Annotated in this window: 48 protein-coding genes, 1 tRNA gene and 1 riboswitch (2 of these 50 running past the window's edge); of the genes, 19 read left to right on the top strand and 30 right to left on the bottom strand. The window is 72.8% G+C overall.

Annotated elements, in window-relative coordinates; genetic code table 11:
- Positions 1–408: the final stretch of an RNA polymerase sigma factor SigF gene (locus ACWGH0_RS05940; RefSeq protein WP_453402912.1), read on the top strand. 549 nt of this gene lie to the left of the window's left edge; the window shows 408 of its 957 coding nt (coding positions 550–957); its start codon lies off the left edge, out of view; it ends in the stop codon at positions 406–408.
- Positions 409–492: 84 nt separating this feature from the next.
- Here ACWGH0_RS05940 and hutI read toward each other — a convergent pair whose 3' ends face one another.
- The 4 genes from hutI to hutU form a co-directional block, all read right to left on the bottom strand.
- The gene (gene hutI / locus ACWGH0_RS05945; protein ID WP_453402913.1) at positions 493–1,689 is read right to left on the bottom strand and encodes an imidazolonepropionase; all 1,197 of its coding nucleotides are present in this window, start codon (positions 1,687–1,689) and stop codon (positions 493–495) included.
- Positions 1,690–1,826: 137 nt separating this feature from the next.
- Positions 1,827–3,161: a formimidoylglutamate deiminase gene (locus tag ACWGH0_RS05950; RefSeq protein WP_453402914.1), complete on the bottom strand. Its 1,335-nt coding sequence runs from the start codon at positions 3,159–3,161 to the stop codon at positions 1,827–1,829.
- Positions 3,152–4,408: an allantoate amidohydrolase gene (locus tag ACWGH0_RS05955; protein ID WP_453402915.1), complete on the bottom strand. Its 1,257-nt coding sequence runs from the start codon at positions 4,406–4,408 to the stop codon at positions 3,152–3,154. The genes ACWGH0_RS05950 and ACWGH0_RS05955 overlap by 10 nt, the downstream gene beginning before the upstream one ends.
- Positions 4,405–6,063 carry a urocanate hydratase gene (gene hutU, locus ACWGH0_RS05960; protein WP_453402916.1) on the bottom strand — a complete coding sequence of 553 codons (1,659 nt, stop codon included), beginning with the start codon at positions 6,061–6,063 and terminating at the stop codon, positions 4,405–4,407. The genes ACWGH0_RS05955 and hutU overlap by 4 nt, the downstream gene beginning before the upstream one ends.
- A gap of 119 nt (positions 6,064–6,182) precedes the next feature.
- Between hutU and ACWGH0_RS05965 the strand changes: the two genes are divergently transcribed.
- From ACWGH0_RS05965 to ACWGH0_RS05990, 6 genes are all read left to right on the top strand, one after another.
- Positions 6,183–7,541 (top strand): diaminopimelate decarboxylase, encoded by a 1,359-nt coding sequence (locus ACWGH0_RS05965; protein WP_453402917.1) that lies wholly within the window; start codon positions 6,183–6,185, stop codon positions 7,539–7,541.
- A gap of 61 nt (positions 7,542–7,602) precedes the next feature.
- A complete protein-coding gene (locus tag ACWGH0_RS05970; RefSeq protein WP_453402918.1) occupies positions 7,603–8,076 on the top strand; it encodes an SRPBCC family protein in 474 nt (157 codons plus the stop codon).
- Positions 8,077–8,314: 238 nt separating this feature from the next.
- Positions 8,315–8,689 (top strand): hypothetical protein, encoded by a 375-nt coding sequence (locus tag ACWGH0_RS05975; protein ID WP_453402919.1) that lies wholly within the window; start codon positions 8,315–8,317, stop codon positions 8,687–8,689.
- Positions 8,686–9,447, top strand: a complete 762-nt coding sequence (locus tag ACWGH0_RS05980) for a transcriptional regulator (protein ID WP_453402920.1) — start codon at positions 8,686–8,688, stop codon at positions 9,445–9,447. The genes ACWGH0_RS05975 and ACWGH0_RS05980 overlap by 4 nt, the downstream gene beginning before the upstream one ends.
- 37 nt (positions 9,448–9,484) lie before the next feature.
- Positions 9,485–9,910 carry a roadblock/LC7 domain-containing protein gene (locus ACWGH0_RS05985; protein WP_453402921.1) on the top strand — a complete coding sequence of 142 codons (426 nt, stop codon included), beginning with the start codon at positions 9,485–9,487 and terminating at the stop codon, positions 9,908–9,910.
- 62 nt (positions 9,911–9,972) lie between these two features.
- Positions 9,973–10,347, top strand: coding sequence for a hypothetical protein (locus ACWGH0_RS05990; RefSeq protein ID WP_453402922.1), 375 nt, complete (start codon positions 9,973–9,975; stop codon positions 10,345–10,347).
- Here the strand turns inward: ACWGH0_RS05990 and ACWGH0_RS05995 are convergent.
- Entirely contained in the window at positions 10,316–10,930 is a 615-nt protein-coding gene (locus ACWGH0_RS05995) for a hypothetical protein (RefSeq protein ID WP_453402923.1), read from the bottom strand. The genes ACWGH0_RS05990 and ACWGH0_RS05995 overlap by 32 nt on opposite strands.
- A gap of 114 nt (positions 10,931–11,044) precedes the next feature.
- Positions 11,045–11,881: a MurR/RpiR family transcriptional regulator gene (locus ACWGH0_RS06000; RefSeq protein ID WP_453403007.1), complete on the bottom strand. Its 837-nt coding sequence runs from the start codon at positions 11,879–11,881 to the stop codon at positions 11,045–11,047.
- Positions 11,882–12,131: 250 nt separating this feature from the next.
- Between ACWGH0_RS06000 and ACWGH0_RS06005 the strand changes: the two genes are divergently transcribed.
- Positions 12,132–12,542 carry a hypothetical protein gene (locus ACWGH0_RS06005; RefSeq protein ID WP_453402924.1) on the top strand — a complete coding sequence of 137 codons (411 nt, stop codon included), beginning with the start codon at positions 12,132–12,134 and terminating at the stop codon, positions 12,540–12,542.
- Positions 12,543–12,819: 277 nt separating this feature from the next.
- Here the strand turns inward: ACWGH0_RS06005 and ACWGH0_RS06010 are convergent, their stop codons facing one another.
- On the bottom strand, positions 12,820–14,214 hold the full coding sequence (locus ACWGH0_RS06010) for a cystathionine beta-synthase (RefSeq protein WP_453402925.1): 1,395 nt from the start codon (positions 14,212–14,214) through the stop codon (positions 12,820–12,822).
- A 166-nt stretch (positions 14,215–14,380) separates the two neighbouring features.
- Between ACWGH0_RS06010 and ACWGH0_RS06015 the strand changes: the two genes are divergently transcribed.
- The 3 genes from ACWGH0_RS06015 (at position 14,381) to ACWGH0_RS06025 (ending at position 17,881) form a co-directional block, all read left to right on the top strand.
- Entirely contained in the window at positions 14,381–15,382 is a 1,002-nt protein-coding gene (locus tag ACWGH0_RS06015; RefSeq protein ID WP_453403008.1) for an SGNH/GDSL hydrolase family protein, read from the top strand.
- Positions 15,383–15,564: 182 nt separating this feature from the next.
- A complete protein-coding gene (locus tag ACWGH0_RS06020; protein WP_453402926.1) occupies positions 15,565–16,785 on the top strand; it encodes an acetyl-CoA C-acetyltransferase in 1,221 nt (406 codons plus the stop codon).
- Positions 16,786–17,017: 232 nt separating this feature from the next.
- Positions 17,018–17,881 (top strand): hypothetical protein, encoded by an 864-nt coding sequence (locus ACWGH0_RS06025; protein WP_453403009.1) that lies wholly within the window; start codon positions 17,018–17,020, stop codon positions 17,879–17,881.
- 31 nt (positions 17,882–17,912) lie between these two features.
- Here the strand turns inward: ACWGH0_RS06025 and ACWGH0_RS06030 are convergent, their stop codons facing one another.
- Entirely contained in the window at positions 17,913–18,260 is a 348-nt protein-coding gene (locus ACWGH0_RS06030; protein ID WP_453402927.1) for a hypothetical protein, read from the bottom strand.
- A 100-nt stretch (positions 18,261–18,360) separates the two neighbouring features.
- Here ACWGH0_RS06030 and ACWGH0_RS06035 point away from each other — a divergent pair, with 100 nt between their 5' ends.
- A complete protein-coding gene (locus ACWGH0_RS06035) occupies positions 18,361–18,591 on the top strand; it encodes a DUF4287 domain-containing protein (RefSeq protein WP_138899329.1) in 231 nt (76 codons plus the stop codon).
- Between the two features lie 88 nt (positions 18,592–18,679).
- Here ACWGH0_RS06035 and ACWGH0_RS06040 read toward each other — a convergent pair whose 3' ends face one another.
- Positions 18,680–19,552 (bottom strand): Bax inhibitor-1/YccA family protein, encoded by an 873-nt coding sequence (locus tag ACWGH0_RS06040; protein ID WP_453402928.1) that lies wholly within the window; start codon positions 19,550–19,552, stop codon positions 18,680–18,682.
- Between the two features lie 284 nt (positions 19,553–19,836).
- A tRNA-Leu gene (locus ACWGH0_RS06045) sits at positions 19,837–19,918 on the bottom strand.
- Positions 19,919–20,307: 389 nt separating this feature from the next.
- Here ACWGH0_RS06045 and ACWGH0_RS06050 point away from each other — a divergent pair.
- Positions 20,308–21,084: an ABC transporter ATP-binding protein gene (locus ACWGH0_RS06050; protein ID WP_453402929.1), complete on the top strand. Its 777-nt coding sequence runs from the start codon at positions 20,308–20,310 to the stop codon at positions 21,082–21,084.
- A 50-nt stretch (positions 21,085–21,134) separates the two neighbouring features.
- A complete protein-coding gene (locus tag ACWGH0_RS06055) occupies positions 21,135–23,657 on the top strand; it encodes an ABC transporter permease (protein WP_453402930.1) in 2,523 nt (840 codons plus the stop codon).
- Positions 23,658–23,725: 68 nt separating this feature from the next.
- Here the strand turns inward: ACWGH0_RS06055 and ACWGH0_RS06060 are convergent, their stop codons facing one another.
- The 13 genes from ACWGH0_RS06060 to ACWGH0_RS06120 form a co-directional block, all read right to left on the bottom strand.
- Positions 23,726–25,036 (bottom strand): class I SAM-dependent methyltransferase, encoded by a 1,311-nt coding sequence (locus tag ACWGH0_RS06060; protein ID WP_453402931.1) that lies wholly within the window; start codon positions 25,034–25,036, stop codon positions 23,726–23,728.
- Between the two features lie 235 nt (positions 25,037–25,271).
- Entirely contained in the window at positions 25,272–26,666 is a 1,395-nt protein-coding gene (locus ACWGH0_RS06065) for an NAD(P)/FAD-dependent oxidoreductase (protein WP_453402932.1), read from the bottom strand.
- Between the two features lie 347 nt (positions 26,667–27,013).
- A complete protein-coding gene (locus ACWGH0_RS06070) occupies positions 27,014–27,961 on the bottom strand; it encodes a Ppx/GppA phosphatase family protein (RefSeq protein WP_453402933.1) in 948 nt (315 codons plus the stop codon).
- Complete coding sequence (locus ACWGH0_RS06075; protein ID WP_453402934.1) at positions 27,958–28,503, bottom strand: DUF501 domain-containing protein; 546 nt, start codon at positions 28,501–28,503, stop codon at positions 27,958–27,960. Before ACWGH0_RS06075 ends, ACWGH0_RS06070 begins: the two co-directional genes overlap by 4 nt.
- 39 nt (positions 28,504–28,542) lie before the next feature.
- Complete coding sequence (locus ACWGH0_RS06080) at positions 28,543–29,022, bottom strand: FtsB family cell division protein (protein ID WP_453402935.1); 480 nt, start codon at positions 29,020–29,022, stop codon at positions 28,543–28,545.
- Positions 29,023–29,154: 132 nt separating this feature from the next.
- Entirely contained in the window at positions 29,155–30,441 is a 1,287-nt protein-coding gene (gene eno / locus ACWGH0_RS06085; protein WP_453402936.1) for a phosphopyruvate hydratase, read from the bottom strand.
- Between the two features lie 276 nt (positions 30,442–30,717).
- A complete protein-coding gene (locus ACWGH0_RS06090) occupies positions 30,718–31,413 on the bottom strand; it encodes a transglycosylase family protein (protein ID WP_453402937.1) in 696 nt (231 codons plus the stop codon).
- Positions 31,414–31,416: 3 nt separating this feature from the next.
- Positions 31,417–31,587, bottom strand: a riboswitch (cyclic di-AMP (ydaO/yuaA leader).
- A 268-nt stretch (positions 31,588–31,855) separates the two neighbouring features.
- Positions 31,856–32,815 carry a transglycosylase family protein gene (locus ACWGH0_RS06095; RefSeq protein WP_453402938.1) on the bottom strand — a complete coding sequence of 320 codons (960 nt, stop codon included), beginning with the start codon at positions 32,813–32,815 and terminating at the stop codon, positions 31,856–31,858.
- A 112-nt stretch (positions 32,816–32,927) separates the two neighbouring features.
- Complete coding sequence (locus tag ACWGH0_RS06100) at positions 32,928–34,181, bottom strand: cytochrome P450 family protein (protein ID WP_453402939.1); 1,254 nt, start codon at positions 34,179–34,181, stop codon at positions 32,928–32,930.
- Between the two features lie 54 nt (positions 34,182–34,235).
- The gene (locus tag ACWGH0_RS06105; RefSeq protein ID WP_453402940.1) at positions 34,236–35,255 is read right to left on the bottom strand and encodes a nucleoside triphosphate pyrophosphohydrolase; all 1,020 of its coding nucleotides are present in this window, start codon (positions 35,253–35,255) and stop codon (positions 34,236–34,238) included.
- Between the two features lie 78 nt (positions 35,256–35,333).
- Positions 35,334–35,993 carry a SurA N-terminal domain-containing protein gene (locus ACWGH0_RS06110; protein WP_453402941.1) on the bottom strand — a complete coding sequence of 220 codons (660 nt, stop codon included), beginning with the start codon at positions 35,991–35,993 and terminating at the stop codon, positions 35,334–35,336.
- 71 nt (positions 35,994–36,064) lie between these two features.
- Positions 36,065–36,511: a GtrA family protein gene (locus ACWGH0_RS06115; RefSeq protein ID WP_453403010.1), complete on the bottom strand. Its 447-nt coding sequence runs from the start codon at positions 36,509–36,511 to the stop codon at positions 36,065–36,067.
- Positions 36,511–37,485: a glycosyltransferase family 2 protein gene (locus tag ACWGH0_RS06120; protein ID WP_453402942.1), complete on the bottom strand. Its 975-nt coding sequence runs from the start codon at positions 37,483–37,485 to the stop codon at positions 36,511–36,513. Before ACWGH0_RS06120 ends, ACWGH0_RS06115 begins: the two co-directional genes overlap by 1 nt.
- 201 nt (positions 37,486–37,686) lie before the next feature.
- Between ACWGH0_RS06120 and ACWGH0_RS06125 the strand changes: the two genes are divergently transcribed.
- Both ACWGH0_RS06125 and ACWGH0_RS06130 read left to right on the top strand, forming a co-directional pair.
- A complete protein-coding gene (locus ACWGH0_RS06125; RefSeq protein WP_453402943.1) occupies positions 37,687–40,428 on the top strand; it encodes a YfhO family protein in 2,742 nt (913 codons plus the stop codon).
- 65 nt (positions 40,429–40,493) lie between these two features.
- Positions 40,494–41,411: a class I SAM-dependent methyltransferase gene (locus ACWGH0_RS06130; protein WP_453402944.1), complete on the top strand. Its 918-nt coding sequence runs from the start codon at positions 40,494–40,496 to the stop codon at positions 41,409–41,411.
- 30 nt (positions 41,412–41,441) lie between these two features.
- Here the strand turns inward: ACWGH0_RS06130 and ACWGH0_RS06135 are convergent, their stop codons facing one another.
- The 3 genes from ACWGH0_RS06135 to ACWGH0_RS06145 form a co-directional block, all read right to left on the bottom strand.
- Entirely contained in the window at positions 41,442–42,974 is a 1,533-nt protein-coding gene (locus tag ACWGH0_RS06135; RefSeq protein ID WP_453402945.1) for a protein kinase domain-containing protein, read from the bottom strand.
- Positions 42,971–43,630 (bottom strand): hypothetical protein, encoded by a 660-nt coding sequence (locus ACWGH0_RS06140; RefSeq protein WP_453402946.1) that lies wholly within the window; start codon positions 43,628–43,630, stop codon positions 42,971–42,973. The genes ACWGH0_RS06135 and ACWGH0_RS06140 overlap by 4 nt, the downstream gene beginning before the upstream one ends.
- 134 nt (positions 43,631–43,764) lie before the next feature.
- Positions 43,765–45,894, bottom strand: a complete 2,130-nt coding sequence (locus ACWGH0_RS06145; protein ID WP_453402947.1) for an N-6 DNA methylase — start codon at positions 45,892–45,894, stop codon at positions 43,765–43,767.
- Between the two features lie 199 nt (positions 45,895–46,093).
- Between ACWGH0_RS06145 and ACWGH0_RS06150 the strand changes: the two genes are divergently transcribed.
- Positions 46,094–46,933 (top strand): DUF4190 domain-containing protein, encoded by an 840-nt coding sequence (locus tag ACWGH0_RS06150; protein WP_453402948.1) that lies wholly within the window; start codon positions 46,094–46,096, stop codon positions 46,931–46,933.
- A gap of 113 nt (positions 46,934–47,046) precedes the next feature.
- Here the strand turns inward: ACWGH0_RS06150 and ACWGH0_RS06155 are convergent, their stop codons facing one another.
- Positions 47,047–47,823 carry an HNH endonuclease family protein gene (locus tag ACWGH0_RS06155; protein ID WP_453402949.1) on the bottom strand — a complete coding sequence of 259 codons (777 nt, stop codon included), beginning with the start codon at positions 47,821–47,823 and terminating at the stop codon, positions 47,047–47,049.
- 25 nt (positions 47,824–47,848) lie between these two features.
- Entirely contained in the window at positions 47,849–48,724 is an 876-nt protein-coding gene (locus tag ACWGH0_RS06160; RefSeq protein WP_453402950.1) for an SCO6745 family protein, read from the bottom strand.
- 187 nt (positions 48,725–48,911) lie between these two features.
- On the opposite strand from ACWGH0_RS06160, the gene ACWGH0_RS06165 reads away from it, so the two are divergent.
- Both ACWGH0_RS06165 and ACWGH0_RS06170 read left to right on the top strand, forming a co-directional pair.
- Positions 48,912–49,490, top strand: a complete 579-nt coding sequence (locus ACWGH0_RS06165) for a TetR/AcrR family transcriptional regulator (protein WP_453402951.1) — start codon at positions 48,912–48,914, stop codon at positions 49,488–49,490.
- A gap of 80 nt (positions 49,491–49,570) precedes the next feature.
- The gene (locus ACWGH0_RS06170) at positions 49,571–50,851 is read left to right on the top strand and encodes an SGNH/GDSL hydrolase family protein (protein ID WP_453402952.1); all 1,281 of its coding nucleotides are present in this window, start codon (positions 49,571–49,573) and stop codon (positions 50,849–50,851) included.
- Positions 50,852–51,058: 207 nt separating this feature from the next.
- Here the strand turns inward: ACWGH0_RS06170 and mfd are convergent, their stop codons facing one another.
- Together mfd and ACWGH0_RS06180 are read right to left on the bottom strand one after the other, a co-directional pair.
- Positions 51,059–54,589 carry a transcription-repair coupling factor gene (gene mfd, locus ACWGH0_RS06175; RefSeq protein WP_453402953.1) on the bottom strand — a complete coding sequence of 1,177 codons (3,531 nt, stop codon included), beginning with the start codon at positions 54,587–54,589 and terminating at the stop codon, positions 51,059–51,061.
- Positions 54,590–54,790: 201 nt separating this feature from the next.
- A protein-coding gene (locus tag ACWGH0_RS06180; RefSeq protein WP_453402954.1) for an ABC transporter permease crosses the window boundary here: on the bottom strand, positions 54,791–57,350 show its 3' portion. Its footprint extends 26 nt past the window's final position; the window shows 2,560 of its 2,586 coding nt (coding positions 27–2,586); its start codon lies beyond the right edge, outside the window; it ends in the stop codon at positions 54,791–54,793.

Consider the following 57,350-nt stretch of genomic DNA (forward strand, 5'->3'; position numbering starts at 1 on the left):
GCCGGTGACGAGCTCGCCCAGCAGCTCGACCGCGCCCCGACGGTGGGCGAACTCGCCCAGCGCCTCGACCTCACCAACGAGGAGGTCGTCGAGGGCATGGCCGCGAGCAACGCGTACACCGCGAGCTCGCTGGACGCCCAGCCCGAGGACGACGACTCCGAGGGCGCGCTGGCCGACCGGATCGGTTACGAGGACCACGGCCTCGAAGGCATCGAGTACATCGAGTCGCTGAAGCCGCTGATCGCCGAACTCCCCGCGCGGGACCGGCAGATCCTCTCCCTGCGCTTCGTCGCCAACATGACGCAGTCGGAGATCGGCGACGAACTCGGCATCTCGCAGATGCACGTGTCGCGCCTGCTGTCGCGCACGCTGGGCAAGCTGCGCAAGGGCCTGACCGTGGAGGAGTGACATCTCCTCACCGGCGGTGAGAAGTGTGAGCGAGGGTCTGCCCCAGGCGCTATCCGGGGCAGGCCCTCCTCCACGTGGTGTCGCCTACCCGGCGTGCCCCGTCGTACGCACGCCCTGTCGCCAGACCTCGGAGACGAGCGGCACACCCGGGCGGTAGGCCAGGTGGACGTGGGAGGGGGCGTCCAGCAGCACCAGGTCGGCGCGGGCGCCGGGGACCAGACGGCCGATGTCGGTTCGGCGCAGGGCCGCCGCGCCGCCCGCCGTGGCCGACCAGACCGCCTCGTCCGGGGTCATTCCCATGTCGCGTACGGCGAGTGCCACGCAGAACGGCATCGAGCTGGTGAAGGACGAGCCCGGGTTGCAGTCCGTGGACAGCGCCACCGTCGCGCCCGCGTCGATGAGCCTGCGGGCGTCCGGCCACCGGGCGCGGGTCGAGAACTCCGCGCCGGGCAGGAGCGTGGCGACGGTGCGGCTGTTCGCGAGGGCGTCCACGTCGGCGTCGGTGAGGTGCGTGCAGTGGTCGGCGCTGGCCGCGTCGAGTTCGGCGGCGAGCTGCACACCGGGGCCGTGGCCGAGCTGGTTGGCGTGGATGCGGGGGTGCAGGCCCTTCGCCCGGCCCGCCGTGAGGATGGCGCGGGCCTGGTCGCCGTCGAAGGCGCCCTTCTCGCAGAAGACGTCGATCCAGCGGGCGTGCGGCGCGCACGCGTCGAGCATCTCGCCGGTGACGAGGGCGACGTACCCGGCCGGGTCGTCGGCGTAGTCCGGCGACACGATGTGGGCTCCGAGGTAGGTGACCTCCTCGGTGTGGCGCGCGGCGATGCGCAGGGCGCGGGCCTCGTCGTGGGTCGTCAGGCCGTAGCCCGACTTGGTCTCGAACGTCGTCGTGCCCTGGCGCAGGGCCTCGCCCAGGTACCGGGTGAGGTTCGCTTCGAGCGCCTCGTCGGTCGCGGCGCGGGTGGCGGCGACGGTGGTGCGGATGCCGCCGGCGGTGTAGGCGCGGCCCGACATGCGGGCGTTGAACTCCTGGGTGCGGTCGCCGGCGAAGACGAGGTGGGAGTGCGAGTCGACGAAGCCGGGGATCGCCGCCCGGCCCCCCGCGTCGTACGCGGTGTCGGCGGCGGGGGCGTCGGCCGCCCGGCCGGTCCAGGCGACGCGGTCGCCGTCCAGCAGGACGGCCGCGTTCTCGATCAGGCCGAGGGGGCTCGCGCCCGTGTCACCGGCCCGCGCGGGGTCGTTGGTGACGAGGCTGCCGATGTTGGTGACGAGGGTGGTGCTGCTCACTGGGTCCTCTCCCGGTTGCGTACGTTGCGCGGGGTGCGGGGCGGATGGCCGCCGCGCCGGGCCTTCCCCGGCCCGCCCCGGACCGCGGACGCGGGGGCGGGGCGGGAGGGGAGAGGCCCGCCGCGGGTGGTGCTGGGTTACCAGTGGACGGCCGCGATCGCCTCCGCCATGGCCCGGGGCACGTCCGGGACCAGCGTGTGCGTACCGTCGCGGACGATGTGGCGGCCCGCGACGACGGTGTGGCGCACGTCGCACGCGGACGCCGCGAACACCGCCGTCTCCGCGCCCAGCCGCGGCGGCGGCCCCGCCGTCCTGACCGAGTCCAGGGCGATGGTCGTGAAGTCGGCCGGGGCCCCCTCGGCGAGGGTGCCCGCGTCGTGCCAGCCCAGCGCCCGGTGGCCGTCGGCCGACGCGGCGCGCAGCAGGGCCGCGGCCGTCCAGTGGCCGCGCGTGCGGGAGCGCAGGCGCTCGTTCAGTTCCATCGCCCGCGCCTCCTCCAGCAGGTCGATCACCGCGTGGCTGTCGCTGCCCAGCGAGAGCGGGGAGCCGGCCGCCTGGAGGCGGGCGGCCGGGCCGATGCCGTCCGCCAGGTCGCGTTCCGTCGTGGGGCACATGCAGGTGCCGGTCGACGTGCCGCCGAGCAGGGCGATGTCCTCGTCGGTGAGGTGGGTGTTGTGGACGCCCGTGGTGCGGGGCCCGAGGACGCCGTGGTCGGCCAGCAGGCGCGTCGGCGTGCGGCCGTGCGCCGCCAGGCACGCCTCGTTCTCGGCCGGCTGTTCCGACAGGTGCACGTGCAGCGGCGCCGTCCGGGCCTCGGCCCAGGCCGCCACCGTCGCCAGCTGGTCCGCCGGCACGGCCCGTACCGAGTGGACGGCCGCCCCGATGCGGGCGTGCTCGCGGCCCTTGAGCAGCGACGCCCGTTCCGCCCACGCTTCGGCGGTGCCGTCGGAGAACCGCTGCTGGGTGGTGTCGGGCGGCGTGCCGAAGCCCGAGGCGAGGTACGCCGTGTCCAGCAGCGTGATGCGGATCCCGGCCTCGGCGGCGGCCGCGATCAGGGCCTCCCCCATGGCGTTGGGGTCGGCGTAGGGGACGCCGCCGGGGCCGTGGTGGAGGTAGTGGAACTCGCCGACCGCGCTGACCCCGGCCAGCGCCATCTCGGCGTAGACGGCCCTGGCCAGGTCGAAGTACGTGTCGGGCGTCAGGCGGGAGGCCACGCCGTACATGACCTCCCGCCAGGTCCAGAAGGTCCCCGAGCCGACCTGCACCGTGGAGCGCAGCGCCCGGTGGAACGCGTGGGAGTGGGCGTTGGCGAGCCCGGGGAGGGTCAGGCCGCGCAGGACCACGGCCCCGGGCGGCGGCGCCGGGACGTCCTCGCGGACGGCCGTGATCCGGCCGTCCGCGACGTCCAGGGCCACGCCGGGCTCGACGGCGGTGCCGAGCCAGGCGTGCTCCAGCCAGTAGGTCACGTGCACGCGAGCCCCTCCAGTACGTCGGCGAGTGCGACGACCCCCGCGACGCAGTCGTCCTCGGCGGCGTACTCGGCCGGAGAGTGCGAGACACCCGTGGGGTTCCGTACGAACAGCATGGCGGTCGGCACCGAGGCGGACAGGATGCCCGCGTCGTGTCCCGCGCCCGTGCCGAGGACGGGGAGGTCGCCGTGCGTCTCGCGCAGGAGCTTCGCCAGCTCGTCGCGCAGCGCGTGCTCGAACTCGACCACGGGGGTGAACGACTCGCGCGTGACGCGCAGGTCGATGCCGGAACGGGTCGCGCTCTCCTGCGCCGCCTGCTCGATCCCGGCGACGACCCGGTCGAGGGTGTCCTGGTCGGCGGCGCGCGAGTCGAGCCAGCCGCGTACCAGGGAGGGGATCGCGTTCACGCCGTTCGGCTCGACGGCGATCTTCGCGAAGGTGGCGAGGGCCCCGGCGAGCCGTGCCTCCCGGCGGGCCGCGACGACCGTCTCGGCGTACGTCAGCATCGGGTCGCGCCGGTCCTCCAGGCGGGTGGTGCCCGCGTGGTTGGCCTCGCCGTGGAAGTCGAAGCGCCAGCGGCCGTGCGGCCAGATGGCGGAGGCGATGCCGACGGGGTCTCCGGAGACGTCGAGGGCGCGGCCCTGTTCCACGTGCAGTTCGACGAAGGCGCCGATACGGGCGAGGCGTTCGGGGTCGGGGCCGATGGCGGACGGGTCGTACCCCGCCGCCTCCATGGCCTCCAGAAGGCTGACGCCGTCCCCGTCCCGCAGCTCGTGGGCCTTGGCGGCCGTGAGCTGCCCGGCCGCCAGCCGGGAGCCCACGCAGGCCAGGCCGAAGCGCGCGCCCTCCTCGTCACCGAAGTTGGTGACGGCCAGCGGCTTGGCGAACTCCACTCCCCTGCGGCGGAGTTCGTCGAGCGCGGCGAAGGAGGACACGACGCCGAGCGGGCCGTCGAACGCGCCGCCGTCCGGGACGGAGTCGAGGTGCGAGCCGGTGACGACCGCGTCCCCGGCCAGCGGGTCGCCCAGCCAGGCCCACTGGTTGCCGTTGCGGTCCACCTCGTACGTCAGGCCCCGGGACTCGGCCTGCGCCCTGAACCAGGCGCGGCAGTCCCGGTCGGCCTCCGTCCAGGCGTAGCGGCGGTAGCCGCCGGAGCCGGCGTCGCGCCCGATCGGCAGCAGGTCGGCCCACATCTCGTGGAACGACGTGGACGTGTGCGGGGGCCCTGCGGCGGGCGCTGCGGAGGTCATTCGCCCTCCCGCATGGGGACGCGTACGCCCTGCTCGTCCGCGGTCTTCCCGGCGATGTCGTAGCCGGCGTCGACGTGGCGGATGACGCCCATGCCGGGGTCGTTCGTCAGCACGCGGCGGATCTTCTCGCCCGCGAGCTTCGTGCCGTCGGCGACCGAGACCTGGCCGGCGTGGATGGAGCGGCCCATGCCGACGCCTCCGCCGTGGTGGATGGAGACCCAGGACGCGCCCGAGGCGACGTTGACCATGGCGTTGAGCAGCGGCCAGTCGGCGATCGCGTCCGAGCCGTCGAGCATGGCCTCGGTCTCGCGGTACGGCGAGGCGACGGAGCCGCAGTCGAGGTGGTCGCGGCCGATGGCGAGCGGGGCGGCGAGGGTGCCGTCCGCGACCATGTTGTTGAAGAGCTCGCCCGCCTTGTCGCGCTCGCCCTGGCCCAGCCAGCAGATGCGGGCGGGCAGGCCCTGGAAGTGGACGCGCTCGCCGGCCATCTTGATCCAGCGGTGCAGCGACTCGTTCTCCGGGAAGAGCTTCAGCAGTTCGCGGTCCGTCTTGTGGATGTCCGACGCCTCGCCGGACAGCGCCGCCCAGCGGAACGGGCCCTTGCCCTCGCAGAACAGCGGACGGATGTACGCGGGCACGAAGCCGGGGAAGTCGAAGGCGCGCGCGTAGCCGGCCAGCCGGGCCTCGCCGCGGATGGAGTTGCCGTAGTCGAAGACCTCGGCGCCGGCGTCCATGAAGCCGACCATCGCCTCGACGTGCCGGGCCATGGACTCGCGGGCGCGCAGGGTGAAGTCGGCCGGCTTCTCGGCTGCGTAGGAGGCCATGTCGTCGAAGTCGACGCCGACGGGGAGGTACGAGAGCGGGTCGTGGGCGCTGGTCTGGTCGGTGACGATGTCGATGGGCGCGCCTTCGGCGAGCATGCGCGGCAGCAGCTCGGCCGCGTTGCCGAGGAGGCCGATGGACAGCGGCCTGCGGGCGTCGCGGGCCTCGACGGCGAGCTGGAGGGCGTGCTCCACGCTGTTCGCCCTGACGTCGAGGTAGCGGTGCTCGATGCGGCGCTCGATGGCGCGCGGGTCCACGTCGATGCAGATCGCGACGCCGTCGTTCATGGTCACGGCCAGCGGCTGGGCGCCGCCCATGCCGCCGAGGCCGGCGGTGAGGGTGATGGTTCCGGCCAGCGTGCCGTCGAACCTCTTCGCCGCGACGGCGGCGAAGGTCTCGTACGTGCCCTGGAGGATGCCCTGGGTGCCGATGTAGATCCACGACCCGGCGGTCATCTGGCCGTACATGGTCAGGCCCAGTGCCTCCAGGCGGCGGAACTCCTCCCAGTTCGCCCAGTCGCCGACCAGGTTGGAGTTGGCGATGAGCACGCGAGGCGCCCACTCGTGGGTCTGCATGACGCCGACCGGGCGGCCGGACTGGACGAGCATCGTCTCGTCCTGCTTGAGGGTCTTCAGGGTGCGCACCATGGCGTCGAACGAGCGCCAGTCCCGCGCGGCCTTGCCCGTGCCGCCGTAGACGACGAGCTTGTCGGGATGCTCGGCGACCTCCGGGTCGAGGTTGTTCTGGAGCATGCGCAGGGCGGCCTCCTGCTGCCATCCCAGGGCGCTCAGCTCCGTACCGCGCGGTGCCCGTACGGGGCGGGGTCCTGACATGGTGTGCCTCCTCGCGAGTGACTGCATTGTCGTCTATTCACATCCTGACCAGATGAATAGAACTAGTCAATACGTACGCGCGCCTGCGCGGCGCCCGAGGGGGTGGTTGGCTGGAACACATGCCTTCGGACACGAGCCCGGACACGCTCCCCGGCACCAGTGGTCCCGAGCGCCGCGAGCAGGCCGTACGGGCCGCGGTGGAGCAGGGCGTCGTCGGCCCCGGCGTGCCGATCGCCGGCCTCCTGGACACCGCCGGCATCCGCGCCTCGGCCGCCGCCCTGCGCGCCGCGTTCGAGGAGGTCACGCCGCCCGGGACCCCGGTCCTGCACGCGTTCGCCGTCAAGGCGACGCCGCTGGTCCCGGTCCTGCGGCTGCTGCACGAGCACGCGGACATCGGGGCCGAGGTGGCGAGCGGCGGGGAACTTGCACTGGCCCGCGCCGCCGGCGTGCCGCCGTCCCGCACCGTCCTCGACTCCCCGGCGAAGACCGCCGCCGAACTGCGCGAAGCCCTCGCGCTGGGCATCGCGGTCAACGCCGACAACCCGCAGGAACTCGCGCGCCTCGACGCCCTGGTGCGGTCGGCGGCCACCGCCTCCCCCATCGGCCTGCGCGTCAACCCGCAGACCGGCGCCGGCGCCATCGGCGCGCTCTCCACCGCCACCGCCACGTCCAAGTTCGGCGTGGCGCTGCGGGACCCCGGCGCCCGCGCCTGGGTGGTGCGCGCCTACCTGGACCGGCCGTGGCTGACCCGGCTGCACGTCCACTCCGGCTCGCAGGGCCTGCCGCTCGAGCTGATGGCCCGGGGCGTGGCGGCGGCGTACGAGCTGGCCGAGGAGATCAACGCGGCGGCCGGCCGGCGGCAGGTCGACACGGTCGACATCGGCGGCGGTCTGCCGGTCGACTTCTCCTCCGACGCGCCGGCGCCCACGTACGGCGACTACGCCCGCCTCCTCAAGCGGCACGTCCCCGGCCTGCTCGACGGGCGGTACGGCCTGGTCACCGAGTTCGGCCGCTCGCTGCTGGCCAGGCACGGCACGGTGCTGGCCCGCGTCGAGTACGCGAAGACCTCCGGTGACCGGCCGATCGCCGTCACCCACGCGGGCGTCCAGATCGCGACGCGGACGGTGTACGCCCCGGAGTCCTGGCCGCTGCGGATCGCGGCGTACGACGCCGAGGGCCTGCCCAGGACGGGGCCGCCGGTCGCGCAGGACGTGGCGGGCCCGGCGTGCTTCGCGGGCGACCTGCTGGCCGAGAACCGGCTGCTGCCGCTGCTCGGCCAGGGCGACCACGTGGCCGTGCTCGACACGGGCGCGTACTACATGGCCGCGCACTACGCGTACAACAGCCTGGCCAGGGCGGGCATCCACGGCTTCACCACCGGCCCCGGCGGGGTCCGCTTCAGCGTCGTACGGCCACCGCAGACGCTCGCCGAGATCGTCGCCGAGTCGGGCGGCGCGCACGCGGACGCGCTCCTGTAGACGGACGCGCCGCGACGTGTCGGGCGCCGGTTGCCCGGCCCGGGGCTGCTTCCATGGATCCATGGCACTCAGGAGCGTGGTCGTCGAACGGCGGATCGCGGCCGGCCCGGACCGGGTCTGGCTCGCCCTGACCGACCTGGAGCGCATGCCGGAGGTGATCGGCGGGGTGGAGAAGGTGGAGATCCTCCAGCGGTCGCCGTCGGGCGCCTTCGGGGTCGGCACCCGCTGGCGGGAGACCCGCCGGATGATGGGCCGGCAGGCCACCGAGGAGATGCGCGTGACGGTGAGCGAACCTCCGGTGCGGTACGTCGTGGAGGCGGACTCCCGGGGCACGCGTTACGTGTCGGAGTTCGCGTTGCGCGCCGACGGTCCGGACGCGACGACCGTCCGGATGACGTTCTCCGCCGTCCCGCCGCCCGGAGCGGCGGGTCTGGCGGCCAGGGTGCTCGGCGGTCTCGGCGCCCGAGCGGTGGGCAGGGCGATCTCCAAGGACCTCGCCGACGTGGCGGCAGCCGTGGAGGGGGCGCGCGGCTGAGCGCTGCGGCGCATCGGCGGTTCCGTACGCCGACGCCACCCTTTCCGATCGAATTCGATCGCTGGGCGGTCAATAAAGCAACGACAAGGGCACTAAACAGAAGACAGCTGGCATGTGCACGTGGGAAATGCCGGAACCACCTGCCCTCGCTGCTCTCTTTCCGTAGCCTCCTCGTCACTGCCGCGAACGTGAGTCCGGCAGTCCGCATCCATGTGCCACGCCGGGAGGGGGGTTCCGCATGCCCGGAATCGACGAATGTCTGCTCGCGGCGATGGTCCTGCCCGGCGCCCTGGGGGCCTCGCTGGTCGACTGGACGAGCGGGCTCGCGCTGGGCACGGTCGGGGACTCGCCCAACGACGACCACGAGACCACCGCCGCCGAGACCGCGGAGCTGGCCAGGATGGCCGCCGAGCAGCGCGCGTTCTCCCCCGGGGGACTGCCGGTCGAGGACGTCATCATCACCTCGCCGAGCGGCTACCACCTGCTGCGTTTCGTCGAGACCTCGTTCGACAGCAGTGTCTTCCTGCACCTGTGGCTCGACCGCGAGGACGGCAACCTCGCCCTGGCCCGGTTACGTCTGCGCACCCTGGCCGAGGAACTGGTCCTCGGATGAACGCCACCGTGTCCCCGATGCTCGTCCGGCTGGCCGCCGAGCGCGCGACCGGCGCCCTGCTGCGCGACCACGGGACCCTCTACCTCGTCGACGGCCAGGTGGTGCACGCCGAGAGCCCCGCCGCACCGGGCATCGACGTACTGCTGACCTCCACCGGGCGGCTGCCCGCCGAGGAGTGGCAGGAGGCCGTCGACCGCGCGGGCACCCGGGGGCGGGTCGGGCGCTTCCTCGTCGACAGCGGCCGGCTGGCCGACGGCGAGCTGGAACTGTGCCACCTGAGCGCGCTGTTCGACGCCGCCTTCTTCGCGCTCGCCCCGGGCAGCGGCCCGACCCGCTTCCGGTACGGGGCCGCCCACTGGCTGGGCCGCATCCGGCCCGTCTCCGCCGCGGTGGTCGAGCGGGAGTCGCTGCGGCGCAGACGGCTGCTGGACGAGCTCTGGCCGTACCCGGACACCGACACCGCCCCCGTCGTACGCCGCAGTACGCCGGCGGGGCAGCCCGTCACCCGGCGCCAGCGCGCCGTGCTCGACCTGGCGGACGGCGCGCGGACGCCGGGCGACATCGCCCGGGCCCTGGGGCGGCCGGCCTTCCACACACTCATCGACGTACGGCGGCTCGCCGCGGCCGGGACGGTCGCCACGCCCCGTGACGCTCCGGCGCCCCCGCCCCCCGTGCCCGCCTGGGTCGCGGGGGTCGCGGACGACCCGGACACCGCCCTGCTGCGCCGGCTCCGCGACGCCCTGGAGGCAAGCCTGTGAAGTTTCGGACCGTCGGCGCGGCCCTCCCCACCCCCTCATGAGGCGCGCCCTGAGACAACGCGCAGAAAGGAGAAGGCTGATGGCGACAGAACCCGAAGTTCTCGACGAACTGAGGCGGTTGAAGGCCAGGATCCCCCAGTTGTCGGGCGCGCTCGCCGCGAGCGTCGACGGCCTCGTACTGGCCCAGGACACCACGACCGTGGAGCCCGAGGGGATCGCGGCGCTCACCGCCGCGGCGCTCGGCGTCGCCGTTCGGCTGACGGACGCGACCGGCCAGGGCGTCTTCCGCGAACTGCTCGTGCGCGGCGACGACGGTTACGTGGCCACCTACGCGGCGGGCACGTCCGCCGTGCTCACGCTCCTCGCGGAACCGCGCGTCAACGTGGGCCGGCTCCACCTGGAGGCCCGCCGGGCCAGTGTCCGCATCGGCGCCCTGGTCGACCACGCCAGGGAGAACGCGTGACCACAGCCAAACGCACCACAGCAGTCACCTCCACCATCCGACGAAAAGGAAGTGCGATACCCATGTCCAACACCGAAACCGTGCTCAAGGAAGCGATGACCGGCATCGAGGGAACCCTCGGTGTCGCCCTGGTCGACTACACCAGCGGCATGGCCCTCGGCACCCTCGGCGGCGGCAAGGACCTCGACCTGACCGTGGCCGCCGCGGGCAACACCGATGTGGTGCGCGCCAAGGTGCGCACCATGGAGCATCTGGGCCTCAAGGACGAGATCGAGGACATCCTCATCACCCTCGGCGGCCAGTACCACATGATCCGGCTCCTCAAGGGGCGCAGCTCCAACGGCCTGTTCCTCTACCTGGCGCTGGACAAGGCGCGGGCCAACCTCGCGATGGCCCGCCACCAGCTCAGGAAGATCGAGGCCGAACTCGACGTGTGACGGCCGGGACGGCCGCCGGGCGACGCCGCGCGCCGCCCGGCGCGGCGTCGCCCGCCGCGATCCCGGTGGTGCGGTACGCCGTCACCCGCCGCCCCGCGGGCCCGCCGCCGAGCCGGTCCGTGCACACCCACAGCAGGGTTTCGTCCCGGCGCTCGCGGGCGCCGATCCACACCGCCTTCAGCCACAGCCCCGCGCCGGCGCCCGCCAACAGCAGCCCGCCGGCGCCCGGCAGCGCGAAGGCGCTCGCCACGGCGGCGAGGAAGACGGCCGCCAGCCACCAGCGGCGGTCGCGGCGCCGGGCCCGTACCGTCACGGAACGGGCCTGGAGGAAGTCGCGGCGGCCGGCGCGGCTCGCGGACGCGGCGAGCGCGGCGTACCGGCCCCTGCGGGCGAGCGCGGTCGCGGCGGCCGCGACGACGAAGAGCGCGGCTCCGGCCAGCAGGCCGGCCCGGCGCCCGGTGAGGCCGGGTACGAGTGCTCCGATCCCGGCGGCGAGCAGCCCGAGCCACCACAGCGGGGCCGCCCCGGCCCGTACGACCACCGCCACCCGCGCCAATGCCTGCGCCTGTTCTCCGCGCGCCACGACCGCCCCTTCCTGCCGGCTTCGACTGTTTCCAGTCGGGGAGGGTAACGCCGGATTCTGAGCGCCGCGTGAAAAACCGCCGAGAAAGGCCGGGCGCGCCCGGCCCGTCGGCGGCTAGTCCACGAACAGACCCCGCGCCGCCGCCTTCGTGTCGAACTCCTCCAGCCGCGCCTGCGCGTCCGGCAGGCCGTCGCACATCGCCTCCAGCAGCACCCGCCCCAGCAGCATCGGCGCGCACGCCGTGTCGAACGCCAGGCCCGTGCCGACCGCCGCCGGGATGAGCAGGTCGCTGTGCCCGGCCACCGGCGCGAAGGCGGAGTCGGCGACCGTCACCACGGTCAGGCCCTGCTCGCGCGCGTACGCCAGCGCGTCCACGACCTCGCGCGGGTGGCGCGGCAGCGCGAAGCACAGCAGCGCGGTGGCGCCCGCCCGGCGGGCCGCGTCGATGCGGTCGGCGAGCATCGACCCGCTCTCGTCCAGGAGGCGTACGTCGGGGTGCACCTTCGCAGCGAAGTACGCGAACCCCCGGGCCTGCGAGGACGCGGCGCGCAGTCCGAGCACGGGCAGCGGGCTGGAGCGGGCCAGCACCCGGCCGGCCTCCTCGACGGGGCGGGGGTCGGCGAGCAGCTCGGAGAGGTGCCGGAGGTTCTCGATCTCGGCCTGGACGGCCTGCTGGTACTCGTTGTACGCGTCCTCGCCCGGCGAGGGCTCGGTGGGCGCGACCTCCCGCAGGTGCTTGCGCAGGGCCGGGTAGCCGTCGAAGCCGAGGGCCACGGCGAAGCGCGTGACGGAGGGCTGGCTGACGCCGGCCAGCTCGGCCAGTTCGACGCTCGACAGGAACGGCACGTCGGCGGCCTTGCGCACCATGCAGTGGGCGATGCGCCGCTGGGTCGGCGTGAGCCGGTGCCCGTCGAAGAGCTGCTGCAGTCGCGCGGCAGCGCTGTCGCTCATGCCGTCCCCCTCGGAGTTCCGCACATCGTCGGTGCGTCGGTCGTTCATGCGAGTGTTCTACCGCTGAGCACGGGCACTTATTCAGACACCCAGAACTCTGCATGACCATATACAGCCGGGGCAAGGGACGGCCGGTCCTGGCTTCGACCGGCCGGGGCCCTGCGGCGGGAAGAACCGGGGCCCCCGGCGGCGGGAAAAGGGGGGTTAGCCCCACTGTCCGCGGCTCCCGCACTCCGTAACGTCTCGCACCATGGAAGCCCGCGATTTGAAGAAGGACCTCGACGCGACCCTGCACGCGCGCAGGGAGCTGGGGGACGACTACGAGTCCGCGCTCGTCGAGTCGTTCCTGGAGAAGGTCGAGCAGCGTCTGGACGGCACGGTCGACCGCCGCGTCAGGCGTCAGCTCGCCGAGCAGCAGATGTCGGTGGCCAGAGGCGGCGGCAGGCCGGCACGGAGCGAGGGGGGCTTCGGCGAGCGGTTCGGCTTCGCCGCGGTCTCGCTGGTCCTCGCCGTCCCGCTGTCGGCGATCGGCGTGGCCAACGCGGATCTGCCGGGCCTGATCGTGGCCTGGTTCGGCATCGTCGGCGTCAACGCCGTCCATGCCGCGCGCGGCTCCGCCTGGCTGGGCAGAAGGCGCGAGAAGTCCGACTGGACGGAGTGAGCCGGAGGGGAAGTGTCGCGGGGACCGCCGCACCCCCGGTTGCCCGAGGGGCGGGACGACGGCGGTCCCCGCGAGGGGCGCGGGCCGGGATCAGGGCCGGCTTCGCGTCCAGGCGTCCATGGAGGTCCGGGAGCCGCTCCGTAGTCCGTGACGCCGACAACCACCAAGGTGCCCCAGGCGTGTTAAGCCGGTGCTGCGTGAACGTGTCGGCCTCGTACCACTTGCGCGAATCCGCGGCTTCCGGCTCCGGCGCGCCCCGCGCCGGAGCCCGCCCCGGCTAGCTCTGCGGCTTCGCCAGGAACGCCAGCAGGTCCTGCCTGCTCACCACGCCCGTCGGCTTGCCCTCCACCAGGACGATCGCCGCGTCGTGCTGCCCCTTGCCGCCGAGTACGGCCATCAGGTCCTCCACCGGCTCGCCGGAGCCGACCTGCGGCAGCGGCGCGCTCATGTGCTGCTCCAGCCGGTCCCCGAGCTGCGCGCGCTGCGCGAACAGGGCGTTCAGCAGCTCCCGTTCGACGACCGAGCCGATGACCTCGGCGGCCATGACGTCGGGGTGCCCGGCGCCCGGCTTGACGATCGGCATCTGCGAGACGCCGTACTCCCGCAGGACGTCGATGGCCTGACCCACCGTCTCCTCCGGGTGCATGTGCACGAGGCTGGGCATGTCGCCCTCCTTGTACCGCAGGACGTCACCCACGCTGGCGTGCTGGCCGGACTCCTCCAGGAAGCCGTAGTCCGCCATCCACTCGTCGTTGAAGATCTTGCTGAGGTAGCCGCGGCCGCTGTCGGGCAGCAGGACCACCACCACGTCGTCGGGGCCGAGCCGCTCGGCCACGCGCAGCGCGCCGACGACCGCCATGCCGCAGGAGCCGCCGACCAGCAGGCCCTCCTCCTTGGCGAGGCGCCGGGTCATCTGGAACGAGTCCTTGTCCGACACCGCGACGATCTCGTCCGTCACCGTGGCGTCGTACGCCGACGGCCAGAAGTCCTCACCGACGCCCTCGACGAGGTACGGGCGCCCTGATCCGCCCGAGTACACCGAGCCCTCGGGGTCCGCGCCGATGATCTTGACCTTGCCGCCGCTGACCTCCTTCAGGTAGCGGCCGGTGCCGCTGATCGTGCCGCCGGTGCCGACGCCCGCCACGAAGTGCGTGATCTTCCCCTCCGTCTGCGTCCACAGCTCGGGACCCGTCGTCTCGTAGTGCGAGCGCGGGTTGTTGGGGTTGCTGTACTGGTCCGGCTTCCAGGCGCCCGGCGTCTCGCTGACCAGGCGGTCGGAGACGTTGTAGTACGAGTCGGGGTGCTCGGGGTCGACCGCGGTGGGGCAGACGACGACCTCGGCGCCGTACGCGCGCAGCACGTTGATCTTGTCGGTCGACACCTTGTCCGGGCAGACGAAGATGCACTTGTAGCCCTTCTGCTGGGCCACGATCGCGAGGCCGACGCCGGTGTTGCCGGACGTCGGCTCGACGATCGTGCCGCCGGGCTTGAGCGCGCCGCTCTCCTCCGCCGCCTCGATCATCCGCAGGGCGATCCGGTCCTTCACGGATCCGCCGGGGTTGAAGTACTCGACCTTGGCCAGGACGGTCGCCTGGATTCCGGCCGTCACGCTCCCCAGCCTCACGAGCGGGGTGTTGCCGACGAGGGTGATCATCGAGTCGTGGAATTGCACGCTGCGCTCCGGGGTCTCCGTAGTGGTATGCGGCCCAGCGTAAACGGCTGACGACGGCCCGTTCACCTTCGGACGAGATTGAAGAGCGCCCACTACCGGGCAGTAAGCACTTGAGCGGAGGCTTCGAAGCCAGGAGGAGGTGGCTGCGACTGTGTCGAGAGCAAGGGTGGCACGGCGGATCGCCGCCGGCGCGGCGTACGGAGGGGGCGGGATCGGGCTGGTCGGCGCGGCCGCGGTGGGGATCTTCCTCGCCGAGGTGCAGCTCGCCAAGCGGTCGGTCGGCGGCGGACGGGCGCCGGTCCCGCCCCTGGCGGACGGGCTGTACGGCATGCCGCTGGCCGGGTACCCCATGGACGCGCCGCTGCGGCTCGCCATGCTCGGCGACTCCACGGCGGCGGGGCAGGGGGTGCGCCGGGCCGGGCAGACGCCGGGGGCGCTCCTCGCGTCCGGCCTCGCGGCGGTCGCGGAGCGTCCGGTGGCGCTGCGGAACGTCGCGCAGCCCGGGGCGCAGTCGGACGACCTGGAGCGGCAGGTCTCGGTGGTCCTTGCGGACCGGGAGCGGCTGCCGGACGTCTGCGTGATCATGATCGGCGCGAACGACGTGACGCACCGGATGCCGCCCACGCAGTCCGTCCGCCACCTGGCCTCGGCGGTACGGCGGCTGCGCACGGCGGGGGCCGAGGTGGTCGTGGGCACCTGTCCCGACCTGGGCACGATCGAGCCGGTCTACCAGCCGCTGCGCTGGCTGGCCCGGCGCGTGTCCCGGCAGCTCGCGGCGGCGCAGACGATCGGCGCGGTGGAGCAGGGCGGGCGCACGGTGTCGCTCGGCGACCTGCTGGGGCCCGAGTTCCTGGCGAACCCTCGCGAGCTGTTCGGTCCCGACAACTACCACCCCTCGGCGGAGGGCTACGCGACGGCTGCGATGGCCGTGCTGCCGACGCTGTGCGCGGCGCTCGGGCTGTGGCCGGATTCGGACCGGCTGGACGCCTCGCGCGACGAGGACATGCTGCCGGTGGCGAAGGCCGCGGCGGAGGCGGCGTCGGCCGCCGGTACGGAGGTCACGGCCGCCCGGGCGCCGTGGGCCCTGCTCAAGCACCGGCGCCGGCGGCGCCTGCCCGCCTCGACGGAGCCGGCCCGCTCCCCCTCGGAGTCGCGCCGGGCGCTGTGAGGGCGCGCGGGAGCGCGGTGCCACAGTGGGAGGGGGTGGGTGGCCTTCACCCGCCCCCGACTGAGCGGGCGCTTAGAAAAGAGGCCCGCATCACATCGCCCGCACGATGACCCGAGCGGTACGGACGGGTAACTTCCCACTCAGTCGTGCCCAATCGCCCTTCTCGCCCTCATGGAGCCGTCGTGCCCGAAGCAGTGATCGTTTCCACCGCCCGCTCGCCCATCGGACGCGCCTTCAAGGGCTCGCTGAAGGACCTGCGGCCCGACGACCTGACCGCCACCATCATTCAGGCCGCGCTCGCCAAGGTGCCCGAGCTCGACCCCCGCGACATCGACGACCTCATGCTCGGCTGCGGCCTCCCCGGCGGCGAGCAGGGCCACAACCTGGGCCGCATCGTCGCCGTGCAGATGGGCATGGACCACCTCCCGGGCTGCACGGTCACCCGGTACTGCTCCTCCTCGCTCCAGACCTCCCGCATGGCGCTGCACGCCATCAAGGCCGGCGAGGGCGACGTCTTCATCTCCGCCGGTGTCGAGATGGTCTCCCGCTCCGTCAAGGGCAACTCCGACAGCCTGCCGGACACCCACAACCCCCTCTTCGCCGACGCGGAGGCCCGTACCGCCGCCGTCGCGCAGACCGAGGGCGCGGACTGGCACGACCCGCGCGAGGACGGCCTGGTCCCGGACGCGTACATCGCCATGGGCCAGACCGCCGAGAACCTCGCCCGCCTCAAGGGCATCTCCCGCGCCGAGATGGACGAGTTCGGCGTACGGTCGCAGAACCTCGCCGAGCAGGCCATCAAGAACGGCTTCTGGGAGCGCGAGATCACCCCGGTCACGACCCCCGACGGGACGGTCGTCTCGCAGGACGACGGCCCCCGCGCCGGCGTCACCCTTGAGGGCGTCCAGGGCCTCAAGCCCGTCTTCCGCCCCGACGGCCGGGTCACCGCCGCCAACTGCTGCCCGCTGAACGACGGCGCCGCGGCCCTCGTCATCATGAGCGACACCAAGGCGCGGGAGCTGGGCCTGACCCCGCTGGCGCGCATCGTCTCGACCGGCGTCTCCGGGCTCTCGCCCGAGATCATGGGCTACGGCCCGGTCGAGGCCAGCCGCCAGGCGCTCAAGCGCGCCGGGCTGAGCATCGGCGACATCGACCTCGCCGAGATCAACGAGGCGTTCGCCGCCCAGGTGATCCCGTCGTACCAGGACCTGGGCCTCGACCTGGACAAGCTGAACGTCAACGGTGGCGCCATCGCCGTCGGCCACCCCTTCGGCATGACTGGCGCCCGCATCACCGGCACGCTGATCAACAGCCTCCAGTTCCACGACAAGCAGTTCGGCCTGGAGACGATGTGCGTCGGCGGCGGCCAGGGCATGGCCATGGTGATCGAGCGCCTCAGCTGACCCTCTGTGCGGCTCCGGCCGCACCCGGTTCGTGACCCAATCTCCCCCAGGATGTGATGTATCTCCTGGGGGAGAGGCATATCCCCAGGTCACCGGCGGTCGTGGGCGGATCCGACAGGCGAAAGACCTGTCCATTTCGTGACGTAATGCACTGACAGATGGCGCGCACTCACCTCAAGCTGATGTAGGAAGTCGGGGGATCGATGAAACCGGGAGTACGTCAGTGAGCGCCATGCCTCTTGCCCTGTTGCTGACCACAGCCGCCGCCACGGCCGTGGGCGCCGCTGCCCTGCACGCGGTCCACGGACTGCGCAAGCAGGTCGCCGCCCTGCGCACCGAGCTGACGGCCGCCGCCGCGCTCGGCCGTTCCGGGGCCGCCGTCCCCCAGCAGACCCGTGCCGCCGACGCGGACGGGATACGGGCCGCGGTGGCCGAGGCCCTCGCCGAGGAGCGGGAGCGCGAGCTGGCCGAGGCGCGGGCCTTCTGGGCCGCGCAGGAGGCCCGCGACGCCGCCGACGCCCCGTCGCTGCTCGGCGGCCCCACCGGTCTCGGCGACGACACCCCGCCCTTCTTCGTCCCGCGCCAGGCGGACTTCACCGGCCTGGAGTCGGTGGACGCGTACGAGGCGCTCGAAGCCCTCGACTGCGCCGACGCCCTGGAGGGCCTCGACGACCTGGAGCCGGCCGACGCCTTCCCCGAGGACTCCCCGGAGCTCGCGGCGGCCCGCCGCCGCCACCCCTCCAACGCCGCGAACAGGATCGAGCACGGCGTTCCGGGCCAGACGCCGGGCGCCCTGGGCGACCACGAGCGCACCGTGAACCGCCTGGAAGAGCTGGCCGCCGCCCGCACCGCGCTCGCCGACGTCCGCCCCGGCCCCCTCGGCACGCTCGACGTGTACGTCTTCACGGACGGCACGACGCTCTGCATGACCCCCGGCCACCGCGAGACCGCCGAGCGCCTCGCCGAGTCGCTGCGCGGCGGCGAGTCCCCGGTCCTGCTCGGCGGCTCCGGCATCTCCGGTGCGTACGCGCTGACCTTCTCCTGCGGCGAGGAAAGCGTCTACATCCTGGCCGACCGCGTCATCGCGTCGATCTAGCGCCGGGCCGCGGGACGCGCCGCCGGCCGGTTCACAGACCGGCCCGCGCGACCGCCGCCTCCACCAGCCCCACGGCCTCGTCCAGTCCCGCCGCGACGGACGGGGCCGTCCCGCTCTCCGGCGCGCACGCCGCGCTCAGCGCCTGCGCCAAATCGTGCCCCGCCACCGCCAGTTGGTCGGCCACCACGAAGACGCCCGCCTCCGGCATGACGCGCGGCCGGCGCCCCGGCTCCTCCAGGCGCTGCGCCCGTACGGACAATTCCCTGGCCAGGGCCAGCCCTTCGGCGGCGGCCCCGCGCTGGAGCCTGCTCTGCGGGGCGGCACGGAGCCGGTCGGCGAATCGGTCCACGGCGGCCGTCAGGGGCGTTGTATCGAGCACTCCGCGACCCTACGCGCCCGCCCGGCACTGTTGCCAACGGGCGAACACTCAGGCACGGTGACATGAAGGAGCACTCGCGCAATGCGTCCGGAGGCGCCGAATGTCCCAAGTCTTCTCCGAAGAGACCCACCAGAACCTGCTCTCCCGCATCCCCCACTGCACCGGTCGTGAAGTGTCCGACTGGCTCCGCGCCGTGGACGACGGCCCCGCCCTCTTCCGCTTCGAGGAGAAGGTGAGCTGGCTCCGCAGTGAGCACAACCTCGCCTACGGCCACGCCAAGGCGATCATCCACGAGTACGACCTCAGGCGCGCCGCCCGGCGATTGCTCTAGCCCGCCGGCCCCCGCGGGCCGTCGGCACACGCGTAAGGGCCCGCCCGGCGATGCGCCGGACGGGCCCTTACGCGTACAGCAGGAGCGACTAGTCGTCGCCGCTGAGGATGGAGACCAGACGCAGCATCTCCAGGTAGATCCACACCAGGGTCATGGTGAGGCCGAAGGCCGCCATCCAGGACTCCTCGCGCGGAGCGCCGTAGGCCACGCCGTCCTCGACCTGCTTGAAGTCCAGGGCGAGGAAGAACGCACCGAGCAGCACACCGACGACACCGAAGATGATGCCCATGCCACCGCTGCGGAAGCCGAGGCCGTCACCGCCGGCGAACACCATGAACAGCAGGTTCACGGCGGTCAGCACCATGAAGCTGATCGCGGCGATCATCAGGTAGCGCGTGAAGCGCTGGGTCACCCGGATGATCCGGGTCTTGTACAGGAAGAGCATGGTGACGAAGACCGCCATCGTGCCCAGTACCGCCTGCATCGCCGCGCCCTCGGCAACGTACGTGTTCACGTAGTTGCTGATGGCGCCGAGGAACACGCCCTCGAAGGCCGCGTACGCCAGGATCAGCGCCGGCACGGGCTTGCTCTTGAAGGACTGGACGAGCCCGAGCACCATCGCCACGAGAGCGGCGCCGATGGCCAGGCCGAGGCCGACGTTCATCACCCAGGCGACGGTGGCGCCGGCGATCACGAGGCCGAGCGTGATGCCCGTCCGCGCGACGACGTCGTCCATCGTCATGACGTTGCCGCGTACGGGCGCCTGCGGGGCGCCGTACTGCGTGTCCTGCTGGGCGTAAGGGTTGGTCGCGTACGGGTTCGCGGGGGCGCCCTGGGCGTACGGGTTGCCCTGCGCCGTACCGACGGCGGGGCCCCCGGCCTGCGGTGCCGCGTTGAAGCCCGCGGTGCCGTTGTCGCGGCTGAAGCCCCGTCGCGAGAAGACCGGGTTGCTGCTCCTCATCTCACTCCTCCATGGCCACCCTGCGTGGCCTTGAGTCAAGAGTAATGGGAAAGCAAAAGGAACACCCTAGTGCCAGGGGAGGATCTTTCTCCGGCCGTCACGGGCGCGGCGTTCCTCGGGCCCCGCGGGATCCGTGTCCCGCGTGATCCCGTCCGAGGACCGGATCATCCCGCAGGCTCACGTTCCCGCACTCCCCCGCGGTCACACCCGCGACCGCGTGCTCCCCCCGCCGCACGCGGCGCTACGTACGTGCATTGCTTCCGGTCAAGCTGTTGTCCCCGTTGTGCCCGGAGCCGGACTCGAACCGGCACGCCCCGAGGGGCAGCGAGGTTTAAGCTCGCCGTGTCTGCATTCCACCATCCGGGCAAGGTGCGCGGCTCCGCAATTCGCGGGTCAGAGCCTATCCGGACGCCTCCCCCGAACAGCGGAACCCCCGGCCGATGTTGTCTTATTTTATTGACGCCTGAGGGTGTGTCAGCGTGCGTAATGGGCCGTCGGCACATGCCGGGCGCGGTGGGCGGGTACGGACGGCTGCCTGCGGGAAAGGCGGAAACTCGACTGCGCGCGGGCCCGCGGGGCTCCCGCCGGCCCCCGGGGCCGGCTCGGGGACGGCGTCATACCAAAGGAGGACGGGCGTGTCCCGCGATGCGACTCAAGAGGGCCGTACGAACGGGCACGAGGGCTGATCCGCCGGCGCCGGACGGACGGGACGATGAAGGGGTCCCTTCAACCGTCCCCGACAGGAGCGCCCTCTCGTGACCACCACCCCCACCGCCACCGCCCACCGCACCACCGCGGTGGCCGCACGCGCCACGGAGCTTTCCAAGGTCTACGGGCAGGGCGAGACCCAGGTCGTCGCCCTGGACCGGGTCAGCGTGGACTTCCGCCAGGGCGAGTTCACCGCGATCATGGGCCCGTCCGGGTCCGGCAAGTCGACGCTGATGCACTGCGTCGCCGGACTGGACTCCTTCAGCTCCGGGTCCGTACGGATCGGTGAGACCGAGCTCGGCGCGCTCAAGGACAAGCAGCTCACCCAGCTGCGCCGGGACAAGATCGGCTTCATCTTCCAGGCGTTCAACCTGCTGCCGACGCTCACGGCCGCCGAGAACATCACGCTGCCGATGGACATCGCGGGCCGCAAGCCCGACAAGGACTGGCTGAAGACGGTCATCGACATGGTGGGCCTCGCCGACCGGCTCGGCCACCGCCCCTCCCAGCTCTCCGGCGGCCAGCAGCAGCGTGTCGCCGTGGCCCGCGCGCTGGCGAGCAGGCCGGAGATCATGTTCGGTGACGAGCCGACCGGAAACCTGGACTCGCGCTCGGGCGCCGAGGTCCTCGGCTTCCTGCGGAACTCGGTGCGCGAGCTCGGCCAGACGGTCGTCATGGTCACGCACGACCCGTCGGCCGCCTCGTACGCGGACCGGGTGATCTTCCTGGCCGACGGCCGGATCGTCGACGAGATGCTGAGCCCGACCGCGGACGGCGTCCTCGACCGGATGAAGGAGTTCGACTCCAAGGGCCGCACCAGCTGACCCACGAGCCCGCCTCCCCCGGCCGAACCCACCCCAGGACTGACAGAAACATGTTCCGTACCGCCCTGCGCAACGTGCTCGCGCACAAGGCCAGGCTGCTGATGACCGTGCTCGCCGTAATGCTCGGCGTGGCCTTCGTGTCCGGCACCCTGGTGTTCACCGACACCCTCTCCCACGCCTACGGCAAGCAGTCCGCGAAGAGCTACGAGGACGTCGCCGTCGCGGTCACGACGTATCCCGACCCGGAGAAGAAGGAACAGGGCATAGACACCCGGACCCTGGAGAAGATCCGGGGCCTGGACGGCGTCGCCTCCGCCACCGGCCGGGTCTCCGGCTTCGCCGGCGTCGCCGACCCCGGCGGCAAGCTGATCGGCAACGGCTGGTCCAACACCGGCGCGAACTTCGAGCCGGGCGCGAACGGCAAGGACCCCGCGTACGACTTCACCGACGGTTCGGGGCCCGCCGGGGCCCGCGAGATCGCCCTCGACAGGGCCACGGCCGACAAGGGCGAGTACCGCACCGGTGACACCGTGCGGGTCGCGACCAACGGCCCCGTGAAGGAGTACACCCTCTCCGGTGTCTTCACCACCGAGGACGGCGAGGTCAACGCCGGCGGCTCGCTGGTCCTCTTCGACACGCCCGTCGCCCAGAAGCTCTACCTGACGCCCGGCCGCTTCAAGGACGTCACGATCGCCGCCGCCTCCGGCACGTCCGAGCAGAAGCTGCTCGGCGCGGTGAAGCCGCTGCTGCCCAAGGACGCCGAGGCCAAGACCGGCGAGGAGCTCGCCGACGACCAGGCCCGGATGATCGAGGAGAGCCTGAGCGCGCTCAACCAGGTGCTGCTCGCCTTCGCGGCCATCGCCCTCTTCGTCGGCGTCTTCCTGATCTCCAACACCTTCACCATGCTGGTCGCCCAGCGCACCAGGGAACTGGCGCTGATGCGCGCCGTCGGCGCCTCCCGCCGCCAAGTCAAGCGCTCGGTGCTGCTCGAAGCCGTGGTGGTCGGCGCGATCGCCTCCGTGGTCGGCTTCGCCCTCGGGCTGGGGCTGGCGACCGGGCTGCGTTCGGCGATGTCCGTGTTCGGCGCGAAGATGCCGGCCGGTCCGCTGATCGTCTCGCCCACCGCGATCGCCGCCGCCTTCGCGGTCGGCGTGCTGGTCACGATGCTCGCCGCCTGGCTGCCCGCCCGCCGGGCCGCGAAGATCCCGCCGGTGGCGGCGATGAGCAGCGTGCACGCCGTGGCCACCACCAGGTCGCTCGTCGTACGCAACTCCATCGGCGGCTTCGTCACCCTGCTCGGCGCGGCGGGCATCCTCGCCGGCGCGGCGGCCGGCGAGGACGGCCGCATGCTCATCGGGGCCGGCGCCTTCTTCGCACTGATCGGCATCATCGTGCTGATCCCCCTGCTGTCGCGCCCGGTCATCGCGCTCGTACGGCCGCTGATCGCCAGGCTCTTCGGGGTGTCGGGCACGCTGGCCGGCCAGAACGCGGTGCGCAACCCGCGGCGCACCGGAGCCACGGCGTCCGCGCTGGCCATCGGTCTCACCCTGGTCACCGGTCTCTCCGTGCTCGGCGTCACGATGGGCCGGGCCGTGGACAAGATGACCACGGACAACATCAGGGCCGACTACATGCTGACGATGGCCGGCGGCGGTTCGCTGGACAAGTCCGCGCTCACCGCGCTGGAGAAGGTCCCGGGCGTCTCCGCGCTCTCCCCGCAGACGGCCGCCGACTTCGAGCTGAAGGGCGAGTGGGCCGCGGCCTCCGGCGTCACGCCCGGCGACGTCGAGCGGGTCATCAACGTCGAGCCGGTCGCCGGTTCGCTGGACTCGCTCGCCGACGGCGCCGTCGCGGTCGACGACAGGACGGCGAAGAGCCGCGGCTTCGCGGTCGGCGACAGCGTGCCCGTGAAGTGGGCCGACGGTACGAAGGGGAAGCTGAAGGTCGGCGCCACCTACCGGGGCAACGAGTTCCTCTCGCCCGTCCTCGTCGACCAGAAGATCGTCGCCGAGCACCAGGCCAAGCCGTACATCCGCGAGATCTGGGTGAAGACGGACGGCGGCGCGAGCGAGGCGAACGAGAAGGCGCTCGTGGACGCGCTGGGGCAGAACCCGGCGATCAGCGTGATGGACCGGCAGGACATCCGCAACCAGTTCGGCGGCATGATCAACACGATGCTGAACATCATGTACGGGCTCCTGGGCATGGCCCTGCTCATCGCGGTGCTCGGCGTCGTCAACACCCTGGCGATGTCCGTCTTCGAGCGTCAGCAGGAGATCGGCATGCTGCGCGCGATCGGTCTCGACCGCCGCAGGGTCAAGACCATGATCCGGCTGGAGGCCGTGGTCATCTCGCTCTTCGGCGCGGTGATCGGCGTCGGCCTCGGTACGTTCCTGGGCTGGGCCATCGGCCAGACGGTCAGGGACCAGGTGCCGGGTTACGCCCTGGTGCTGCCGTGGGACCGGATCGGCGTCTTCCTGCTGCTGGCGGCGGTCGTCGGCGTACTGGCCGCGATGTGGCCGGCCCGCAGCGCGGCGAGGCTCAACATGCTCGACGCCATCAAGGCCGAGTAGGCGGCGGGGCGCGCGGGTGAAGGGCCGGTCCCCCGGGGGGCCGGCCCTTCGCCGTGCGGGCCGCCGGGTCAGGTGCCCGGCGGGTTCCAGGTACGGGCCCGCAGCGGCATCCCGGACGCCCCGCCGTGACCGGGCCGGACGGCGAGGACCTGGTTGACGCCGATCCTGTTGTGTTCGAAGGAGAGCGCCGAGGCGGCCATGTAGAGCCGCCAGACGCGGGCCCTGCCGAGGGAGGTCGCCCGGACCGCTCCGGGCCAGCCGTCCTCCAGGTTGGCGACCCACCGGCGCAGCGTCAGCGCGTAGTGCTCGCGGATCGACTCGACGTCGCGGACCTCGAAGCCCGCGTTCTCCAGCGTCCCCACGGTGCGGCCGAGCGGCGCGAGCTCGCCGTCCGGGAAGACGTACGCGTCGATGAACTCGTCGATGCGGTACGCCTCTTCGTTCGGCTCGGGCCGCCGCGCGATCTGGTGGTTGAGCAGCCGTCCGCCGGGCTTGAGCAGGGCGAACAGGTCCTCGGCGTACTGCCGGTACTGGACCGAGCCGACGTGCTCGGCCATGCCGACCGAGGAGACGGCGTCGTACGGACCGTCCCCGACGTCCCGGTAGTCCTGCACGCGGATCTCGACGCGGTCGGTCAGCCCCTCCTCGGCGACGCGCTTGCGGGCGTACGCCGCCTGCTCCTTGGACAGGGTGACGCCGGTGACCTGGGCGCCGTACTCGCGGGCCGCGTGCATCGCCATCGAGCCCCAGCCGCACCCCACGTCCAGCAGCCGGGTCCCCTCCCCGAGCGCGAGCTTGCGGCTGATCAGGTCGAGCTTGGCGTACTGGGCCTGTTCGAGGGTCGTGTCCCGGGCGGGATCGCCGAAGTACGCGCACGAGTAGACCATCGACGGGCCGAGCACCAGCCGGTAGAAGTCGTTGCCCACGTCGTAGTGGTGGCTGATCGCCTCCTTGTCGCGCCGCCTGGTGTGCAGCGGCCCGCTGCGGCGTCTGACCTCCTCCGGGGGCGGGGGCGGCGGCGGCCAGGGCCCCGCGACGGCGAGCAGGCCGCGGGCGGCGGCGCGCAGGCGCGGATCGCGCACGGCGTGGACGGCGGACTTCGTCTCCACACCCCGGTCCCAGAGCAGCCCCGCGACGCGGTCGAGGGCGTCGTACAGGTCGCCCTCGATGTCGAGCTCGCCCGCCACCCAGGCGCGGGCCAGGCCGAGCTCCCCGGGCTTCCACAGCAGGCGACGCAGCGCGCGGCGGCTTCGGACGACGAGGACGGGGGCGTCGGGAGGGCCGGCTTCGCTGCCGTCCCAGGCGCGGATGCGGACCGGTAGGGGGGTCCCGAGGAGTTCCTCGGCGAGCGTGGTCAGCCGCAGGGCGGCGTCGGCCATGGTGCACACCTCCGTGACAGTGTTGCCCGGATCACTGAGCGTTCACCCGGGACAACACCGGCGGGCACCCTGTCGCATTCCCCGCGCCGGGTATCGGATCGGCAGAGCGAGTGGCCGCTACACCCACCGCGCGGACGCGCCCGCGCACGCCGAAGGGGCCGCCCGCACCACGGATGGCGGGCGGCCCCTGCGGGCTGCGCGTACTACGTCCTGCTCACCGGTCGGGCGTGCGGCGTCAGGACGCCTTGGCCTTCTCACTGCCGGCGGGCGCGCCGGCGGCGGGGGCCGGAGCCGGGGCCGGCTTGGCGGCCTCGTAGAACTCCTCGCGCGGCGACTCCATGGCGCCGAGCGAGACGACCTCGCGCTTGAGGAACATCGCGAGGGTCCAGTCGGCGACGACGCGGATCTTGCGGTTCCAGGTGGGCACGGCGAGACCGTGGTAGCCACGGTGCATGTACCAGGCGAGACGGCCCTTGAGCTTGATCTTCATCTTGCCCATGACGATCATCGCGACGCCCTTGTGCAGGCCCAGACCGGCGACCGCACCCTTGTTGGCGTGGCTGTAGTCCTTCTGCGGGAAGCCGCGCATCCCGGAGATGACGTTGTCGCCGAGGACCTTCGCCTGACGCAGCGCGTGCTGGGCGTTCGGCGGGCACCAGGCGTTCTCCACACCGGCCTTGCGGGCGGCGACGTCCGGGACCTGGGCGTTGTCGCCCGCGGCCCAGATGTAGTCCGAGCCCTGCACCTGGAGGGTCGTCTGGGTGTCCACGTGGCCGCGGGGGCCGAGCGGCAGGCCGTAGCGGGCCAGCGCCGGGTTCGGCTTCACGCCGGCGGTCCACACGATGGTGTTCGAGTCGACCTCGAGGCCGTTGTTCAGCACCACGTGGCCGTCCACGCAGGAGTCCATGCCGGTCTTGAGGTAGACCTCGATGCCGCGGCCCTCGAGGTGCTCCTTGCCCCACCTGCCGAGCTCGGGACCGACCTCGGGGAGGATCTTGTCGGCCACGTCGACGAGCAGGAAGCGCATGTCCTCGCGCTTGACGCTGGTGTAGTACTTGGCCGCGTCGCGGGCCATGTCCTCCACCTCGCCGATGGTCTCGGCGCCGGCGAAGCCGCCACCCACGAAGACGAAGGTCAGCGCCTTGCGGCGGACGTTCTCGTCGGTCGTGGAGTCGGCCTTGTCCAGCTGCTCCAGGACGTGGTTGCGAAGGCCGATGGCCTCCTCCACGCCCTTCATGCCGATGCCCTGCTCGGCCAGGCCGGGGATCGGGAAGGTGCGGGAAACCGCGCCGAGGGCGACGACCAGGTAGTCGAAGGGCAGCTCGTACGCCTCGCCGACGAGCGGCGCGACGGTGGCGACCTTGCGGTCCTGGTCGATGGTCGTGACCCGACCGGTGAGCACCTCGGCCTTGGGCAGGACGCGTCGCAGGGGTACGACGACGTGCCTCGGCGAGATGCTGCCGGCGGCAGCTTCGGGGAGGAAGGGCTGGTACGTCATGTACGAGCGCGGGTCGACGACCGTGACGGTCGCTTCCGCGTAGCGCATCTTCTTGAGAATGCGCCGTGCTGCGTACAGGCCTACGTACCCACCGCCTACTACGAGGATCCTGGGACGCTCCGTGGTGCTCATGCCATCGAGTATCCACCCCTCGGGAGGGGGTGGCTCGTGAGCCCCTTCACAAGCACTTCGGGCACCTCTGCTACACTCCGCCGCCCACGTGATCCAGGTCATGGACCCGCGGGGGAACCAGGCTGTGGGGCCGGACGTTGAAGACCCCCCGTGAGCTGGACACATGGGCGCCCGGGGCGCCTGTACCACCGGTGGAAACGGGGCCCGTCATCCACCGGCGCGACGCCCCGGAAGCCGTCCGAAATGCGGGCCGACCCCAGGAGTTGAGCCGCCGGAGGGCCTTTGGGCCCAGATTCGCAGGCCCAGAGACCCCAATTCCTTGTGAAGAACTTCACGAAGTTCTTCGCTCAGGCGAGGGACCAACCGATTCCGTCGAGGATGTCGTGCTCGCTGACCACGACTTCCCGGGCTCCGGTCCGCTCCATGATCTCCAGCAGGACCAGGGCTCCGGCCCCGATCACATCGACCCGGCCGGGGTGCATGACGGGGATCGAGGCCCGCTCGTCGTGGGTCGAGGAGAGCAGCTCGGCGGTGATGTCCCGCACCCGCTCGTACGGGATGCGGGCGTGGTGGATGGCCGCCGATTCGTACTCCTCAAGCCCCAGCGCGATCGCGGCCACGGTCGTCACCGAACCCGCGAGCCCGACCAGCGTGTGCGCCTCACGCAGCGGAACGGTCTCCTCGGCGAGGTCGAGCGCGGCCCGGATGTCGGCCCGTACGGCGGAGATCTGCTCGGCGGTCGGCGGGTCGGAGACGACGCCGTCGCGCACCAGGTGGCGTTCGGTCATCCGTACGCAGCCGATGTCGACGGAGCGGGCGGCCCGTACGTGGCCGTCCCCGACGACGAACTCCGTGGAGCCGCCGCCGATGTCCACGACCAGGTAGGGCCCGGTGAGGTCCGTGCGGCCGGCCAGTTCCCTGGTGGCGCCGGTGAAGGAGAACTCGGCCTCCTCGTCGCCGGTGATGACCTCGGGCTCCACGCCCAGGATGTCGAGGACGCCCCGCACGAAGTCGTCGCGGTTCTCGGCGTCGCGGGAGGCGGAGGTGGCGACGAAGCGGGTCCGCCGCGCGCCGTGCTCCGCGATGACCCCGGCGTACTCGCGGCAGGCGGCGAAGGTGCGTTCCAGCGCCTCGGGGGCGAGCCGGCCGGTGCGGTCGACGTCCTGGCCGAGGCGCACGATCCGCATCCGGCGGTCGATCTCGACCAGTTCGCCGGTCTCGGGGTCGGTGTCGGCGACCAGGAGGCGGATGGAGTTGGTGCCGCAGTCGACGGCGGCCACGCGGGTGCTCGTCACTTGCCGTCCTCCTGGAGGTCGTCCCCGCCGCACGGCGTCACGCACGGCCCCTTCGCCCACCACTCGGGCAGCAGGGCGAGCGCCTCGTCCCCGAAGGGGTTGACGCCCGGTCCGGCCGCCAGCGAGTGGCCGACCAGGACGTGCAGGCACTTCACGCGGTCCGGCATGCCGCCCGCGCTGGGGAAGCCCTGGAGCACCTCGATCTCGTCCCGGCGCCGGATGTAGTCCTCGTGGGCGGCGCGGTAGGCGGCGGCCAGTTCGGGATCGTCGGAGAGGCGGTCCTGCATCTCCTTCATCAGGCCGGAGCCCTCAAGGGTGCCGATCGCGCCGGCCGCGCGGGGGCAGGTGAGGTAGTACAGCGTCGGGAACGGCGTGCCGTCCTCCAGGCGCGGGGCCGTCTCGACCACGTCCGGCTGTCCGCACGGGCAGCGGTGCGCGATGGCGCGCAGTCCGCGCGGCGGGCGGCCCAACTGGAGCTTGAACGCCTCGATGTCCGCCTCGGTGGGCTCGGTGCGCGGGGTGGTCGGGGGTGCGGCGTCCATCGTTGCGTTCGTGCCTTCGTGTTCGGTGGTGACTGGTGATTACTGGTTGCCCGCGCGGTCGGCCTTGTCGACGCCGTCCCAGAGGTTGCTGTACCAGGGGCGGTCGGCGGCGCCGCCGTCCTCGCGCCGCCGGTCGCGGGCGTGCGGGTCGACGACGGTGAACCCCGTCTCGCCCGGGCGTACGAGGTGCAGGTGCTCGCGGGCGAGGCGCTCGACGTACGCGTCGTCCTTGAGCCTGGCCTTCTCGTCGCGCAGTTCCTCGACGCGCCGGCCGGCCTCCCGCATCTTCCGCTGCTGCTCGGCGATCTCGCCGCGCTGCGACACGTACTGCCGCATCGGGTAGGCGAGCGCCACGACCAGCGAGCACACGACGAGCACGAGCAGCGCGGCCCGGCCGGTGAGCCGGGAGCGGCGGGCCTGACGGCGCGTCTGCGAGCGGTAGACACGGGCGGCGGTCTGCTCGCCGAGCAGCCGGATCCTGGTGGTGGTGGAGAACCGGTCCCGGTTCTTCCCGGCCATGTCTCTCCCGTCTCCCCTGTACGCGCGTACGTCCCCGCACACGGTACGGGACCGCGTGCGGGGACGTAGGGAGGCTCAGGCTTTCGGCTCCCGGCCGTGCTCAGCCCTGGCCGTGCTCAGCCCTTGCTGTGCTCAGCCCTTGAAGCGGGGGAACGCGCTGCGGCCCGCGTACACCGCCGCGTCGTCGAGGATCTCCTCGATGCGCAGCAGCTGGTTGTACTTGGCGACGCGCTCGGAGCGGGCCGGGGCGCCGGTCTTGATCTGGCCGCAGTTGGTGGCGACGGCGAGGTCGGCGATGGTGACGTCCTCGGTCTCGCCGGAGCGGTGCGACATCATGCACTTGAAGCCGTTGCGCTGCGCCAGCTCGACGGCGTCCAGCGTCTCGGTCAGCGAACCGATCTGGTTGACCTTGACGAGCAGCGCGTTGGCCGACTTCTCCTCGATGCCGCGGGCCAGGCGCTCCGGGTTGGTGACGAACAGGTCGTCGCCGACCAGCTGGACCTTGTCGCCGAGGCGCTCGGTGACGGTGTTCCAGCCGGCCCAGTCGTCCTCGAACAGCGGGTCCTCGATGGAGACGAGCGGGTACGCCGCGACGAGCTCCTCGTAGTACTCCGTCATCTCGGCGGCCGAGCGGGACTTGCCCTCGAACTCGTACACGCCGTCCTTGTAGAACTCGGACGCGGCCACGTCGAGCGCGAGCGCGATCTGCTCGCCCGGGACGTAACCGGCCTGCTTGATGGCCTCCAGGATGAGGTCGAGCGCGGCGCGGTTGGAGTCCAGGTTCGGCGCGAAGCCGCCCTCGTCGCCGAGGCCGGTGGACAGGCCCTTGGACTTCAGGACGGACTTGAGGGTGTGGTAGACCTCCGTGCCCCAGCGCAGGGCCTCGGAGAACGACTCGGCGCCGATCGGCGCGATCATGAACTCCTGGATGTCGACGTTGGAGTCGGCGTGCGACCCACCGTTGAGGATGTTCATCATCGGAACGGGCAGCAGGTGCGCGTTCGGGCCGCCGAGGTAGCGGAACAGCGGCAGGTCCGACGCCTCGGAGGCGGCGTGCGCGACGGCGAGGGAGACGCCGAGGATGGCGTTGGCGCCGAGGGACGCCTTGTTCTCGGTGGCGTCCAGGTCGAACATGGCCTGGTCGATCAGGCGCTGCTCGGTGGCGTCGTAGCCGACGAGCTCCGGGCCGATCTGCTCGATGACGGCGAGGACGGCCTTCTCGACACCCTTGCCCTGGTAGCGGTTCGGGTCACCGTCGCGAAGCTCAATGGCCTCGAACGCTCCGGTGGAGGCACCGGACGGAACAGCAGCACGACCCGTGCTGCCGTCGTCGAGGCCGACCTCGACCTCGACCGTGGGGTTGCCTCGGGAGTCCAGGATTTCCCGGGCTACGACGACGTCGATGGACGGCACGAGCATCTCCTTCTGGGATGTGACGCTAGGGGTGCAGGGTCACTTTCGCCTTGCGACAAGAGCCTAACCGGCTCGGGGGCGTCGGTCGGCCGTTCGCCCGCCCCCTGGGACGAGAAGAGCCCCGAATACCCGCAATAGCGGACGTAACTGCTGGCCCGACTTCCGGCGCACCGGGAGCTACCGGGCAGTAACACGCCCGGCGGGGGCGCCGAAGGCGAAACCCCGGCCCGGCGCGTACGGGGGAGACGCGCCGGGCCGGGGTGCTCGGGGGGTGACCTCGGGTCAGCTCAGGTGGAGCTGCTGGCCCGCGTAGATGACATCGGCGTCGTCGACGATGTCCTTGTTCAGCTCGAACAGCTTCTCCCAGCCGCCCTTGACCTTCTTCTTCTCGGCGATCTTGCCGAGGGTGTCGCCGGACTTCACCTTGTACTCGCCGTCGCCCTTCTCGAAGGACTTCGGGGCGGCGGGCTGCGCGGCCTTCGGCGCGGTGCGGACCTCGCTGCGCGAGGCGGGCTGCTCGGCGGCGCGCGGCGCGGCCTGCTGCTTCGGCTGCTCCTGCTGCGCGGAGGAGGAACCGGAGGTGTCGACGCCCGGGTCGACGCCGTCGTTGGTCAGGCCGCCGGCGCCGGCGCAGGCCCAGGCGCCCGGGCCCTGCATGTCGAGGAGCTTCTCGGCGGTGGCGATCTGCTGCGCCTTGGACGCCTTGTCGGCGGTCGGGGCGTACTGCGTGCCACCGGCGGCGGCCCAGCTGGAGGCGGAGAACTGCAGGCCGCCGTAGTAGCCGTTGCCCGTGTTGATGGACCAGTTGCCGCCGGACTCGCACTGGGCGACGGCGTCCCAGGTCTCGACGGAGGCGGCGGAGGCCGACGTGGCACCCATCAGCGGGACGGCCACAGCGGCGCCGGTGATGCCGGCGAGCGTGGCGATACGAGTGGCCTTGGACGGGCGGCGGTGCTTGGCCTTGCCGGAAAACAGCATGCGACATCTCCTCACCGACGCCTGCGAGGTGAGCTGTCGGGTTCGGGCCAAGTGAGTGCCCGGCGCGCGACCTGGGTCGCGCGGCTTAACCCCAAGCCGGTTCCGTGCGTCTCGCGACGTACGGGCCCGGCGCCTACCTGGGTCCCCCGCTCCTGCCTACGGCGCTTTACGCGTCGGTTCCCCTCGGCCGCCGGCAGGATTCGGCGTGACGGTCGACGGGGCCCGCGGTGGCGAGCGGTTCGACCGTAAACACATGAGCCGGTGATGTTCAAAAAGGCCCATCAGGGAGAAATCGCCCGTCCCGGCCTTCACGCGGCCCATATCCGCGCAGGTCAGGGGCGGCGGGGCGGGATCGTCCGGGCCGGGGACGTGAGTTGGGACAAAGAGACCCTTGTCTCACTTGCTCCAATGTGGACATAGCGGCCCGAACTACCCCCCGAAATCAGCCCAGATCGAGGCTCTGGCCAGGAAGGATCAGGTCCGGGTCGGCGCCGACCGTCTTCTCGTTGGCCGCGTAGAGCTCCGTCCAGCCGCCGCGCACCTCGTGGGCGTCGGCGATGGCCGACAGGCTGTCGCCGGTGCGGACGGTGTAGCTGCCGTCCGGGCGCGCCCCGCCCTCCGCCGTGGCGGCGTCACGTGTCGCCCCGTCACCCCGGGAGGCATGGCGGCCCGCTTCGCGCTCGATGCCCGCTTCGCCGGACACGACCGCGTCGTCCTCGCGGGCCTTCTCACCGCGGTGCTTGCCCTTGGGGGCGGCCTCCTCGTCCTTCGCCCCCTTCTCGTCGGCGGACGGCGGCGCGGGGCTCTCGGGGTCCCCGTCCGTCGTGCGGCCCTCGGAGGAGGCGCCGGAGCGGTCCGCCTTCACGGAGGAGGACGACCCGTCCCGGCCGGCCCCGGACGTCCCGCCGGCCGACGGCTCGGCCGACTCGGAGGCATCGGGGGCGTCGGGGCGCTCGGTGGCCGCCGCGCCCTTCTCCGCCTCGGCGGCCGAGCCGCCGGCCGCACCGTCGTCCGACGCGGCGTCGTCACCCTCCGTCAGGCCGGAGATGAGCGCGCAGCTCGGCCACGCCTCCGGGCCCTGCTCCGCGAGCACCTTCTCCGCGACCTGGATCTGCTGGGAGCGGCTGGCGAGGTCGGCGCGCGGCGCGTAGGCCGTACCGCCGAACTTCTGCCACGTCTCGGGGGAGAACTGGAGCCCGCCGTAGTAGCCGTTGCCGAGGTCGGCGCTCCACATGCCGCCGCTCTCGCAGTCGGCGACCCGGTCCCAGGTCGTGGCGTCGGCGGCGGACGCGCCGGTCGCGCCGAGCAGCGGGATCGCGATGGCCGATCCGGTCACTCCCGCCGCGACGACGAGAGCTGGAGCCTGACGGGGGCGGCGGTGTCTCCCGTTCCCGGAGCGCATGCGGTGGCCTTTCGAGTGACGGCTGAGGTTGACGGTGAACGTAGCGGTACTCGAACGTTTGTTACAAGTCGATGCAGCGCAGATCACGTGAAGGTCTCGAAGTGACGCAGCGTCACCTCGTTTCGGCCGTGAACTCCACGGGCAAGGTGCGCAACCCGCGCATGATGAGCCCGCCGCGCCAGCGCAAATCGTCAGGTTCCCCCGCGAGTCGCAGGTCGGGCAGACGCCTCAGCAGCGTCGCGATGGCCGTCTGCCCTTCGAGCCGCGCCAGCGGGGCGCCGAGGCAGTAGTGGATGCCGTGGCCGTAGCCGAGGTGCGGGTTGTCGCGGCGCGCGAGGTCGAGGGTGTCCGGCTCGCCGAAGCGCTCGGGGTCCCGGTCGGCGGCGGCGAGCACGACGAGCACGGGCTCGCCGGCCGCGATGTCCCGGCCGCCCAGGACCAGCGGTTCGGTTGCATAACGCCAGGTCGCGAGCTCCACAGGCCCGTCGTAGCGCAGCAGTTCCTCGACACCGGTGGCCAGCAGCTCCGTGTCGCCCTCCGCCAGGGCGCGCTGGAGGCGCTCGCGCTGGCCGGGGTTGCGCAGCAGCGCGTACACGCCGTTGCCGATGAGGTTGACCGTCGTCTCGAACCCGGCGAAGAGCAGGATGAACGCCATCGCCGCCGCCTCGCTCTCGGTGAGGTGCTCGCCGTGGTCGCCGGCCCGGATCAGTCCGGAGATCAGGTCGTCGCCCGGTTCCTCCCGTTTGCGGTGGATGAGTTCCGCGAGGTAGTCGCGCATCTTCCTGACCGAGCGCGCGACGCCCCCGCGCGGCCCCCCGCCGTGGCGGATCATCATGCCCGCCCAGTCACGGAAGTCGTCCTGGTCCTCACGCGGCACACCCAGCATGTCGCAAATGGCATAAATGGGCAGCGGGAAGGCGAACTCGTGGATGAGGTCGGCGCTCCCCTTTGTAGCGAAGTCGTCGATGAAGCGGTCCGTGAGCTCCTGCACACGCGGAGCGAATTCGGCGACGCGGCGCGGCGTGAACGCCTTGGACACCAGCCGGCGCAGACGCGTGTGGTCCGGCGGGTCGATGTTCAGCAGATGCGTCATCAGCTCGGCCTTGCGCTCGCCCGGGATGCCCGTCCTGCCCTTGGCGTGCGCGGAGCCCGCGTGGTGGGCCGGGTTCTTGGACAGCCGCTGGTCGGCGAGCGCCTGCCGCGCGTCGGCGTACCGGGTGACCAGCCACGCCTCGACGCCGCTGGGCAGCACGGTCCGGTGCACGGGCGAGTGCTCGCGCAGCCAGGCGTACGCCGGGTAGGGGTCGGTGGCGAACTCCCAGGTGAAGAGCTCGGGCGCGGGGCTGGGGGGCGGCTGGTCGGACATGCCCCCGACAGTATCCGCCGGTGCTCCGGCGGATGCCCGGGCGTCGGCAGGGGCCTACTCGGCGTCCGCCCCGTGGCCGGGGGCGTGGCCCTCGGCCGCGCGGATCGCGTCGCGGTAGGCGCGGGCCGCCGCGCGCAGGGCCGCCTCCGGGTCGACGCCGGACTCCTCGGCCCGTACCGCCATGGCGAGCAGCTCGTAGCCGATGCCCTCGCCCGACGGCAGGGGGACGCCGAGCCGCGCGTGCCGGGCGCGGGAGTGGAGCTTCGCGGCGAGGGCGAGACCCGGCTGGCCGAGGGGGACGCCGTCCGTGGCCGAGTCGCGTTGCTTCTCGATCGCCTTGGTGCGCAGCCAGTGCTCCTTGACCTCCTCCGGGGTCTCGGCGGTGTCGTCGCCGAAGACGTGCGGGTGGCGGCGGATGAGCTTCTCGACGATCGTGCTGGCCACGTCGTCGATCGAGAAGGGCTCGGACCCGTCCTCCGGGCTGCCCTCCTGGGCGATGCGGGCGTGGAAGACGACCTGGAGGAGTACGTCGCCGAGTTCCTCCCGCAGCTCCTCGCGGTCGCCGTCCTCGATGGCCTCGACGAGTTCGTACGCCTCCTCGATGCCGTACTTCGCGAGGCCCTTGTGGGTCTGGCGCGAGGACCACGGGCATTCGAGCCGGATGCGGTCCATGACCTGCACGAGGTCCAGCAGGCGGGCGCCCGGCAGGTCGTACGAGCCGGGCAGCAGTTCCAGGTCGGGCATCTGGACGCGGCCCGAGCCGGCCAGCCGGGCGAGTCCGTCGGTCAGCGCCTGGTCGCCCTCGCCGGACGGCAGGACCACCACCGTACGACCGCCGTCGCACGCGTCGACCAGCTCACGGGCGGTCGGGGCCGCGTGCTCGACGGCGACGCCCGCCTCCCGGAGGTAGGGAAGCTGCGGATGCCCGGGGTCCGCGCACAGCACCTGGTCGGCGGCGCGCAGCGTCTGCCAGGCGGGCCACGACAGCAGCCCCGGGGCGACGCGGTGGCTCGCGGTGAGGAGGACGATGCGGCCGGGGGCGGCCGGTGCGGGTGCGGAAGCTTCGCTGGTCACGTGTCGAACGTACCTCGGCGGGGCGGCGCACCGGGGGGCAGGCCCCGGCCCCTGCCGGGGCCTCCCCGCCGCGCGGTCCTACGCGCCCGTCTCCGGCGCCTCGGGGGACGCCGCCTCCTTCGTCACCTGGGTGATCCACGGGGTCTTGTAGTCGCCCAGCTGCATCTTCTCGTCGTTCCACGTGCCGTAGCGCGGGTTCACGTCGATGTCGAGCGCCTTCGACGCCGCGACGAACGCCTCGTTGACCTTCCGCTGCCCCTCGGGGGTGTTCGTGGCGCCGATCTTCTCCGCGAGCTTGCCGACCAGTACGTCCCGGCGCAGGGCGTCCTCGATCTGGTCGGGGGCGACGCCGCGCTGCTGGAGGTACATCGCGGAGAGCTGCTCCGCGCCGCCGGCCTGCCGGACCGCCTCGTCCCGGGCCCGCTGCACCTCCTTGCGGCTCACGCTCACCCCGGCGTCGTCCGCCGCCCGCCGCACGATCCTGTCCACGATCAGGTCGTAGAGCTTGGCGCGGCCGAGCTGCCCCGTCGAGCCGATGAGCTGGGCGGACTGCGGCGAGGTCTGCTGGGCCTCGCGCACGTCCTCCACCTGCGACTGGAGGGCGGCGACCTCGATACGGCCGCCGTCCACGACGGCCGCGGCCCCTGGGTGCGCCTCGTTGCCGCACGCGGCGAGGAACGGCGCCGCGACCAGAAGCGCGGTGGAGAGGGAGAGCGCGGTGCGACGGCGGCGGTGCAAAGGGTGCCTCCCGGCGGTGATCGTGCGGCATAGCAACGAAAGTGCGACGAACGACCTTGCGGTGATCGATGTTAGGCAGTCGGCGTGGTCCGGGCCACTGATTCGCCCAACGATTCGCGCGTGTTCGTGGATGCGCTGTTCCCGGCGTCCCGGGCGGGGCCGCCGAGCATGATCGTGCGGGAGAGGGCGAAGGTGACCGGAACGGCGGCCGCCGCCGCGATCAGCGGGGCGTACGCGCTGTCGAGCCGCAGGACGTCCACGAGGAGGTACACGCCGCCGGTCGTAACGGCGAGGTTCGCCGCGTTGGTGAGCGGGAAGAGCAGGAACTTCCGCCAGGTGGGGCGCGTGCCGTAGGTGAAACGGCAGGTGAGGAAGAACGAGCCGATCATGCTCACCACGAAGGCCAGGACGTGCGCGGCGACGTAGGGCAGCCGGGTCAGGAGCAGCAGGTAGCAGGCGTAGTACGTCCCGGTGTTCACGACGCCCACCAGGGCGAACCTCAGGAGCTGGCGGCGGATCACCGGCGTACGAGCTCCCGGCCGGGCCGGTGCGCGGCCGCGGCCGGCGCCGCCGGTTCCACGTTCGTCGCCTTCACCAGGAAGTGCGGCCGCCGCTTCACCTCGTAGTAGATGCGGCCCACGTATTCGCCCACGACGCCGATCATCAGCATCTGTACGCCGGCGAGCGCGGTCACGGCGACGAGCAGCGTCACGAAGCCAGGGGTCTCCACGCCGTTCACGAGGGCGACGCCGACGATCCACGTCGCGTACGCCATGGCGACGGCGACCAGCAGCAGACCGAGATAGAGCGCGGCCCGGAGCGGTTTGTCGTTGAAGGAGACGATGCCGTCGAGTCCGTAGTTGAGCAGTTTGGAGAAGGTCCACTTCGAGCGGCCCTCTTCGCGCACGGCATTCTCGTACTCGAAGGTGACGGTACTGAATCCGACCCAGGCGAAAAGACCCTTGGAGAAGCGGTTGTACTCGGTGAGTCCGAGTAACGCGTCGACGCTGCGGCGCGACAGCATGCGGAAGTCTCCGACCCCGTCGACGAGTTCCACGTCGACGAGGCGGTTGATGAGCCGGTAGTACACACGGGCGGTAAGCGTACGCGTGACCCGGTCGCCCTTTCTGGTGCGGCGGGCGACGACCTGGTCGAATCCCTGGCCGTGCAGCGCCACCATGCGGCGCACCAGCGCGGGCGGGTGCTGGAGGTCGGCGTCCATGAGGACGACGGCGTCGCCCGAGGCGTTGCGCAGTCCGGCCAGCATCGCCGCCTCCTTGCCGAAGTTGCGGCTGAAGGAGACATAGCGCACGCGGGGGTCGGCCGCCGCGATCTCCTGGAGGATCGCGAGCGTACGGTCCTCGCTGCCGTCGTCGACGTAAAGGAGTTCGACGCGGTGGCCGAGGCTGCCGAGTTCTTCCGTCACGCGCTCGTGGAAGCGGCGGACGATCTCCTCTTCGTTGAAGCACGGGACGACAATTGAGATGAGCACGGGTCTCCCTCGTCGGTCGCACGGATGAGGAAAACAACATCCGCCCTGTATGGCGGAGCCCGGCTCTCCACGTTAAGTGTCGGCCACCAGCAGGTGAACTCGGCGTTTTTTCCGCGTTATCCGCCGACCGCGGTGTAGTGGAGATCTCTTTTTCCGTCACATGCTGGCCCATTCGATATCCGGCGCAGTAGAAGGATCAGCATGTCGATTGTGGAAGCGGCCCGGGGCCGTGCGGCGGCGCTGGCGGCGATCGTCACGGTCGCGTCGGTGTGCGCCGGTGACGCGGCGGCCCGGTCCTTTCCCTTCGGGCCGCGCACCCGCGCCGTCAACGACCTCGGCAACCAGTTCGTGCCGTACCACGCCCGTCTGTGGGACCTGCTGCACGGGCGCGCGGACGGCGGGGTGCTCGTCAACTGGCAGTCCGGGTACGGCACGAGTTTCCTGGCCGACGTCGGCACGTACGTCAGCAGCCCGTTCGCGCTGCTCGTCGGTCTGTTCCCGCGCGACGAGATCGATCTGGCCGTGTACGTGACGACGGTGCTGAAGGCCGGGGCCGCGGCGGCCGCCATGGCCGTGCTGCTGCTCGCCCTGCGGCGCGGCGGAACAGGCCCGTGGTGGGCGGCGGGGGCGCTCGGGTCGGTGTACGCGCTGTGCGGGTGGTCGGTCGCCGAGGCCGTCTACAACCCCATGTGGATGGACGGCCTGATCGCCTTTCCGCTGCTGTGCCTGGCCGGCGAGTGGGCGCGTACGGGACGTCGCCTCGTCCTGGGTCCCGTCGTCGTCGCGCTGGCGTGGACCGCGAATTTCTACACGGCCTACATGGCGACCCTCGGGGCCGGCCTCGTCCTGCTGCTGCGGCTGCTCACCGACGACGCGGTGCCGGTACGCCGGAGGCTGCGCGCACTGGCCCGCGCGGCCGGCTCCACCGCGCTCGGCATCGGACTCGCGGCGCCGCTGCTGGCCGTGGTCTTCCTGGGGTCGCGGCACGCGTACCCGGGGTGGACGCGGGAGTTCACGCCGTCGGAATGGACCGACGTGTTCGCGCGGACGCTTCCCGCGACGTACGGCTTCTTCACTCCGGCGGGCTTCCTCGGGGCGGGCGGGCTGGTGCTCGCGGGCACCCTGCTGTTCAACCGGGCGGTGCCCCGGCGCGAGCGGTGGGCGTGGACGCTGCTCATGGCCGCTGTGGCGGTGTCGGCGCAGTGGGGGCCCACGCACCTGCTGTGGCACGTCTTCGCCACGCCGAACGGCAGCCCGTACCGGCAGACGTTCGTGCTCGCCGGGGTCGTGGTGACGGCGGCCTGGATCTCGCTCTCGTACGGCTGGCCGGAGCGGCGGGCCCTGCTCGGCGGCACGGCCGCGGTCGCCCTGCTGTCCGCGGGCGCGGCCGGCAGCACCCTGATCACTTCGTGGACGTACCCGCTCACGGCGGCGGGGGTGGCGGCGACGGCGGCAGCGGTGATCCTGGCCCGGTACGCCCGGAGCGCGGGCGGTGGGGAGCGTGCGGAGGCGGCGGAGGACGAGGAGCGGGAGGCGGCGGGGAGCGCGGGGCGTCGTGCCGGGCCGGGCGGGCCGGGTCGTGGGGCGTACGCGAAGTGGGGTTTTGGGTCGGGCGGTGGCGCGCGGGTCCGCACAGGGGCCTTCGCCGGTGCCGCCGGCCCGCGCCGGCGGCGCGCGGCGGTCGTGGCCGCCGCGGTACTGCTGGTCGGCGCGTCGGCCGCGCAGGCCGCCGTCACCACCGCTTACGCCGACCGTCGGCGGCTCGCGCAGTTCGACGACTACGCGTCGTGGGGCAGCCGGCAGTGGACCCAGGCGGACGCCGTGGCCGCTGCCGACGGGTGGCCCGCCCACCGGACCGAGCCCGGCCGGGAGCAGACCACCGCCAACGACCCCTTGCTGGTGGGCGGTCAGGGCGCGGCGTACTACAGCAGCCACACGCCCGACGTCCTCACCCGCACCCTCGCCGCACTCGGCGCCGGCTGGACGTCCAACGGGCGCGCCGTCCAGAGCCTCGACAACCCGGTGACCGACGCCGTGTTCGCCGTCGGCGCGCGGGTGCACATGCCGCGCGACCCGCACCAGCGGTGGTCGCGGCCCGACGACCGCGAGGTGACGGTGACCCGCGCCGCGGCGCCCCGGCTGGTCACCGTGCGCCCGCCCGGCCCCGCACCGCGCTTCGCCGCCTCCCCCTTCCGCAACCAGGAGAAGCTCCTCGGCGCCCGCGTCTACACCCTCCCGCCCACCGCCCTGCGCGACGGCGCCGGCAGCGACACAGGCGGCGGCCGCAACGGCGGCGGCGCCACGCTGACCGCCGCCTGCCCCGCCCGGAGCGAGGTGTTCCTCTGGGCCCCGGGCTTCTCCGGTACGGCGCGGCTCGACGGTGCCCGCGCCGGTACGGAGGCGACACTGCGCGGCGCCGTGCCCGCACGGCGGGCCGCGATGCAGCCACTCGGCCCCGTACCGCGCGACGGCCGGGTCGCGATCACCCTGCGGGGCACGGGGGCCGGCAAGCTGCCGCGCCGCAGCGTCGGCTGCCTGGACCGCGAGCGGCTGGCCACCGCCGTGGACGGTCTGCGGGCGGGCGGCGCGACCGGGGTGCGCGTCACCGACAGCGGCGTACGGGCCACACTGCCGCCCGGAGCCCGGGGCACTGCCGTCTTCGCCATGCCGCGCATCGCCGGCTGGAGCTGCCGCACGGACGGCGCCGGGGCGCGGCCCGCCGGCTCGTACCTGGGGCTGGTCGCCGTGCCTCTGGACGGCCGCGCCTCGTCCGTGTCCTGCGCGTTCAGCCCGCCCGGGCTGCGCGCCGGCGGTGTCGTGGGCGGGCTGTCGCTGCTGGTGCTCGCCGCGGTGGCCGCCCTGCCCCGCGCGGCGGCCCGGCGCCGCCGGAGGCACACGAAGACTTCACCCCCCGACCACCGGCCCGTGGCCCGCACGGCATGAGCGGCGGCGTACGGTCGGCCGCCTGCCCCCCACCCCAGGACCGACCGAGGCCAGAGGCGATCCGCATGCCATCTCTGCTGAGCAACCGGCTGACGAAGTGGGCCCTGCGCCCCGTCGCCGCGCTCGTCGACCAGCGCATCTCACGGCACACCGCGGGGCTGCGCCGCGAAGTCACCGAGCTGCGGCGCAAACAGCACGGCCTCACCCTGCTGCTCGACCGCACCGGGCGCGGCCAGCACCGCATGCCGACGCCCGACCAGATCGACCGGCTGGTGGCCGAGGTCGCCGCCACGACGGACGCGGGCGACCACGCCCGCCGCAATGTGACCGTCGCCTACCGCACCGTGGTGGCGCTGGAGGCGCTGGGCGTCGGCCGGATGGCGGGCGGCACGTCCAATGTGTGCGGCAAGCTCGCCACCGTCCCGCTGCTCGCGCGGCCCGGGGCCGCGGACGGCGGCGTGCCGCGGCTCGACGTGCTGGAGATCGGCACCCTGCACGGGCTCTTCGCGGCGGCCCTGCTGCGGATGCTGCACCGCACGGGCGTCGAGGCGACGCTGACGATCGTCGATCCGCTGGCCGGCTCGCAGCTCCAGCCCGGCACCTCCGACTACGAGGAACCGACGGGCACGCCGGTGCGCGAGGACGTCGTACGGGCCAACCTGGCGCTCGGCGGCGGCCTCGCGGGCACCGGCGCCCGCGTCCGGCAGGGCTTCTCGGGCGACCCGCAGGTGCGGGCGGAGGTCTCCGACCGTGCGTACGGCGTGATCGTCGTCGACGGCGACCACTCCTTCGAGGGCGTCCTCGCCGACCTGGAGTGGGTGGAGCGGATCGCCGCCCCGGGTGCGGTCGTCGTCCTCGACGACTACGGCGACGCGCGCTGGCCCGGCGTCAAGGAGGCGCTGGACAAGCACCTCGCGGGTGGCGACAGCAGGTTCACGACGGTGGGCCGGGTCGCCACCTCGGCCTTCCTGCGAGCGCGCTGACGGACAGGCCCGCCGGGGCCTGCGCAGGGCTCAGACGTCCCGCATCCGCTGGGTGCGGTCCAGCGCGCGGCGCACCTCGGCGGGCAGGTGGTGGTACGGGCCGTAGGCGAGCTCGGCGTCGTACAGCAGGCCCTGCAACTGGGCGTGCGCGGCGGCGTGGTCGCCCATCGCGAGCAGCAGGTTCGCGATGCGGTGGCGGATGTCGAAGGCGCGGGCGGTGGCCTCGGTGGGCGGCGTGCCGCCCGTGTACTGGTTCTCGAAGTACGGCAGCAGGCCGCGGTACTCGGCGAGCGCGGCGGCCGGTTCGCCCAGCTGCTCCAGGCACTGGGCGGCGTCGTACCGGAACTGGAGGGCCTGCGGGTCGGCGAGGCCCGCCTCGGCGGCGCGGTCGTCGGCGAGGCGGCGCAGCTCGGGAAGCGCGCGGCGGTACTGGCCGTCGTCGAGGAGCGTCGCGGCGTACTGCTTGCGCAGGATGCGGACGACGGGGGAGCGCTCGCCGTGCTGGGCGGCGGCAGCCGGGAGGATCCCGCCGAGGATGTCGACGGCCTGAGTGATGCGCCCTTCGCCGAGGAGCTGCTTGACCTCGTCCACCGCGCCCGCGACGTCGGGCTGCGCCTGCGCGGGGGTGGGCTGGGCGGCGGGCGGGGTGGTGGCGCGGTCGGGCCAGGGGGCGTGCGGGCGCAGGAACGGGCGCGTCGGGTCGAGCGGTCCCGACGGTGCGCCGCCGTGCGCGGGCAGCAGCGGGACCAGGGCCTCGTAGACCTCCTGGGCGGAGGACGGGCGGTGCTGCGGGTCCTTGGCGAGCAGCCGCAGGACGAGCGCTTCGAGCGGCTCCGGGACGTCCTGGCGGAGCTGGCGGACGGGGAGCGGCGGCTCGTACAGGTGGCGGTGCAGGACGCCGAGGACGGTGGAGCCGGCGAAGGGCACGTTGCCGCTGAGCAGTTCGTGCAGCAGGACGCCGAGCGCGTACAGGTCCGTGTACGGGCCGACCGCGCCGCCCATCGCCTGCTCGGGCGCCATGTAGGCGGGGCTGCCGATGGGCGAGCCGGTGTGGGTGAGGCGGGTGGTGTCGGTGTCGAGGACGGAGGCGACGCCGAGGTCGAGGACGGTGACGGTGCCCTCGGGCTTGACCATGACGTTGCGCGGCTTGAGGTCGCGGTGCACGATCGGCACCGCGTGCACCGCCGACAGCACGGCGCACAGCTGCGCGGCGACCGCGACGGCCCACGGCCAGGGGTACGGGTCGTGCTCGGCCAGGTGGTCGGCCAGGTCGGCGCCCTTGACGTACTGCATGACCAGGTAGAGGTCGTCGTCGTCGCTGCCCGCGTCGTGGACGGTGACGAGCCCGGGGTGGTCGACCTGGGCGGTGACGCGGCACTCGCGCACGAAGCGGCGGCGCATCTCCTCGGCGGCGGTCGCGGCGGCCATCCGGTCGGGGCGCAGCAGCTTCACGGCGACCCGGCGGTCCAGGCGCTGGTCGTACGCCGTCCAGACCTGGCCCATGCCGCCCTGGCCGATGACGGTGGACAGCTCGTAACGCCCCGCGATGATCCGCCCGTTCACCGGTCGCCGTCACCCCGCTGGTCCCGGCGCAGCAGGTCGCTCAGCTCGTCGAGCTCGGCGCGCACCTGCTCCATGCGCTGGGCGCTCTGCGGCTGCTGCTGCTCCTGCGGGCGCGGCGGGTGCTGGTGGGGCTGCGGCTGGGGCGTGGACGCCGGGACGGGGTGGGCGGCCGGGGTGCTCGCGTAAGGGTTCGGGTAGCCGTACTGCGGCTGCGGCGTGTGGGCGTGACCGTACGGCGGCCGGGGCTGCTGCGGCTGTTGTTGCTGCTGCTGGACGTACGGGCTGTACGGGACGCGGGACCCGGTGACGGAGTGCGGCACGCCGGCCGTCTGGAGCCGCGCGTAGTGCCGGATGTCGAAGACGAGGAAGTAACCGGCGGTCGCCGCCCCCAGGAGCAGGACGAACGACAGGGCTATGTCGGTCCTGACGTCGCCCTCGGGCAGCGCGCCGACGACGCCGAACGCCGTGATGGCCAGCGGCAGGCTCCCCCACGCGGCCACCCAGTCGTACCAGCGTCCCCGCAGGATCGCGATCCGGAACAGCGGCACGCACGACAGGATGCCGCAGCTGAAGACGGCGCAGAGGGGGAACAGCACACGCATGGTGATGACGACGCCGTCCGTGCGGACCGGCGGCGTGGTGCCGGAGCCGTGCATGGCTGCTCCTGAAGACCTAATGAGACGTACGGGGGACGGATGCCCGCCGCGGCGAGCGCTCGATCAAGCGCCTTGAGCGTATACACCGACACCGACAGCGGCCCATGGGTTGTACGGATCCGTTGTGGCACCGCTCACTCCCGTGCGGCACCTTCCTCACTCGCGTCCCGGCCGGGCCGTACCGTCCCGTCCGTCAGGCCGTCGTACAGCCCCTGCACGAGCCGTTCGCCGAGGCGCGAGGCCCGGCGCAGGGTGTCCTCGAACTCGGCGAGCGCGCGGAAGCGTTCGCCGTAGCGCCGCTGGTCGGCGAGGGGCAGGCGGGGCAGTTGGAGGCGGCGTACGTCGAGGCGGGTGGAGGTCGAGGCGTAGCTGCTGGCCTGCCGGTTGTTGGCGGTGCCGCGCAGGAAGCCGGCCAGGAACCACGGGTCGAGGGCCGCCGGGTCGGGGCGCAGGAGCTGGAGGCTGCGGCCGAGGGCGGCGCCGGCGGTGGCGTCGTCCACGACGCGGGCGACCGAGCCGCCGCCGAGCACCGGCACGACCACGTCGCCCGTCTCGACGCGCACGGGGTCCTCCGCCGCGCCTTCGGGAAGGACGCCCGAGGGCGCGCCGCCGGTGAGCACGTCCTGCTCGGTGAGGACCCGTTCCCCGGAACCGGCTCCCGCGCCGCCCGCGCGCAGCACGAGGGCGCCCGCCCGGGCGAGTTCGCCGACGGTGGTGGTGGGCCAGCGCGGTGGCGGCGCGGCCTCGCCCGCCGGCGGGGTGAGCGCGGTGGTCTGCCGCAGCGTCTCGGCCAGCCGTTCCCGTACGGCCGCGAGTTCGGCGGCGCCGCCGCCCGCGGCGGGGGGCGGCAGGTGGCGGGCGGGGGCGAGGTCGACGTCGTCGTCGAGCAGCTCGATCACGGACACCGAGCGGCTGACGCCCGGACGCTGCTCCACGGTGCCGTCGCGGTCGAAGCTCTGCCAGGTGTCGAGGACCGCGCCGTGCAGGGCCTGCCAGTCGAGCTTGTCGCGACCGGCGGCGGAGAGGTCGGCGGTGTCGACGAGCAGCACTTCGTGGGAGGGGCGGCCCCCGGGCGCGGGCCTGCGCAGCACCCACAGGTGCAGCGGGATGCCGTACGGGGGCGCGGCGCCCGCCGGCAGGGAGACGACGGCCCGCAGGGCGCCCCGGCGCAGCAGGTCGGCGCGGATGCGGCGGCCGGAGCGGCGGGAGGCGGCTGCGGGCGGCATCAGGAGGACGGCGGTGCCGCCCTCGCGCAGCCGGGCCAGGGCGTGCTGGACCCAGGCCAGTTCGGACTCCGTACGGGCCGGGAAGCCGTACTCCCAGCGGGCGTCGTACGCCAGCTCGTCGTGGCCCCAGTTGCGCTCGTTGAACGGGGGGTGGCAGAGCACGGCGTCGGCGGCGAGGTGCGGGAAGGCGTCGGCGCGCAGGGAGTCGGCGGCGGCCACGCGTACGTCGGTGGCGCCGTGCTCGGTCTGGAGGGCCAGGCGCAGGGCGGCGAGCGCGGCGAGGTCGGGGTCGGTCTCCTGGCCGTGCAGGGCGCGCTTCTCCGGGGCGCCGGGCGGCGGCCCGCCGTCGGGCCGTGCGTCGGCGGACGCGCCGCCGGCGCCCTGGGCGACGGCGCGCAGCAGGGTTCCGGTGCCGCAGGCCGGGTCGAGGACGGTACGGGGGCTGCCCGCGAGGGCGGCCATCAGGGCGGCGGGTCCGGGCGGCGTGAGTGTGTACTGGCGCGGGTTGGCGTCCAGGTGGCGGCCGAGCAGGAACTCGTACGTCTGGCGGGCGCCGAGCTCGGCGGCCAGCTCGGCGGTGGCGCGCAGCAGGGGTACGGAGGCGGCGAGCCCGGGTGTGCCGGGGGTGTGAACGGCCCGGCCGGGCCCGAAGCGGGGGCCGAGGACCTGCTCCAGCGCCGGCGGCAGGAGGGAGGCCAGCTTCTCGTCGGAGACGGCGGAGAGCTGGAGCCACGCGGTGGGCCGGTCGCGTACGAGCAGGAGGACGCAGCCGACCTGGATCAGGGCCGGGACGGCTCCTTCCGGGTGGCCCGCGAGCTGCTGCCAGACCCGCTCACGGAGCGGCACTTCGGCGATTTTCCCCTGGTCGCGCAGCCACTGCTCGACATCGGCGAGGGCGAACGAGGGGCTCGTCTCCGTGCCGCCGACCGGTTTGGGGAAGTCGGGGTGGCGGCGGCGCCAGTTGCTCACGGCGGCGCGGCCCACCCCGGCGAGCCGGGCGATTCCGGCGGCGGTCACCTCTGCTGCGTTGTCCGACACCGGCCGGCTCCCCTCGTACCCCTGCACCTGCTTGTGCACAGAGCATACCCGCGTACGCAAGAGCGACCTCTTCACGCCGTGAATTACAGTTCCCGTGTGAACCGTGTTGACTCGGTTCACAACCTCTGCTGTGATTGACCCATCGCAGCAGAACGGGGCGGCAAGGCAGTCCCGCACACACCTTGTCCGGAGGACATCCATGTCTCAGTACACGCAGCAGCCTCAGTTCCCTCAGGCTCCGGTGCCGGCCGCGCAGGCCCGCAACGGCCTGGGCACCGCCGCCCTGATCCTCGGCATCATCGGCGCGCTGTCGGGTCTGGTCCCGTTCTTCTTCTGGCTCGCCGGCATCCTCGGCATCATCGCCCTGGTCATGGGCCTGGCCGGCCGGGGCCGCGCCAAGCGCGGCGGGGCCACCAACAAGGGCGTCGCCCTGGCGGGCGCCATTCTGGGCCTGGTCTCGCTCGTCATGTCGGTGGTCGGCGCGGTGATCCTCTTCAAGGCCGTGGACGACGCGGTGGACGACATCAACAACGCGACCAGCAGTTCGTCGGCCGCCAAGGAGTCGGGCGACGGCTCCGCGAAGGGCGCCGGCAAGAACAAGGACAAGAAGACCAAGGGCGACAAGGGCGCCGGCGACGGCGCCGACTCCCAGACCCTGTCCGCCGGCGACTCCGCCGTCTACGACGACAAGCTGACCGTCACGATGTCCGCCCCGGAGCCCTACACCCCCGGTGAGTACGCGATCGGGCACAGCAAGGGCAACAAGGCCTACAAGGTCACCGTCGTCCTCGACAACGCCGGCTCCAAGAAGTTCGACGCCGCCCTGGTCACCGCCGAGGCCCGTGCCGGCGCCGACGGCGTGAAGGCCGAGCAGATCTTCGACGAGAAGGTCGGCGAGATCTTCACCGGCTCGCTGGCGCCGGGCAAGAAGGCCACCGTGGTGTACGCCTTCGACACCCCGGCCGACGCGGAGAACCTGGTCGTCGAGATCTCCCCCGACTTCTCCCACGACGCCTCGCAGTGGGACCTCAAGCTCTGATCGCCTGAACCCCCGCCACAACGGCGGCACCCCGGACCGTCCGGCCCACTCGCGCACCCCCCGCGAGTGGGCCGGACTCATTCACGCGTACGCGGTCACACGCCCGCGGCGGCTCACCGGCCGAAACGGGCCGGGGCCTCGGTCGGGCCGCCCGCCGCCGGCAGCCGTTCGTCCGGGCACCGCGACAGCACGCGCTTCATCGCGTCCCGCTCGGCGCCCGTGACCCACAGCTCGTACTTCTTCTTCACCGCCACCTGACGGGCCACGTACACACAGCGGTACGCCTTGTTGGCCGGCAGCCAGGTCGCCGTGTCGCCGTCGCTCTTGCGGCGGTTGGCGGAGGAGTCGACGGCCAGCAGGTTCAGCGGATCGTTGGCGAACGCGACCCGCTTGCGGCGCTCCCACTTCTGCCCGCCCTTCTGCCAGGCGTCGGACAGCGCGACGACGTGGTCGATGTCCACCTTGCTGCGGCCGCGCACGAACTCCACGCGCCGCCCGGTGTAGGGGTCTTCGGTGAGCGTCCCGGCGGCGACCATGCACTCGGTTCCGCCGCCGCTCCTGATCCGTACGCCGGCGAGGTCCCGCTTCAGTATGTCGTCGCGGGTCCCGCACCCGTTGTCGTCGGTGTCGGCCCAGGCGCTGCCGAACGCCTCCCGCTCGTAACCGGTCCTCGGCGCCCGCCCCTTGACGGTGAGCGTCCCGACGGCGGCGAGGGCCGAACCCGCGGCGCCCTGCTCCCGCCCGCCGCCGCTGCCCTCCACCGCCTCGGGCGTGCAGCCGGTGACGGCGAGAGCGGCGGACAGCGCGGCCGCCGGGAGCGCTGTCCTGAGGGCCCGTGCGGGCGTCGGGGTACGTATCCAGGCGGTCCGTCGGGGCGCGTCGGTATGCATGTCCCCCAGCGTCCCACGGGGCGTACTACACCTTGCCGATGCCCAGGGTGTTCTCCGCCGGGAGCAGCCCCGACCCCAGCACGGCCAGCCACAGCGGCCCCAGCAACTCCGCGAGCCGCGCGGTCCCCTGCGTCCCGACGGCCCGCCAGGGCGCGGCGGCCAGCTCGTCGGTCGTCCGCTCCACCCCGGCGCGCAGGGCGCGCCCCGCCTCGGTGGCGACCCCGTCGGCGTCCAGCAGGCCGCGCGCCCGCAGCCGTTCCCGCGCGGCGGACCACTCCTCGTCGCTCCAGCCCCGGCTGCGGAACGTCCCGGCGGACGCCGCTCCGACGCCCGCGAAGCCCACCAGGGCCTCGACCGGGTCGAGTCCGGCGGTGAGCAGCGCCGCGAGGTGCCCGTCGCCGCGGTGCTCGCGCAGGACCGTGGCGGCCTGCCACAGCACGAGGTGCGGGGCGTCGGGCCAGGGCAGTGCGGCGTTCGCCGCCGCGAGCGGCCGGCCCGCGGTCTCCGCCGCCTCGGCGGCCCGCCGGGCGAGGACCGCGGCCTCGGCGGTCCCGGGCTCGTCGACGAGCGCCCCGAAGAGGGCGCGGTACGCCCGGTCCACTCCCCGCAGCCGGGCGGCCAGGACGTCCGCCGGGCCGGCGACGTCCCATGCGGCCGGGACGTACTCGGCGACCGTGCGCGGGCTGAAGCTGTAGAAGGCGGAGGCGACGGCCACCGCGCTCACGGCCCCCAGCGGCGCCGAGCGCCAGGCGAAGTAACTCGGCCAGCGCACATCCGTCGCGTACCCGAGTCGCTCCGCTTCGGCGAAGACCTCGGGGGCGTAGTAGACGACGGCGTGCAGCGGCTCCAGCAGGTGCCACATCTGCCGCACGCGCCCCGGTTCCACGACTTCCCCGCCCATGGTCTCCCCCTCCGAACGCACCCGGCCGCTCCGGGCACGCACCGCACGCCTCCGGCACGCGCTGACCGGATACGCCGCCCTCAGGCACGCACGCCCGGCCCTCCGGACGCGCGCCCGTCCCGACGACCACAGGATTGCCCGGCGCCCGCGAACTTGTCAATGACTAGATTGGCGTAGGGTGCCGCCCATGACCACCCGCGGCACGTACCACCACGGCGACCTGCGACGGGCCGTCCTCGCAGCGGCGCTCGACGTCATCCGCACGGACGGCCCTGCCGCCCTGTCCCTGCGCGACCTGGCCCGCCGCGCGGGGGTCTCGCACGCCGCCCCCGCCCACCACTTCAAGGACCGCACGGGCCTGCTGACCGCCATCGCCACGGAAGGGCACGACCTGTTGGCGGTGGCCCTGTCCGACGCGAAGGACCTGCGCGACGCGGGTGTGCGGTACGTCCGCTTCGCACGCGACCGTCCGGCACACTTCCAGGTCATGTTCCAGCCGGACCTGCTGCGCCCCGAGGACCCGGAACTGCTGGCCGCGAAGGCCCGTTCGTACGACCGGCTGCTCGCCGGCGTCGCCGGGCTGCCCGCGGACCGGGCCGGGGACCCCGAACTGACGGCGGTCGCCGCTTGGTCGGTGGCCCACGGCTTCGCCACCCTGCTGCTGACGCACAACCTGGACGGCACCCCGGCCGGGGACGCGCCGGAGGACGTCTTCGGCTCCATGGCGGCCATGCTGTTCACCCGCCCGGCGGCCCCCGGGGAATAGCCGCGGCCCCCGGGCCCTTGATCACCCCGTACGCACGCGATCGGCACAGGCACTCAGGAATCAAGCAGGGGGCGGAACGCATGTGCACCATAACTTCCTTACGCCGTACGGGAATCGCACTGCTGTCGGCGGCGACGCTGGCGGCGCTTCCCGTGACCGGCACCCAGGGCCCGGCCGCCGCCGCGGCCGCCGAGCAGCACATCGCGAAGTGGCGGGGCGGATGGGCGGCGTCACCGCAGGCGCCGACCGCGCCGTTCGCTCCCAACTGGTCGCCTCAGGGCTTCGACAACCACACGGTCCGGCAGGTGGTCCGGGTCACCACCGGCGGCACGAAGGCCCGCATCGAACTGTCCAACCGCTACGGCTCCGCCCCGCTGCGCGTCACCGGCGCGACCGTGGCCCGCACGGCCGGGGGCGCGGCCGTGAAGCCGGGTTCGGTCCGGGAGCTGTCGTTCGGCAAGGGGCGCGCGGTGACGATCCCCGCGGGCGCCACGGCGACCAGTGACGGGGTCCCGTTCAGGGTCAGGGCCCTGGAGTCGCTGACGGTCACGCTGTATCTGGCCGGGCCGACCGGACCGGCCACCTTCCACCACTTCTCCGCCGCCACCAGCTACCGGGCCGACGGAGACCACCGGTCGGACCACGGCGGCGCGGCGTTCGGGGAGAGCAGCGACTCCTGGTACTACCTCACCGGCGTCGAGGTCACCGGCGGCAAGCCGGCCGGGCGCCGCGACGGGGTGGTGACCTTCGGCGACTCCATCACCGACGGCGTCGGCTCCTCGCCGAACGCGGACAACCGCTACCCCGACGAGCTCGCCGAGCGCTTCGCCGCCGCCGGGAGGCCCCGCGGCGTCCTCAACCACGGCATCGGCGGCAACCAGGTCACCAACGACACGACGTGGGCCGGGGAGAAGGGCATCGCCCGCTTCAAGGAGGACGTGCTCGGCGAGCCCGGCGTCGGCACCGTCATCGTGCTGGAGGGCATCAACGACATCGGAGGCAGCGGCCCCACGTTCCCCGGCGGCCCCACCCCGGAGGTGTCCGCCGAGCGGCTCATCGACGGTCACCGGTCGCTGATCCGCCAGGCGCACGCCAAGGGCATCAAGGTGGTCGGCGCCACGCTGACGCCGATCAAGGGATCGTTCTACGACGACCCGGAAGGGGTCAACGAGGCCAAGCGCCAGGCCGTCAACGACTGGATCCGCACCTCGGGCGCGTACGACGCGGTGGCCGACTTCGATCGCGCCGTGGCCGGACCCGACGGCGGTCTGCGCACCGCCTACGACTCGGGCGACAAGCTGCACCCGAGTGACGCCGGGTACCGCGCCATGGCCGACGCGCTGGACCTCGACGCGCTCTGACGTCCGGCCCCGTACGCCGGCTCAGACGTCCGGCCCCGTACACCGGCTCGGACGTCCGGCCCCGTACACCGGCTCCGGCATCGGGCCCGAACGCCGGCTGTCCGACGTCGGGCCCGTACGCCGGCTCCGACGCCCCGCCCGTACGTCACGACGCCGTGCCCGGTCCGCGTTGGACCGGGCACGGCGTCATCGGCATGCGCCGCGACGCTAGGACCCCAGGATCGTCGTGAGGAACTCGCCCGTCCACGCCAGCAGTTCGCGGCCCACCACCGGCTTGCCGCCGATCTGCCCCGTCGTGGGGCGCGGCACCAGGATCTGGCGCGTGGCCGGCTTCATCACCGTGCGCGGGTAGAGGCGCTTGAGGCGCAGTTCCTGCGACTCGCGCAGCTCCACCGGGCCGAAGCGGACGTTCGGGCCGGCCAGGGTGATGTCCGCGACGCCGCAGGCCCGGGCCAGCATCCGCAGCCCGGCGACGAGGAGCAGGTTCTCCACCGGCTCGGGGAGCTTGCCGTAGCGGTCGGTGAGCTCTTCGCGGACGGCCCTGATGTCGTCCTCGGAGTTCGCCGAGGCGATCGCCCGGTACGCCTGGAGGCGCAGCCGCTCGCCCGGCGCGTAGTCGTGCGGAACGTGCGCGTCCACCGGAAGCTCGATCTTGACCTCCAGCGGCGGCTCCTCCTCGACCTGGCCGTCCACCGCCGCCCGGTAGTCCGCGACGGCCTCGCCGACCATACGGATGTAGAGGTCGAAGCCGACGCCCGCGATGTGACCGGACTGCTCGCCGCCGAGCAGGTTGCCCGCGCCGCGGATCTCCAGGTCCTTCATGGCGACGTACATGCCCGCGCCCATCTCGGTGTGCTGGGCGATCGTCGCCAGCCGCTCGTGCGCGGTCTCGGTCAGCGGCTTCTCCGGCGGGTAGAGGAAGTACGCGTAGCCGCGGTCCCGGCCCCGGCCCACGCGTCCGCGGAGCTGGTGGAGCTGGGAGAGGCCGAAGTTGTCGCCGCGCTCGACGATCAGGGTGTTGGCGTTGGAGATGTCGATGCCCGACTCGACGATCGTCGTGGAGACCAGTACGTCGAACTTCTTCTCCCAGAAGTCGACGACCACCTGCTCCAGCTGGTTCTCGCCCATCTGACCGTGCGCCGTCGCGATCCGCGCCTCCGGGACGATCTCGCGGAGCTTCGCGGCCGCCCGGTCGATCGACTCGACCCGGTTGTGGATGTAGAAGACCTGGCCCTCGCGCAGCAGTTCGCGGCGGACCGCGGCGCCGATCTGCTTCTCCTCGTACGGGCCGACGAAGGTCAGCACCGGGTGGCGCTCCTCGGGCGGCGTGGTGATCGTCGACATCTCGCGGATGCCGGTGACCGCCATTTCGAGGGTTCGGGGGATGGGGGTGGCGGACATCGTCAGGACGTCGACGTTGGCGCGCAGCTTCTTCAGCTGCTCCTTGTGCTCGACGCCGAAGCGCTGCTCCTCGTCGACGATGACCAGGCCCAGGTCCTTGAACTTCGTTTCGGAGGAGAAGAGCCGGTGGGTGCCGATGACGACGTCGACGGAGCCCTCCTTGAGTCCCTCCAGGGTCGCCTTCGCCTCGGTGTCGGACTGGAAGCGGCTGAGCGCCTTCACGACGACCGGGAACTGCGCGTACCGCTCGGAGAACGTTCCGAAGTGCTGCTGCACCAGCAGTGTCGTGGGGACGAGGACGGCGACCTGCTTGCCGTCCTGCACCGCCTTGAAGGCGGCCCGTACCGCGATCTCCGTCTTGCCGTAGCCGACGTCGCCGCAGACCAGGCGGTCCATGGGGACGGACTTCTCCATGTCCTCCTTGACCTCGGCGATGGTGGACAGCTGGTCGGGCGTCTCGACGTACGGGAAGGCGTCCTCCAGCTCGCGCTGCCACGGGGTGTCGGGGCCGAAGGTGTGGCCGGGGGCGGCCATGCGCGCCGAGTACAGCTTGATGAGGTCGGCGGCGATCTCCTTGACCGCCTTCTTCGCGCGCGCCTTCGTCTTCGTCCAGTCCGCGCCGCCGAGCCGGTGCAGGGTGGGGGCCTCCCCGCCGACGTACTTGGTGACCTGCTCCAGCTGGTCGGTGGGGATGTAGAGGCGGTCGCCGGGCTGGCCGCGCTTGGCGGGGGCGTACTCGACGAGCAGGTACTCGCGGGTCGCGCCCTGGACGGTGCGCTGGACCATCTCGATGTAGCGGCCCACGCCGTGCTGCTCGTGGACGATGAAGTCGCCGGCCTGGAGCGTCAGCGGGTCGATGGTCTTGCGGCGGCGGGCCGGCATGCGGCCCAGTTCCTTGCTGGCGGTGCGCTGGCCCGTCAGGTCGGTCTCGGTCAGTACGGCCAGCCGCAGCCCGGGGTCGACGAAGCCGTTGTCGATCGAGCCGCAGGCCACGTGCACGACCGACGGGGTGATCTCGGCCAGTTCGGCCTCCAGGCGGGCCGGGATGCCCTCGCCGCCCAGGACCTCCACGGTGCGGGCCGCAGGGCCGTGGCCCTCGGTGATGTAGACGGTGCGCCAGCCGTCGGCCAGCCAGCCCTTGGTGTCGGCGAGCGCCCGGGCCGTGTCGCCCCGGTACGCCTCCGGGGCGTGCATGCCGATCTTGAGCGTGTCATCGGACAGCTCCTCGTCGGCGGCGAACGGGGCCACGGACCACCACAGCATGTCCAGCTCGCGGGCGCGCTCCCGGACGTCCGCGATGCCGCGCAGCGAGGCCGCGCCCACGTCGATCGGGGCGTCGCCGCCGCCCGCGGTCGCCGCCCAGGACGCCTGGAGGAACTCCTGGGAGGTCGCGACCAGGTCCGCCGCCCTGGTCCGCACCCGCTCCGGGTCGCAGACCAGCGCCATCGAGCCCTTCGGCAGGACGTCGAGCAGCAGCTCCATGTCGTCCACGAGGACCGGGGCCAGCGATTCCATGCCCTCCACGGCGATGCCCTCGGCGATCTTGCCGAGCAGCTCGCCGAGCTCCGGGTGGGCCTCGGCGAGGGCGGCGGCGCGCTCGCGCACGCTGTCGGTGAGCAGCAGCTCGCGGCAGGGCGGCGCCCACAGGCCGTGCTCGGCGACCTCCAGGGACCGCTGGTCGGCCACCTTGAAGTACCGGATCTCCTCGACGTCGTCGCCCCAGAACTCCACGCGCAGCGGGTGCTCCTCGGTGGGCGGGAAGACGTCGAGGATGCCGCCGCGCACGGCGAACTCGCCGCGCTTCTCGACCAGCTCCACCCGCGAGTACGCCGCTGCCGCCAGCGCCGCCGTGATCTCGCCCAGGTCCGCGCTCTGTCCGGTCCGCAGCGCCACGGGCTCCAGGTCCCCCAGGCCCTTGACCTGCGGCTGGAGCACCGACCGCACGGGCGCCACGATCACGCTCACGGGGCCGGCGGACGGGTCGTCGGCGTGCGGGTGCGCGAGGCGGCGCAGCACGGCGAGGCGCCGGCCCATCGTGTCGCTGCGCGGCGAGAGGCGCTCGTGCGGCAGCGTCTCCCACGACGGGTAGTCGACGATCCCCTCCTCGGGCAGCAGTGTGCGCAGGGCGGCGGCGAGGTCCTCGGCCTCCCGGCCGGTGGCGGTCACGGCGAGGACGGTACGCCCGGTCTCGCGGGCCAGCGCGGCCACCGCGAAGGGGCGCGCGGCGGGCGGGCCGACCAGGTCGACGTGCATGCGGTTGCCGTCGGTGGCGGCCTTCACCGCTTCGGCGAGCGCCGGGTCTCGTACTACGGCATCCAGCAGACCGTGCAGGCTCATGAAGGGCTTCCGTCCGGGTAACGAGGTGACGAGGTGGACAACGCGAAGGGCCCGACACGTCTCACGGGCCGGGGGCTCCAGCCTACGACGCGGGGCCGCCACCCGCGCGGGGGAACGCTGCGGCGCTGAAGGCGGCATGGCGGAAGGCCCGGCCCCGGGGTCTCCCCCGGGGCCGGGCCCGTCACCGCGTCACCACTGCCCCTACTCGGTGGCGATCGCGTTCAGTACGTTCATCCGGCCGGCCCGGAAGGCCGGGACCAGGGCCGCGAACAGCCCGACGAAGGCCGATCCGACGAAGACGGTCAGGATCGTGGGCCACGGGATCTCCAGGACGCCGAGGCCCTCCAGGGCCAGCAGCTTCTGGGCCGTCGTGCCCCAGCCCATGCCCAGGCCGAGGCCGAGCAGGGCGCCGAAGAGGGCGATGACCACCGACTCCAGGCGGATCATGCGGCGCAGCTGGCGGCGCGAGAGGCCGATGGCCCGCATCAGGCCGATCTCCCTGGTCCGCTCGACGACCGACAGGGCGAGGGTGTTCACCACGCCGAGCACGGCGACGATGATCGCGAGGGCCAGCAGGCCGTAGACGATGTTGAGCAGCTGCCCGATCTCGTCCTTCAGCCCCTGCTTGAAGTCGGTCTGGTCCCGCACCGTGAACTGCGGGTAGTCCGCCAGCGACTTCTTGAGCCCGGCGTACGCGGCCTTCTCCTTGCCGTCCACCGCCTTCGCGAACATCATCATGTTCGGCGGGACGCGGTCGGCGGGCAGGTACCGCTCGGCGGTCGTGATGTTGGTGTACATCGCGCCCTTGTCGACGTTCGACTCGTCCGAGGTGATCGCCGCGACCTTCAGCTTCGCGGTCTCGCCGCCCTTGAACGCGACCGTCATCGTGTCGCCCGCCTCGATGCCGTGCCGCTCGGCGTAGTCGCTGCCGACCGACATGGCGTTCTTCCCGTACGCCGCCGCCAGTTCACCGGCGACGGTCTCCCGCCGCAGGTCCTGCGCGTACGTCGGGTCGGCCGCCACCAGTTCCTCGGTCTCCTTCTTCCCGTCCGGGGAGGTGAGCTCGGCCCGGATCATCTTGTAGCCGGTGACGTGCGCGAGGTCGGGCGCCGCGCGCAGCGCCTTCTCGGCGGCCGGCACGATCGGGCCGCTGGGCCCGCTCTCGATGATGAAGTCCGCGCCGACGGACTTGTCGAGCTCCTGGGTCGCCGAGGCGACCATCGAGGACCCGACGACGGAGAGGCACGCGACCAGCGCCAGGCCGATCATCAGCGCCGCGCCGGTCGCTCCGGTGCGCCGGGGGTTGCGCAGCGCGTTGCGCTCGGCCATCCGGCCGACGGGGCCGAACATCCGCAGCAGCACGGCGCTGAGCACCCGTACCACGCCACCCGCCAGGAGCGGGCCGACGACGATGAAGCCGAGCAGGGTGAGGACTACGCCGCCGCCGAGGAACAGCGATCCCTCCGCGGCCTTGTCGGCCTGCGTCGTCAGGTACAGCAGCGCGCCGCCCGCCGCGGTCAGGACCAGGCCGATCGCGGCCCGCAGCAGGCCGGCCCGGCCGTCCGCGGGGGTCCCGGCGTCGCGCAGGGCGGCTATCGGGGAGATCTTCCCGGCGCGTCGTGCGGGGATGTAGGCGGCGACGACGGTGACGACGATGCCGAGCGCGAGCCCGACGACCGGGGTGGTCCAGGCCACCGTCAGGTCCTTGGTGGACAGTTCCATGCCCATGGAGCCCATGAGCTTCATCAGGCCGACCGCGAGGCCGACGCCGGCGCCCACGCCGAGGACCGAACCGACGACGCCGAGCAGCAGCGCCTCCGTCAGCACGCCCCGGTTGACCTGGCTGCGGCTGGAGCCGATGGCCCGCATCAGGCCGATCTCACGGGTGCGCTGGGTGACCAGCATCGAGAAGGTGTTGACGATGAGGAAGATGCCGACGAGGAAGGCGATCCCGGCGAAGCCGAGCATCGCGTACTTCATCACGGAGAGGAACGAGCCGACCTGCTCGCGGCCCGAGTCCGCCGCCTCCTTCGCGGTCTGGAGCTTGTACGGGCCGCCGGCCGCCCCGTCGAGCGCGGTCGCGACGCGCTGCTTCAAGCGCGTGTCGCTGACGCCCTCTTCGGCGGTCAGGGAGACGTGCGTGAAGACGTCCGTCCGGCCGAGCAGTTTGCGCTGCGCGGTGGCGGTGTCGAAGTAGACGACGGTCGCGCCCGGGTTGGTCATCTTGAAGGACGCGATGCCGGAGATCCTGGCGTCGATGTCACCGGTGACGGCGATCGTGCGCAGCTCGTCGCCCAGTTGGAGGCCGTGCTTGTCGGCGGTGTCGGCGTCGACCATCACCTCGGTGGGACCGCGCGGGGCGTGCCCGGAGGTGATGTCCATCGACTTCAGGTCGTTGCGCGTCCAGTTGCCGGCGATCGTCGGAGCGCCGCTGTCGGAGCCCATCTTCTTGTTGTCGCCGTCGACGACGGTGACGGACATGCTGACGACCGCGCCTTCGGCGGACTTCACGCCGTCGGTCCTGGTCACCTGCTCGACGAGGGAGGCGGGAAGGGCCTCCGGCCGGCCGGTGCGCGGGCCGTTGTCGTCGTCCTCGGCCGCCTTGGGGCTGACGGTGACGTCGGCGGAGGTGGTGGCGAAGAGCTTGTCGAACGTCGTGTTCATGGTGTCGGTGAAGACGAGCGTGCCGCACACGAACGCCACCGAGAGCAGGACGGCGACGGCGGAGAGCGCCATCCGCCCCTTGTGCGCGAGGAAGTTG

The sequence above is a fragment of the Streptomyces sp. NPDC054887 genome (genome assembly GCF_053610585.1).

Excerpts from the sequence above, each read along its gene's own strand:
- ACWGH0_RS05955 (WP_453402915.1), bottom strand. The coding sequence starts at position 4,408 with ATGACCTCCGCAGCGCCCGCCGCAGGGCCCCCGCACACGTCCACGTCG.
- hutU (WP_453402916.1), bottom strand. The coding sequence starts at position 6,063 with ATGTCAGGACCCCGCCCCGTACGGGCACCGCGCGGTACGGAGCTGAGC.
- ACWGH0_RS05965 (WP_453402917.1), top strand. The coding sequence starts at position 6,183 with ATGCCTTCGGACACGAGCCCGGACACGCTCCCCGGCACCAGTGGTCCC.
- ACWGH0_RS05970 (WP_453402918.1), top strand. The coding sequence starts at position 7,603 with ATGGCACTCAGGAGCGTGGTCGTCGAACGGCGGATCGCGGCCGGCCCG.
- ACWGH0_RS05975 (WP_453402919.1), top strand. The coding sequence starts at position 8,315 with ATGCCCGGAATCGACGAATGTCTGCTCGCGGCGATGGTCCTGCCCGGC.
- ACWGH0_RS05980 (WP_453402920.1), top strand. The coding sequence starts at position 8,686 with ATGAACGCCACCGTGTCCCCGATGCTCGTCCGGCTGGCCGCCGAGCGC.
- ACWGH0_RS05985 (WP_453402921.1), top strand. The coding sequence starts at position 9,485 with ATGAGGCGCGCCCTGAGACAACGCGCAGAAAGGAGAAGGCTGATGGCG.
- ACWGH0_RS05990 (WP_453402922.1), top strand. The coding sequence starts at position 9,973 with ATGTCCAACACCGAAACCGTGCTCAAGGAAGCGATGACCGGCATCGAG.
- ACWGH0_RS06000 (WP_453403007.1), bottom strand. The coding sequence starts at position 11,881 with ATGAGCGACAGCGCTGCCGCGCGACTGCAGCAGCTCTTCGACGGGCAC.
- ACWGH0_RS06005 (WP_453402924.1), top strand. The coding sequence starts at position 12,132 with ATGGAAGCCCGCGATTTGAAGAAGGACCTCGACGCGACCCTGCACGCG.
- ACWGH0_RS06025 (WP_453403009.1), top strand. The coding sequence starts at position 17,018 with ATGCCTCTTGCCCTGTTGCTGACCACAGCCGCCGCCACGGCCGTGGGC.
- ACWGH0_RS06035 (WP_138899329.1), top strand. The coding sequence starts at position 18,361 with ATGTCCCAAGTCTTCTCCGAAGAGACCCACCAGAACCTGCTCTCCCGC.
- ACWGH0_RS06040 (WP_453402928.1), bottom strand. The coding sequence starts at position 19,552 with ATGAGGAGCAGCAACCCGGTCTTCTCGCGACGGGGCTTCAGCCGCGAC.
- ACWGH0_RS06055 (WP_453402930.1), top strand. The coding sequence starts at position 21,135 with ATGTTCCGTACCGCCCTGCGCAACGTGCTCGCGCACAAGGCCAGGCTG.
- ACWGH0_RS06060 (WP_453402931.1), bottom strand. The coding sequence starts at position 25,036 with ATGGCCGACGCCGCCCTGCGGCTGACCACGCTCGCCGAGGAACTCCTC.
- ACWGH0_RS06065 (WP_453402932.1), bottom strand. The coding sequence starts at position 26,666 with ATGAGCACCACGGAGCGTCCCAGGATCCTCGTAGTAGGCGGTGGGTAC.
- ACWGH0_RS06075 (WP_453402934.1), bottom strand. The coding sequence starts at position 28,503 with ATGGACGCCGCACCCCCGACCACCCCGCGCACCGAGCCCACCGAGGCG.
- ACWGH0_RS06080 (WP_453402935.1), bottom strand. The coding sequence starts at position 29,022 with ATGGCCGGGAAGAACCGGGACCGGTTCTCCACCACCACCAGGATCCGG.
- eno (WP_453402936.1), bottom strand. The coding sequence starts at position 30,441 with ATGCTCGTGCCGTCCATCGACGTCGTCGTAGCCCGGGAAATCCTGGAC.
- ACWGH0_RS06090 (WP_453402937.1), bottom strand. The coding sequence starts at position 31,413 with ATGCTGTTTTCCGGCAAGGCCAAGCACCGCCGCCCGTCCAAGGCCACT.
- ACWGH0_RS06095 (WP_453402938.1), bottom strand. The coding sequence starts at position 32,815 with ATGCGCTCCGGGAACGGGAGACACCGCCGCCCCCGTCAGGCTCCAGCT.
- ACWGH0_RS06100 (WP_453402939.1), bottom strand. The coding sequence starts at position 34,181 with ATGTCCGACCAGCCGCCCCCCAGCCCCGCGCCCGAGCTCTTCACCTGG.
- ACWGH0_RS06125 (WP_453402943.1), top strand. The coding sequence starts at position 37,687 with ATGTCGATTGTGGAAGCGGCCCGGGGCCGTGCGGCGGCGCTGGCGGCG.
- ACWGH0_RS06130 (WP_453402944.1), top strand. The coding sequence starts at position 40,494 with ATGCCATCTCTGCTGAGCAACCGGCTGACGAAGTGGGCCCTGCGCCCC.
- ACWGH0_RS06140 (WP_453402946.1), bottom strand. The coding sequence starts at position 43,630 with ATGCACGGCTCCGGCACCACGCCGCCGGTCCGCACGGACGGCGTCGTC.
- ACWGH0_RS06150 (WP_453402948.1), top strand. The coding sequence starts at position 46,094 with ATGTCTCAGTACACGCAGCAGCCTCAGTTCCCTCAGGCTCCGGTGCCG.
- ACWGH0_RS06155 (WP_453402949.1), bottom strand. The coding sequence starts at position 47,823 with ATGCATACCGACGCGCCCCGACGGACCGCCTGGATACGTACCCCGACG.
- ACWGH0_RS06160 (WP_453402950.1), bottom strand. The coding sequence starts at position 48,724 with ATGGGCGGGGAAGTCGTGGAACCGGGGCGCGTGCGGCAGATGTGGCAC.
- ACWGH0_RS06165 (WP_453402951.1), top strand. The coding sequence starts at position 48,912 with ATGACCACCCGCGGCACGTACCACCACGGCGACCTGCGACGGGCCGTC.
- ACWGH0_RS06170 (WP_453402952.1), top strand. The coding sequence starts at position 49,571 with ATGTGCACCATAACTTCCTTACGCCGTACGGGAATCGCACTGCTGTCG.
- mfd (WP_453402953.1), bottom strand. The coding sequence starts at position 54,589 with ATGAGCCTGCACGGTCTGCTGGATGCCGTAGTACGAGACCCGGCGCTC.